Below are 57,671 nucleotides of genomic sequence, written 5' to 3'. Positions count from 1 at the left end.
CACCGCTCCGCGCACCGGGCCTTCACCGCCGCGCACTCCCCCGGGTCCGCGCCGCGCACCGCCTCACCCCCGCCACCGCACCCGCCGCTGCTACCGCACCCGCCGCTATCGCACCGCCCCGCTGCCGCACCGCCGCGCCATCGCGCCGCGATCAGTGGTGGCGGCCGGTGGTGCCGTGCGGGGCGGGCTGGGTGGCGGTGGGGGCCGGGGTGGGCGGCGTGGCCATCGGGTGGCAGGCGGCGGCGACGGCCGTGGTGCGGCGGTAGGGGTCGGTACCGGCGGGCGGCGGCGCGCTCTGGCCGGCCATCAGCGGTTCGAAGGACGCCGCGAGCCGGGTGCCGCAGGCCAGCGGTCCGGCCTCGACGGCGGCCTGGTCGACCTCGACCCGGCCGGTCAGCAGGTCTTCGCGGGTGAAGGACATCCGCAGTTCGCGCCGGACGGTGAACAGCGACGGCGGCCGGGTCAGGTCGCCGGCCGGGCGCACGGTGTAGACCATCGTGTGGTCGGTGAGGACTTCCAGGTCGCGGGTGCCGCCGGTCACCGAGACGGTGCCGCGCACCCGTATGCGGTCGTCGGCGAGCACGACGTGGGGCAGGTCGAAGCGCACCAGCCAGCCCGTGGCGGCGTGCCGCCCGTCGTCGGCGGGGCTGGTGAGGCTGCGCTTGAACTGGTCCAGCTCGCCCGGCGCCAGCAGGTCCTCCACCTCGTTGAGGTCACCGTCGGTGAGTTCGGCGGTGTCCAGCGAGGAGGCGGTCAGGTAGCGCTTGGCGATGTCCAGCGCGACGAGGACCTGGTCGGCGGAGTAGCGGCCGACCGCGTGGGCGCGCGGCAGCGTGATGCCGGCCGCGCCGACCGCCCAGCGTCCGGCGCCGGACTGCGCGTAGAGCTGGTCGTCCTCGGCGGCCGGGACCGGTCCGGACGGGGTGAGGGCGACCAGGCTGACCCGCAGCGGTCCGCTGGCGGGCACGGCCACCGGCCGGTAGGGGTGGCGGATGCCGAGGAAGATCGCGGTGCCGAAGGCCAGCGCCATCAGCAGGACCAGGGCGAACGCCTGGCGGTGCCGGGAGAACGGGTCCCAGGCGTGCCGGGGGGAGACCGCCCGGCCGCCGTCGTCCAGGCGTTCGTCGGCGGAGTACTCGCGTATGCGGGCGGCCCGGACGAACGACTCGTCGAACACGATGGAGCGGTAGTCGTCATCCCCGCCTCCCGGGACACCCATCGGCGTCCCCCCGGGAGGGCCTCCGTACCCGCTCATACGACAAGAGTAGGTCGGCGGGCACCCGGGTGAACGCCACGACGGCAAACAATTTCTGACGGAACGTCAAAGGAACGCGCCGGTCCCGGCCCGATCCGGGGCCGGGAATCACCTCAGCGGCGGTCCGCGGTGCCGACGACCGCCGGGGGGCGGGAGACGCCGGCGCTGCCGGTGGCGGGCGGCGGGGCGGGGGCCGGCTGGCGGGAGGAGGAGGCGCCGCGGTAGACGGCGGCGAAGGTCAGCGCGACCACGCCGAGGCCCATGATGAGCGCCAGCAGCCAGGCGACGCTGCGGTGCCAGCGGTCGGTGGCGCCGTAGGGGCGGCGCAGCCGGTAGTGGCCGCCGTAGAGGCCGAGGTCGCCGTCGTAGCCGCCGGCCACCGCGTGCGGCTCCTCGTCGGCGCCGCCGACCCGCAGCCGGGCCGCCTCGGCCGCCGCACGGGCCTGGGTGAGCGCCAGCAGGCGCTCGCGCGCACTGGGCTCGTGGAAGGACGCCGCCTTGACGAACGCCTCGTCGAAGACCACGGATGCGAACTCCTCGTCCGCGCCGTGGTCGTCTCGTTCCGGGAACGGCTTACCGCCATCATCCTCGGGCACGGAACCAGCGTAAGCCCGCGACCGCCGTCATGGGCAGGGGACGCCGGGTAAATACCACAGGACGACAATGTTACGAATCACCCCACCGACCGCCCCACCGACCGCATCACCGGCAGCCCCGCCGACCGCATCACCGGCAGCCCCGCCGACCGCATCACCGGCAGCCCCACCGGCCACCCCACCGGTCTCCCCGCCGACCGCATGACCGGCCACCCCACCGGCAACCGGCCGCACCACCAACCGCCCCCGAGGACGTCAGCGGATGTGGCCGTCGCCCGTGACGACGTACTTGGTGGACGTCAGCTCGGGCAGCCCCATCGGGCCGCGGGCGTGCAGTTTCTGGGTGGAGATGCCGATCTCGGCGCCGAAGCCGAACTCGGCGCCGTCGGTGAACCGGGTGGAGGCGTTCACCATGACGGCGGCGGCGTCCACCTGGGCGACGAAGCGGCGGGCGGCGGCCTGGTCGCGGGTGACGATGGCCTCGGTGTGGCCGGAGGACCAGCGGCGGATGTGGGCCACCGCGGCGTCCAGGTCGGGCACCACGGCGGCGGCGATGTCGAGCGAGAGGTACTCCGCGGCCCAGTCCTCGTCGGTGGCCGGCAGCACCGCGTCACCGGCCGCCTGCCAGGCCGCGTCGCCGTGCACGGTCACCCCGGCGCCGGCCAGCGCGGACAGCGCGCGGGGCAGGAAGGCGCCGGCCACCGCGGCGTGCACCAGCACGGTCTCCGCCGAGTTGCAGACGCTGACCCGGGATGCCTTGGCGTTGACCAGCACGCGCAGCGCCATGTCGAGGTCGGCGTGCTCGTCGACGTAGACGTGGCAGTTGCCGGTGCCGGTCTCGATCACCGGGACGGTCGACTCCTCCACGACCGTGCGGATCAGCGAGGCGCCGCCGCGCGGGATGAGGACGTCGACCAGGCCGCGGGCGCGCATCAGCTCCTTGACGGAGTCGCGGCTCTCGCCCGGCACCAGCTGGACCGCGTCGGCGGGCAGGCCGGCGGTGCCGATCGCGTCGCGCACCACGCCGACCAGCGCGGTGTTCGACGCGTACGCCGAACCGGAGCCGCGCAGCAGGACCGCGTTGCCCGATTTCAGGCACAGCGCGGCGGCGTCCACGGTGACGTTGGGGCGGGCCTCGTAGATGATGCCGACCACACCGAGCGGCACCCGGATCTGCCGGATCTCCAGGCCGTTGGCCAGCGTGGAGCCACGCAGCACCTCGCCGACCGGGTCGGGCAGCGTCACCACGTGGGCCACGTCGGCGGCGATGGCGGCCACCCGTTCCGCCGTCAGGGTGAGGCGGTCGATCATGGCCTCGCCGGTGCCGTTGTCGCGGGCCCGTGCGACGTCGGCGGCGTTGGCCGTGAGGATCTCGCCGGTGCGGGCCCGCAGGGCGTCGGCGATGGCGAGCAGCGCCGCGTCCCGCACGCCGGACGGCTGCGGCGCGAGTTCGGCGGCGGCCGCCTTCGCACGGCGGGCGGTGTCCAGGACGTCGGAGGATGCGCTGGTGGTCATGGTCGAAGGGTACTGACCCCGCGGACCGCCCCCGGCGGGTGTTCCGGCATGCGGGACACCGCACGGCCCGCCGCGCCGCGCTGTCCCCGGCACGGGCCGGCGCGGGCCGGTCACCGGGAGCACGGCGGCGTTCGTCAGTACGGGTGGACGCCCACCGCGCTCGTCAGCACGGGTGGCCCCTACCCCGTTCCTCAGGACGAGTGCACACCCACTGCGTTCGTCAACACGGGTACGCACCCACCACGTTCGTCAGGACGAGTGCACACCCACCGCGTTCGTCAACACGAATACGCACCCGCCGCGCTCGTCAGGACGAGTGGCCCCCGTGTTCGTCAGTACGGGTGCACACCCACCGGTGTGGCGGGCGGGGGGCCGTAGCCCTCGGCGACCCGCTGGTGCCAGGTGGCGCGGTCGATGACCTCCAGGCCGACGATCTCCCACGGCGGCAGCCGGGCGGTGGCCTTGTGCTCGCCCCACAGGCGCAGTGCGATGGCGGCCGCGTCGTGCAGGTCGCGGGCCTGTTCCCAGTAGCGGATCTCGGCGTGGTCGGCCGCGTACCGGCTGGTCAGCAGGAACGGGTGGTCGTGCGCCAGCTGCTCCAGCGCCCGCCTGACCTCGGGCAGCGGCGCCTCGTCGCCGGACAGGCTGAGCGTGACGTGCCACAGCCGCTCCGCCGGCCGGTCGGCGGCGCGCACGGCCGCCGGGCGGGCCGGGCCGGGGCCCGGGCGGTCCCCGGGCAGGTCACCGACGCTGGCCAGCGTGCGCTCGGCCCCGCGGGGCTGGGAGGGGCCCGCCGTCCACGGCGGGGTTCCCGGGCGCCCTCGTCCCACGGCGGCCTCCTGTACGTGCGGCGGTTCCTGGCCGACACCGCGCACCGCGCGGTCCCCCGTTCACAGTGGACCAGCCCGGAGCCGACCACGGGGCCGTTTTCGGCAAGAAGACCCCGGATCACCGGTGCGAACGCCCCCTCGCGCCCCCGCGTCCGCTCCCGTGCGACCACCCCGTGCGGGCGACCCCGGTCAGCGCAGGACGACGAGGTCGTCGCGGTGCACGACCTCCCGCTCGTAGGCCGGGCCCAGTTCGGCGGCGAGGTCGCGGGTGGAACGGCCCAGCAGCCGGGGAAGCTCGGCGGCGTCGTAGTTGACCAGGCCGCGGGCGACGGCGTTGCCCCGCTCGTCCAGCAGGTCCACCGGGTCGCCGGCCGTGAACCGGCCCTCGACGCCGGTCAGCCCGGCCGGCAGCAGCGAGGTGCGCCGCTCGACGACCGCCCGCACCGCGCCGGCGTCCAGCCGCAGCGCGCCGCGCGGGGTGGAGGCGTGCGCCAGCCACAGCAGCCGGTCGGCGGAGCGCTTGCCGGTGCGGCGGAACAGCGTGCCGGTGGGCCGGCCGGCCAGCGCGTCGGCGGCGTGCACCGCGGAGGTCAGCACCACCGGGATGCCGGCCGCCGCCGCGATCCCGGCCGCCTCGACCTTGGTCACCATGCCCCCGGTGCCCACCCCGGCCCGCCCGGCGCTGCCGGTCTCGACGCCTTCGAGGTCGGCCGGGCCGGCCACCTCGGCGATCCGGCGGGCGCCGGGGCGGCGCGGGTCACCGTCGTAGAGGCCGTCGACGTCGGAGAGCAGCACCAGCAGGTCGGCGTGGACCAGGTGGGCGACGAGCGCGGCCAGCCGGTCGTTGTCGCCGAACCGGATCTCGTCGGTGGCCACCGTGTCGTTCTCGTTGACGATCGGCAGCGCGCCCATGGCCAGCAGTTTGTCCAGGGTGCGGAACGCGTTGCGGTAGTGCGTGCGGCGGGAGATGTCGTCGCTGGTCAGCAGCACCTGGCCGACGCGCACGCCGTACCGGGCGAACGAGGCGGTGTAGCGGGCGACCAGCAGGCCCTGCCCGACGCTGGCGGCGGCCTGCTGGCGGGCCAGGTCGCGCGGGCGGCGCGACAGGCCCAGCGGTGCCAGGCCGGCCGCGATGGCGCCGGAGGAGACCAGCACGATCTCCCGGGCCAGGCTCGGCTCGCGGCCGATGCCGCCGGCCTTGGCCAGCACGTCGACCAGCGCGTCCACCCGGTCGGCGTCGAGGCCGCCGAGCGCGGTGGTCAGCGAGGAGGAGCCGACCTTGACGACGATCCGCCGGGCCCCGGTGACGTCCTCGCGCAGACCGCCGGCGCCGGTCGCCCCGCCCGTGCCGTCCGAGGTGCTTCGACCGTCGACGCCGTCCTGGTAACCGCCCGCCACGCCTGGTACCCCGCCAACCTCACGCCGTTTTCCGGCTTCCGTGCCCATGCCCGGCAAATCTACGCCGGGCCGGCCGGGCCGCGCCGCCGCGTCCCGAGGGGCGGGACGCGGGCGGCGGGCGGCCCGGGGGGCGGATCAGAACGGGTTGAACTCGTCGTACTCGCGCTGCGCGTCGTCCCGCTCGGCGTCGCGCTCCCGGCGGCGCTGGGCGGCCGGGCGGGGGGCGTCGAAGCGGTGGTCCTCGCCACGCCGGCCCAACATCTCGGCGCCGGCCGCCAGCGACGGCTCCCAGTCGAAGACCACGGCGTCGTCCTCGGGACCGATGACGACCTCGTCGCCGGCCCGGGCGCCGGCCTTGACCAGCTTCTCCTCCACGCCGAGCCGGGCGAGCCGGTCGGCGAGGTAGCCGACGGCCTCGTCGTTGGCGAAGTCGGTCTGCCGCACCCAGCGCTCCGGCTTCTCGCCGCGCACCCGGTAGAGGTCATCCTCACGGGTGATGGTGAAGCCGGCGTCGTCGACCGCCTTCGGGCGGATGACGATCCGGGTGGCCTCCTCGGCCGGCTTGGCGGCGCGGGCCGCGCCCACGATGCCGGCCAGCGCGAACGACAGCTCGCGCAGGCCCTGGCGGGAGACCGCGGACACTTCGAGGACCTGGTAGCCGCGGGCCTCCAGGTCGGGGCGGATCAGGTCGGCGAGCTCCTGGCCGTCGGGGATGTCGACCTTGTTGAGCACCACCAGGCGCGGCCGGTCCCCCAGGCCGCCGTACGCGGCGAGCTCGGCCTCGATGACGTCCAGGTCGGAGACCGGGTCGCGGTCGGACTCCAGGGTCGCGGTGTCCAGCACGTGCACCAGCACCGAGCAGCGCTCGACGTGCCGCAGGAACTCCAGGCCCAGGCCCTTGCCCTCGCTGGCGCCCGGGATCAGCCCGGGGACGTCGGCGATGGTGTAGACGGTGGAGCCGGCGGTGACCACGCCGAGGTTGGGCACCAAGGTGGTGAACGGGTAGTCGGCGATCTTCGGCTTGGCGGCCGACAGCACCGAGATGAGCGAGGACTTGCCGGCGCTCGGGTAGCCCACCAGCGCCACGTCGGCGACCGTCTTCAGCTCCAGGACCACGTCACCGGAGGTGCCCGGCTCGCCCAGCAGCGCGAAGCCGGGGGCCTTGCGGCGGGCGGAGGACAGCGCCGCGTTGCCCAGGCCGCCGCGGCCGCCCTGGGCGGCGATGTAGGCGGTGCCGTGGCCGACCAGGTCGGCCAGCACGTTGCCCTCGGAGTCGAGCACGACGGTGCCGTCCGGTACCGGCAGCACCAGGTCGCGGCCCTCGGCGCCGGACCGGTTGCCGCCCTCACCGGGCTTGCCGTTGGTGGCCTTGCGGTGCGGCGAGTGGTGGTAGTCGAGCAGCGTGGTGATCGCGGTCTCCACGACCAGGATCACGTCACCGCCACGACCGCCGTTGCCGCCGTCCGGGCCGCCGAGCGGCTTGAACTTCTCCCGATGGACGGAGGCGCAGCCGTGGCCCCCGTTACCCGCGGCGACGTGCAGCTCGACGCGGTCCACGAAGGTGGTCATGACGGGTGCCTCCTAGGGCGTTCTGACGGTGCGAGGTGGTGAACGTACCGAGGGCGGACCCGCTTCCCGTGATCAACGGGATGCGGCGTCCGCCCTCGGGTGGTGCGTGGTGTCGCGACGAGCCGTCAGACGGTGGCCGGGACGATGTTCACGACCTTGCGGCCGCGACGGGTGCCGAACTCCACCGCGCCGGCGGACAGGGCGAACAGGGTGTCGTCCTTGCCGCGGCCGACGTTGACACCCGGGTGGAAGTGGGTGCCGCGCTGGCGGACGAGGATCTCACCGGCGTTGACGGCCTGGCCGCCGAAACGCTTGACGCCGAGCATCTGGGCATTGGAGTCGCGACCGTTCCGGGTGGACGATGCGCCCTTCTTGTGTGCCATCTGTCAGTCCCTTACTTCGCAGCCGTCGGGATACCGGTGATCTTCAGGGCCGTGTACTGCTGACGGTGGCCCTGGCGGCGCCGGTAACCGGTCTTGTTCTTGTACCGCAGGATGTCGATCTTGGCACCCTTGTGGTGGTCGACGACCTCGGCCTCGACCTTGACGCCGGCCAGGACCCACGGGTCGCTGGTGACGGCTTCGCCATCGACGACGAGCAGGGTCGAGAGCTCGACCGTGTCGCCCACCTTGTTGGCGGGAAGCTTGTCAACCTCAACGATGTCACCGACAGCGACCTTGTGCTGACGGCCACCGCTGCGCACAACTGCGTACACGCGGATCTCACTCTCTGCTCGGATGGCACACCTGATGCCAGCCACCGCGAACCGGCGCGCGCCACAGGCGGCGTCCGGAGAACAAGGGGGCCTCCCCCGGAAGAACCGGGAGGGATGTGCTCAGGTGCGGGGGCGCTGAAGCGCCGAGGGTCAACATTACGTTTGACCCGTGACACGGGTCAAACTGACTGCGGGTCCGGTGCGGACCGGGGTCGTTCACCCGTTCCCCGGCGGCACCGGGCGGTCGAACGGGCGACGGCCCGGGGCCGGCGGACGCTGGTCCGCCGGCCCCGGGCCGGTGTCTCAGGCCTCGTCGGTGGAGACGGTGACGACCGCCGGGCCGTCCTGCTCCGCCGCCGAGGTCCGCTTGGCCGCCGCCTTCTTCGTGGTGGCCTTCTTGGCGGTCTTGGTGGCCGCCTTCTTGGCCGCCGTCTTGGCGGGGGCGGCCTTCTTCGCCGCGGTCTTCTTGGCGGCCGTCTTCTTGGCCGGCTCCGCGCTCGCCGCGGTCTTCTTCGCGGCGGTCTTGCGGACCGCGCGCTTCTTCGGCTCCGGCTGCCCGGCCTCGTCGGCCGCGGCGGCCTGCGGGGCCTGCTCCGCCTCGGGTGCGGCGGCCGGCGCGGGCTGCGGCTCGCTGTCCGGCGCGGCGGCCGGGACGACGACCACGGCGGCCTCGCCCTCGGCGGACGGCGGCGGGCCGGCCGGCGCGGACGCCTTGCGGCTCGCCCGGCGGCGCGGACGGGCCGGCTCCGCGGCGGGCGCGGGCTCCGGCTCGGCCTGCGGCTGCGGCACGTCGGCCGGCTCCTCGGCGACCGGGGTGGCCGCGACGACCACCACGGCGGCTTCGGCGGCCTCGGCGGCCGGCGGCGCACCGGCCGGCGCGGTGGCCTTGCGGGTGGCGCGGCGGCGCCGGGGGGCCGGCTCCGCGACGGGCTCCGGCTCGGCCTGCGGCTCCGGCTCGGCGGGCGCCGGGGTGACCGGCTCCTCCGCGACGGGGACCACGACGACCGCGGCCTCCGGCTCGGCGGCCTGCGGCGGCGGGCCGGCCGGCGCGGTGGCGGCGCGGGTGGCCCGGCGGCGGTTGCGGCCGCCGCGGCGGGTGGCGGTGGCGATCGCGGCGGCCTCGGCCTCCGCGGCGCTGCCGAACCACTCCTCGACGGCCTCCTCGGCCTCGGCCACCACCTCGTCGGCGACCTGCGGCTCCTCCAGGTCGGCGTCGTCCTGGCCGACGTCGGCGGACTCCAGCACCAGCTCCGGCTCCGGCACCACACCGGCGCCGGGGCGGCCCTTCTTCTTGCGCTTGCCGCCACCGCCGATGGTGGTCGCCTGGTCCATGTGGACGATGACGCCGCGGCCGTTGCAGTGCGCGCAGGTCTCGGAGAACGACTCCAGCAGGCCCTGGCCGACCCGCTTGCGGGTCATCTGGACCAGACCCAGCGAGGTGACCTCGGCCACCTGGTGCTTGGTGCGGTCGCGGCCCAGGCACTCCAGCAGGCGGCGCATCACCAGGTCGCGGTTGGACTCCAGGACCATGTCGATGAAGTCGACGACGATGATGCCGCCGAGGTCGCGCAGCCGCAGCTGGCGCACGATCTCCTCGGCCGCCTCCAGGTTGTTCCTGGTGACGGTCTCCTCCAGGTTGCCGCCCTGGCCGGTGAACTTACCGGTGTTGACGTCGACCACGATCATCGCCTCGGTGCGGTCGATGACCAGCGAACCGCCGCTGGGCAGCCACACCTTGCGGTCCAGCGCCTTCAGCAGCTGCTCGTCGATGCGGTACGTGGCGAACACGTCGACCTCGGAGTTCCACCGCTGGAGCCGGTCGACCAGGTCGGGGGCGACCTGGTGGACGTAGCCGTGGATGGTCTCCCAGGCGTCGTCACCGGAGACGATGACCTTGGAGAAGTCCTCGTTGAAGATGTCGCGGACCACCCGGACGGTCATGTCGGGCTCGCCGTACAGCAGGGTCGGCGCGTTGCCGGACTTGGCGTTGTGCTGGATCTCCTCCCACTGCGCCTGGAGGCGTTCGACGTCGCGGGACAGCTCCTCCTCGGAGGCGCCCTCCGCGGCGGTGCGCACGATGACGCCGGCGTCCTCAGGGACGATCTTCTTGAGGATCTGCTTGAGCCGGGCGCGCTCGGTGTCGGGCAGCTTGCGGCTGATGCCGGTCATCGAGCCCTCGGGCACGTAGACCAGGTAGCGGCCGGGCAGCGAGACCTGGCTGGTCAGGCGGGCGCCCTTGTGGCCGATCGGGTCCTTGGTGACCTGCACCAGCACGGACTGGCCGGACTTCAGGGCGGCCTCGATGCGGCGCGGGCCGCCGGACATGCCGAGCGCCTCGAAGTTGACCTCGCCGGCGTACAGCACGGCGTTGCGGCCCTTGCCGATGTCGACGAAGGCGGCCTCCATCGACGGCAGGACGTTCTGCACCTTGCCGAGGTAGACGTTGCCGACGTAGGAGGTGGCCTGCTCCTTGTTGACGAAGTGCTCGACGAGCACGTTGTCCTCAAGGACGCCGATCTGGGTGCGGTCGCCGTTCTCCCGGACGACCATCACGCGCTCGACGGCCTCCCGGCGGGCCAGGAACTCGGCCTCGGTGATGATCGGCACCCGGCGGCGGCCCTGCTCGCGGCCCTCGCGGCGGCGCTGCTTCTTCGCCTCCAGGCGGGTCGAGCCCTTGATGGACTGGACCTCGTCGGACGGCTCGGACTTCTTGCGCGGCTCGCGGATCTTGACGACGGTCCGCTCCGGGTCGTCGGCGCCGGTGCCCTCGTGGGCGTCGGTGTCACCGCCGTCACCCCCGCGGCGGCGCCGGCGACGGCGCCGGCGGCTGCTGCTGGAGCCGTGCGCGTCGTCGTCCTCGTCGTGGTCCTGCTCGTCGGAGTCGTCGTGGCCGTGGCCGTGGTCGCCGTCGGCGTCCGCGTCGTGGCCGGCCTCGGACTCGTGGTCGCCGTCGTGGTCGCCGTCGGTGTCGTCACCGTCGGCGGACTCACCGCGACGGCGGCGGCGGCCGCCCCGGCGGCGGCGGCGCGAGGACGGGCGGTCCTCGTGGTCGTCGTCGTGGTCGTGGCCGTTGTCGGCCTCGTCGGCCTCCTCCGGCTCCGGCTCCGGCTCGGCCTCCGGCTCCGGTACGGCGGCGGCCTCCCGGGCGGCGGCGATCTCCTCGGAGCTGCCGGAACGGCGGCGGCGCCGGCGGCGCGAACCGCCTTCCGGCTCCTCGCCCGCGTCCCGCTCGTCGCGGTCGGGCTGCTCGGCGGCGCGCTGCTCGGCGGCGCGCTCCGGCTGCTGCCGGGGCTCGGCGGCGGCGGTGAAGTCGGGGGCGGTGAAGACCGGGGCCTGGAAGACGGCGGTCGGCGGGCGGACCGCGCGGCGGCGGGTGCGCTCCGGCGCGGCGGGCGCATCGGCCTGCGGCGCGTCGTCGGCGGCCGGGGCCTGCGAGACCGGCGCCTTGGCCTGCGGGGCCTGCTGACGGGCGGCCTGCGTCTGCGCGGCCTGCTGCGGTGCGGTTTCGGCGGCGCGGTCGGCCTGGGCGGTGTCGCCTCTGCCGGTGTCGGCCTTGCCGTTGTCGGCCTGGGCGGTGTCGCCCTTGGCCGCGGTGTCGGCCTTGGTGGTGCGCCGGGAGGCCCGCTTGCCGGTGGCGCGCTGCACGGGCTCGGCCTCGGCGACCGGGGCCGGCGGGGCGGCCTGGGTGACCGGCGCCGGGGACTCGGCGGGGGTGCCCTGGTCGGCGAGGGCGCCGGGCTTGAGGCGGCGCGAACTGTCGTCGGCTGCCTTGGCCGGCGCGGCGGCGGCCTTCTTGCGGGTGCGACGGGCCCGGGTGGGCTTGTCGTCGGCGGCCGCGGCCTGCTGCTGCGGGGCCTCGGTACGGGCCTCGGCCTGCGGCTGGGCGGCGGGGGCCGGTGCGGCGGCGGCCGGGGCGGCGGGGGCCGGCTCGGGCTGCGGCTCCGGGGAGGCGGCCTTACGGGTGGCGCGGCGGCGGGTGCGCGGCGCGGGGGCTTCGTCCGGCTGCGCGGCGGCCGGGGTCTGCGCGGGGGTGTCGGCCGGGGCCGGCGCGGAGGGCTCGGCCTGCGGGGCAGGTGCCTCGGCGGCGGGCTCCGCGGCGGCCGGGGCGGCCGTCTTGCGGGTGGCGCGGCGGCGCGGTGTCTTGGCCGCCGGTGCCTGCTCGGCGGCGGCCGCCTGCGGTGCGGCTTCCGGCGCCGGGGCGGCGGCCGGGGTGCTGTCCGCTGCCTCCGGGGCCGCCGCGGTGGCGGCGGGGGGTCCGGCGGGCCGGGACGCGGCACGGCGACGGCGGCGCGGGGCGGCGGTCGCTTCGTTGGTGTCCGGCGCCTGGGACGCCGAGTTGTCGGGCTCGTTGTCGAGCATGCGGGCCTGTCTCCCGTCACGCTCCCGGGCGCCGCGCTCTGTTCCGGCCACGGTGCCGCTGGAAGAGCGGCGCCGCCGTCCGGGGCGCGTGCGCCACACGGGAGCTATCGTCTCGCTCGCCGGGCCCGCCTCGCGGGTCGGCGAAAGTCTGCTGGTCGGTGCGTCACCGGACCCGGGTGGCTCCCGGTTCGGCGGTGGCGCTCGACGACCGCTCCTACGCGGAACCACCCGGTGCCGTCGCGACGGACATCTCGGCGGCCGTGGAAGCGGCGGCCTCGGCGGCGTCGCGGTCTGGCGCCAACGGGTCGGTCACCGTGCCGGTCCCCTCGTCGAGCGGCCCCTGCGCCAGCCTGGTCACCGCTGCGGGGACCGGCGGCGCGAGGTCGGCCGTCGAACAGAGGCCGGACAGGACGTCGTCGGGTCGAACGGCAGGCGTTGCATGCCGAACCACCAGGCGCAGTATCGCACAAGCTACCGGCGCGGGCCTATCGGTACCGGATTCCGCACCATCGGCGACCGACAGCGCGGTGACGGCACTGCGGGCGTCGAAGGTCCGCAGGCCGTTCTTGGTGTTCCTGCTGACCTCGACGGTCTCGGCGGCCAGGAAGGCCCGCACCGCGCGTTCCGCCTCGGCGGGCTCGACGCCCTCCAGCCGCAGGGTCCACTCGGACGCGGTCATCCGGTCCGCCAGCCCCGGGGTGTGCGCCTCGACGGCTTCGGTGACGTCGAGGCCGGCCGGCAGCGACTCGTCCAGCAGCAGCCGCAGCGCCTCGGGGTCCCGGGTCTGCGTGAGGGCGATCTCCAGGTACTCCGCCTCGCTGGCGACGCCGGTGGGGGCGGCGCCCGCGTAGGAGACCTTGGGGTGCGGGGTGAAGCCCGCCGAGTACGCCATGGGCACCTCGGCGCGGCGCAGGGCCCGCTCGAACGCGCGCTGGAAGTCTCGGTGGCTGGTGAACCGGAGGCGGCCGCGCTTGGTGTAGCGCAGTCGGATGCGCTGCACCGCGGGTGCGGGCGGCGGGCCTTCGGGCTGTCGCTTGCCCAGTGTCGTCAGTCCTTACACGGTCTCGTGCGGTGGGTCGTTCCCCTCCAAGGTTACGCGGTCCGCGCCGGACCCCGCACACGCAACCGGCCGGCCGGCCCTCCCGGCGTCAGCGGGACGACACCCTCCGCGGCGGACGCCCCGAACCACCGACCGAATCGCCGGCCGCTCCGGCCGATCCCTGCGTCGAAGTCACCGGAATGCGTGGGCCGGGTCCGTGGCGTACCGACGGAGTCGAACGTGCCGGGCACCGTTCAGGACGGGCCCCCGCCGGTCGCGCAGCGTGTCGCATTCGCCGGCGGGGGCCTCCACCCGGGGAAGAGGTCATCACTACCGCTGGCCCGCCCACCGGCCCTGGCCCTCGCCGCGCCCCGGCTCCGGCCGGGCATGAGGCGTTCCTCGAAGCGGATGCGAAGCGGGCTGGTGGTACGCGATGCCGGCCGGTCGGCAAGTGTCGGCCCCGCGCGAGCGGAGGTCTTCCGTTCATCGTCGACGGCCGGGCACCGCACTGGCATCCACCGGTCGGACCGGTGTGGTCAGCGGCGAAGAACCGGGCATCGTGACCGGCGGCCCCTCACCCGGCAACGCAGAGCGGCCTCGCACAGGGAGGCCGCTCTCGTACGGGCGGGGGCTCAGCCGTTGGCGTCCTGCCAGCCCGAGTCGAACAGGTCCTGCGTGATCTCACAGGAGGCGATGTTGTAGCCGCCCGACGCCGTGGCGTGGGAAATCGTCTTTCCGTTCACCTCGATCTTGCAGGTGACGGTGCCGCCGCCCTGCAACTGGGCGTTGATCGCGTAGTACGACGGAGATCCCAACTTCTTTGACACCGTCATCGGCACATGCCCGTTGAAGTCCGACCCGGCCGGCCCGTAGGTGACCTCCGCCGAACTGCCGGTCACCACGTAGGTCACCGTGTCCTTCGATACCGCGGGCGGGACAGGCTTGTGCGTCGGGTGCGTGACCGCCGCGGCCGGTTGCGCTTTCTGCTTGACGGGATGCTTCGCCGTGGCCTGCCGAGGCGCCACCGTCACCGTTACGGTCGGGGCGGGTACGGCCGTGGCCGTCTTCGGCGCGGCGCCCCCGCCTTCACCCATGACGACACCGATGGACATGGCGACGAACGCTGTCGCCGCGTACTTGATCCACGTGCGGTTCTTCTTCGGGACGCCGGCCGGGGCAGTCATCCACGGCGGTGGGACCTGGCCGGGCGGACCGTACGCGGACCCGCCGCTGGTTGTTTGCGGGCCGGGGAAGAACTGGGGTTGCGGCGGGGCCGGAAGGCTCACGGGGGCCTGCCGTGGGCCTTCTTCGTTTGGTGGTTGCGCCCAAGATGGCGTGTGGTCAGACATGAATCCCCCCACGGAACTGAGATCTGAGGGGCCATCATGGCAGGAATGTGAAGGAAATGTGAATCCAGGTGGATGGTCGGAACCTGACTCCTCAAACGAAGGCCGCCGCGCCGCCCTCAGCCCGGCTAAGTCAGCGAGTACTACCGCGATCTCCTGGATCTTCAAGCCTCATGGTCGCACTGGGGCTCCCTGCGCCCCGGACGCCGAGAAGCTCAGACGGCGCCGAACCGGCCCGCGCCCACCGCGTCCACGAACGCCGACCACGTCTCGGCGGCGAATGTCAGCGCCGGGCCGTCCGGGTCCTTGGAGTCCCGGACGGGAACGATGCCGCAAGGGGCAACGAGGTTGGTGGCGATCTCGACGCACGCGCCGCCGTTGCTGCTGTGCGAACTCTTGAACCAAAGGGGGGATTCGGTCGTCACGGAGTGCCCTTTCGTAACCGGGTGATCATGGTTACCGAGTCCGCCTGCGGGGACGCTTCGGCCTGTAGCTGATGGTAGGCCGTCATCAAGGGCAGCACGAAGCTCATATCACGCTCCAGACGCCCTTGCTGTGCAGACTCGGCGTACGACACAAGCGAACGATCCGGCATCGTCAAGATGTACAGAGGCAGGTCAAACGCTCGTCGTTCTCCAAGATCATATGGTGCGATTTGAAACACTGTGGACGGCTGTTCGGCGAACTCGACGAGTCGGTCCAACTGGTCGGCCATCACCGCGGAGCCGCCCACCGTACGCCGAACGCAGCTTTCGTCCAGAACCGCGTACACCAGCGGGACCGGGGACCGCGTCAAGGACGCTTGGCGGTCTGCGAGCAGTGACAGCCGTTCCTCAGCTTGCTGCTTCGTGATGGCCCCCCGCCTCACAGCACCCCTGGTGATGGCAGCGGCGTACTCCGGGGTCTGAAGCAGCCCCGGAACGATGCCCAGTTCGAACAGTCTGATCTCCGTTGCACGTCGCTCGTGAGCGACGTACTCAGGGAACCCCTCCAGCAATGCCGTATGCCGTACCGCACGACTCTGACGCTCGAAGCGATCACCAGTCCCGAACGCCTTGTCAGCGGCCGCCGCGAAACGGGGAGTTGGGGAACGACGGCCAGTTTCTACCGCCGAGATGTGCGTCCCGGAGTAGCCGATCCGGTCCGCCAACTCATCCTGCGTCCAGCCCTGATCATCTCGCAATCTGCGCAGACGTTCGCCGAATGCCGCCCCTGGTGACTCCTCAGGGTCCAAGTCTTTCCGGTTCAACCTTTTCCATCCAACTCTTCGTTCAACTTACGCAAGTTGAAGACTTCCCTGTCCTGCTCCACTCTGAACCCGTGCCCGGTAGCGGAGATGCTACGGAGAGCAGCGGATGGGCCTGCGTCGAACGATCACGCCGCACGCCGCGAGGCAAGGCGGTGGCCGCCCGGACACGCCGCAGCCAGCACGTTTGGGGCCCGACTCCCTCGCCACCGGGCAACGTGACCCGGGCGGGGTTTCCACAAGGGAGACAACTGATGATTGATGCGCCAGGCGTGGCCCCGCACGACGTGCCACCGATCGGCAGGTACACCCCGGCCCCTGCATCTGATCGCCTGCGCAGGAAGGTCCCGTTCATCACGGCCTGGAGCGGTGAAGTCCGCGCCCAGCCGCGCCTCGTGTGGCGCGGCGATCGGATCGGGTTCGCGAACGAACGCCCGCGCGACCGTGACGCTTTCGGGGTGCTGTGGCGGCGCGCGGCAAACAAGCCGGGGCAGGGGAAACCTTTGTTCGGCAAAACCCACGCCGGGCGGCAGCGTCGCGCCATGGGCGGGCTCCTTTGTCAGGTCTGCGGGACCCCGACCCGACCTGAAGCCACCAATGACGGAGTCCTGTTCCTGCTGAGCCGCACTGACTACGAGTGGCAGCCATGGCCCGCACCCATCAAGATCACTCATCCGCCGGTCTGCATTCGCTGTGTACCGGTCTCCGTGAGCGCATGCCCACACCTCAGGGACGACTACGTCGGCATTCGCTGCCGCGCACCGCGCCTGTACGGGGTGAACGGGGTCATGCACATGCCCCGGTCGGGAACGGTTCCGATCCCTGACGCGACCCACCCCATCGGCACTATGCCCTTCGCGGACACCCGAATCGGCCTCATCCACGCCGCACAACTGGTCGTGAAGCTCGACCACTACACCCTCGTCGACTTCGCATCCGAACTCTCGGCACCCGCTCGCCGAACAGGCCATTCTCGGAGGTAGGCAATGCAACTGCTGGTAAATCGCCTCAAGTGCGCGGCCACGGTGACGGCACCCGGATGCGCACGCGCGTTCGTCAACCACACGCTCCGGTCGTGGTTGCTGGAAAACCTCGTGGACGACGCAGAAGTGATCGTGTCGGAGCTGGTCACCAACGCCGTCGAAGCCACCGGGATCACCGACCCGAACCCGACGTACGCCGACCTGGAACGGCTGGCACTGCTCGCGGTGCAGGTGCGCGTGGCGGGCGAAACGCTGTTCATCGAGGTGTGGGACAACGACAGCAACAAGCCCGCCAGCCCGCCCCCGTCTGCCAAGGAGCATGACGAAGTCGGGCGTGGGCTCGCCATCGTGCAGGCACTGAGCAAAGGCTACGGTGCGATGACCATGAAAAAGGGCGGAAAGATCATCTGGGCGGAACTCGACGCCGGCCCCGAGATCGCGGCCGTTCCCCAGGTCAAACCGACTCCTCTGCCCCGCGGTTACCGACGTGTCGTGTTCTCCGAAGCACGGCAGCCCTGCCAGCACGCACAGGCCGATCTGGCGCTGATGGACCAGATCACGGAATAGCCGGCCCCTGCTCCAACCCCACAACCCGAAGCGGCGTTCCGACGCGCTCCCGGGGCTGCTCGGCCGGACGGAACGGCGAAGACCCCCGCCGACCGCGGTCGACGGGGGCCCGGGGCGGGCGGAACGCGCCGGGGGCTACTTCACCGACAGCGGCAGGAGCTTCTGGCCGGTGGGGCCGATCTGGATCTCGGTGGAGAGCTGGGGGCAGACGCCGCAGTCGAAGCACGGGGTCCAGCGGCAGTCCTCGACCTCGGTCTCGTCGAGCGAGTCCTGCCAGTCCTGCCAGAGCCAGTCCTTGTCCAGGCCGGAGTCGAGGTGGTCCCAGGGCAGGACCTCCTCGTAGGTGCGCTCGCGGGTGGTGTACCAGTCGACGTCGAGGCCGACGGACGGCAGGGTCTTGGCGGCGGCCTCCATCCAGCGGTCGTAGCTGAAGTACTCGCGCCAGCCGTCGAAGCGGCCGCCGTCCTCGTAGACCGCGCGGATGACCGCGCCGAGCCGGCGGTCGCCGCGCGAGAGCAGGCCCTCGACGATGCCGGGCTTGCCGTCGTGGTAGCGGAAGCCGATCGAGCGGCCGTACTTCTTGTCGCCGCGGATCTTGTCGCGCAGCTTGCGCAGCCGGGCGTCGGTCTCCTCGGCGGACAGCTGCGGCGCCCACTGGAACGGGGTGTGCGGCTTGGGCACGAACCCGCCGATGGACACCGTGCAGCGGATGTCGTTCTGCCCGGAGACCTCGCGGCCCTTGGCGATGACCCGGGTGGCCATGTCGGCGATCTGCAGGACGTCGTCGTCGGTCTCGGTGGGCAGGCCGCACATGAAGTACAGCTTGACCTGCCGCCAGCCGTTGCCGTAGGCGGTGGAGACCGTGCGGATCAGGTCCTCCTCGGAGACCATCTTGTTGATGACCTTGCGGATGCGCTCGCTGCCGCCCTCGGGGGCGAACGTCAGGCCGGAGCGGCGCCCGTTGCGGGTCAGCTCGTTGGCCAGGTCGATGTTGAACGCGTCGACGCGGGTGGAGGGCAGGGACAGGCCGATCTTGTCCTCGGCGTACCGGTCGGCCAGGCCCTTGGCGACGTCGGCGATCTCGGTGTGGTCGGCCGACGACAGCGACAGCAGGCCGACCTCCTCGAAACCGGTGGCCTTCAGGCCGGCCTCGACCATCTCGCCGATGCCGGTGATGCTGCGCTCGCGCACCGGGCGGGTGATCATGCCCGCCTGGCAGAAGCGGCAGCCGCGGGTGCAGCCGCGGAAGATCTCCACCGACATCCGCTCGTGCACGGTCTCGGCCAGCGGCACCAGCGGCTGCTTGGGGTACGGCCACTCGTCGAGGTCCATGACGGTGTGCTTGGAGACCCGCCACGGCACGCCGGAGGCGTTGGGCACCACACGGGCGATGCGGCCGTCCGGCAGGTACTCCACGTCGTAGTACCGCGGGACGTACACCCCGCCGGTCTTCGCCAGCCGCAGCAGGACCTCGTCGCGGCCGCCGGGCATGCCCTCGGCCTTCCAGGCGCGCACGACCTCGGTGATCTCCAGCACCGCCTGCTCGCCGTCGCCGATGACGGCGGCGTCGATGAAGTCGGCGACCGGCTCCGGGTTGAACGCGGCGTGGCCGCCGGCGACCACGATCGGGTCGTCGGTGGTGCGGTCGGCCGCGGCCAGCGGGATGCCGGCCAGGTCGAGCGCGGCGAGCATGTTGGTGTAGCCCAGCTCGGTGGAGAACGAGAGGCCGAACAGGTCGAACGCCTTGACCGGCCGGTGCGCGTCGACGGTGAACTGCGGGACGTCGTGCTCCCGCATCAGCGCCTCCAGGTCCGGCCAGACGCTGTAGGTGCGTTCGGCCAGCACGCCCTCCCGCTCGTTGAGCACCTCGTAGAGGATCATGACGCCCTGGTTGGGCAGCCCGACCTCGTAGGCGTCGGGGTACATCAGCGCCCAGCGCACGTCGCAGGCGTCCCAGTCCTTGACAGTGGAGTTGAGCTCTCCACCGACGTACTGGATCGGCTTCTGGACGTGCGGCAGCAGCGCTTCCAGGCGCGGGAAGACCGACTCGACAGGCATCGCGGTGTCTCTCATGAGCTGGCGGGATGACCAAGGGGTCCGGGTCCGTGCTGCCGGTCACGGTGGACCGGGGGTCGGCAGGACAGACCCCCCAAGGCTAACGCGTCCCGGAGCACTGTCCTCCCGCACCGGTTCCGCCGCCGGTTCCTCGTTGGTTCCGCGTTGGTTCCGCGGGGGTCACGTGCCGGTTCCGCGTCGGTCACGTGCCGGTTCCGAACGGGTCAGCGGGCCGGACGTCCCCGGTCGGCGCGGTGCCAGGTCTTCGGCAGGGCGGCCTCGACGGCGCCGGCCCGGTCGAGTTCGGCCTGGTACCGCATGCCGTGGCCGAAGGTGTCCTCCCCGGCGGCCCGGGCGGCATCGGCGGCGGCACCGATCGCGCGACGGGCCGCCACGGATTCCCGGTGCTCCTCCAGCGCCTGTCGCAGTGCCTTCAGCCGCCGGCGGTACGTGCGGGCCGGCCGCCCGAGGACCGCGACGGCGTCGTCCGCGGCGTACCGGGCGCGTTCGGCGGCCTCACCGGCGTCGGACAGCGCGGCGTCCCGGGCCGGCCCCGGCGGGGTCCGCAGGGCGCGGCGCATGCGGCGGCCGAGCGCGCGGTGCTCGCGCCGGAGCGCGGCGGCCGACGCTGCGTCGTCCCGGCCGGCGGCGCCGGGCAGCAGGGGCGGATCGGCGAGGAGCGCGTCGAGCCGGTCGAGCAGGGCGAAGTACCGGCGCCCCCGCAGCACCCGCAGCACGCGGGCCCGGTCCGGGCTCCGGTCCGGGCTCCGGTCCGGGCTCCGGTCCGGGCTCCGGTCCGGGCTCCGGTCCGGGGAGAGGCCGGGGGTGGGGTTTTTCGGGGGACGTACGGCGTCAGAAGCCGCACCCCCGGCCCCGGGACCGGCCGCTCCGGCGCCAGGGGTACGGGCTGCGCCAGAGGTACGGGCGGCGCCACCGGTACGGCCGGTGCCGGGGTCTGCCGGGGCTGCGGCGGCTGCGGTGTCGGGGCGGCGGGCCGGCTTCCCGCGGTCGGGATGCTCGCCCAATACCTGCGCCAGCCACGTGAGTTCGTCGGTGACCGGACCGGTGACGCCGGGGTCCAGTACGCGCCGGTGGGTGTTCAGGGCGCCGCGCAGCCGCCGCACGGTGACGCCGAGGCGGCGGACGGCGTCGCGGTCACCGCGCCGGACGGCGGGGTCCCGGGCGGTGAGCGCGTCGACCTGGCGGCGCAGCCGGTCCACGGCGAGGTGCCCGGCGGTACCGGGGGCGAGGACGTCGAACGTGGTGCCGGCGCCGTCGGAGACGGGGACGCCGCCGGAAGCCACGCCACCATCGGAGGCCACCTCACCGTCGGGCACGCCACCGTCGGAGGCCACCTCACCGTCGGGCACGCCACCGCCGGAGGCCACTCCACCGCCGGAGGCCACTCCAGCGCCAGCAGCCGCTCCCCCGTTCTCGAGCGCCTCGTTGAGCGCGGTGAGCGGTGGGGTGGGTTCGGCGGGGCGCAGGCCGGCTGCCGCGGTGAGGCGCTCCGCGACGGCGGCGAGCAACTTCCGTTCGCCGGACAGGAGTTGGACGTCGGCCTGGTCCCAGGTGACGGCGGGCCCCTCGGCGGGGGCCGCGGTGAGGTGGTCCCGGGCGACCTCGGCGAGCACGGTGCCGTCGGCGGCCAGCAGCCGCAGGCGTACGCGGTGGTCGACGACGCGGGCGATCCGGGTCAGCGGCCGGCCCCGGGCGGCGGCCGCGACTTCGGCGGCGAGGCCGGCCGGGACCGTGCGGGCGGTGCCGCTGGCCGGCGGGGCGTGCAGCTCGCCCGCGGTGCCGGGGCGGGTGAGGTGCCAGCCGGGGTGCTCGCCGTCGCGGTCGCGGCACAGGGTGATGCCGTGGGCGGCGAGACGCAGGTCGGCGGTGTCGAAGCAGTCGGTGATCCGCTCCCGCCACGGCGGCCGGTCCACCGACGCGACGCCGGGCACCGCGGTCAGATCGGGCACGCCGTCCGAGGCACGGGCGCCCTCCCCGCTGCCGGCGAGGTGGACGCGCCCGGCGCCGGGGGACGGCGTGACCTGGGAGGTTGCGGCCATGGGGAAACCGTAGGCGGGCCACCGGACCCCCGCAACGGCTGCGGGCGGGGCACGGCGGCACGGGCCCCGGCAGGACGGCTTCAGGACGCGGCGGAACGGCGCGAGCACGGTCGACGCCCGACACGCCGCACCGCAAGCCCCACCACACCGCTAGCCCCGCCACACCGCTCCCCGCACCACGAACCCCGCAACGCGAAAGCCGGCCCCCGCGACGCCGCGGTGGCCGGCCCTCGTACGTCCCCGCACGCCACGCGGAGGACGCGCGCGCTGCGGAGACCGTGACCTATGCGGAGACCGGGCGCTGCATGCGGACCGATTGCAGGAGCCCTATGCCGATCCATACCGCGAACATCGATGATCCGCCGTAACTGACGAACGGCAGCGGGATGCCGGCGACCGGCATGATGCCGAGGGTCATGCCGATGTTCTCGAAGGACTGGAAGGACAGCCAGGCGACGACGCCGGCCGCGATGACCGTGCCGTACAGGTCGGTGGCCTGGCGGGCGATGCGGCAGGCGCGCCAGAGGATGATGCCGATCAGCAGGATGATGACCACGGCGCCGACGAAGCCGAGTTCCTCGCCGGCGACGGTGAAGACGAAGTCGGTCTGCTGCTCGGGCACGAACTGGCCGGTGGTCTGCGAGCCGTGGAACAGGCCCTTGCCGAGCAGGCCGCCGGAGCCGATGGCGATGCGGGCCTGGGCGGTGTTGTAGCCGACGCCGGACGGGTCGAGCGCCGGGTTGGCGAAGGCGGCGAACCGGTCGATCTGGTACTTGTTCAGCAGTTGCAGCTGCCAGACCGCGATGGCGCCGGTCGTACCGGCCGCCATCAGGCCGAAGACCCAGCGCTTGGGCGAGCCGGAGGACAGCAGGATGCCGAGCACGATGACGACCATGACCATGGTCGAGCCGAGGTCGGGCATCATCATGATGATGCCCATCGGCACCACGGCCAGCCCCAGCGACTGGAGCACCGAGCGGTGGTCCGGGGTGAGCTGGTCGCCGGCGTCGACCCGGCCGGACAGGATCATCGCCATGCCGAGGATGATCGCGATCTTGGCGAACTCCGAGGGCTGGAGCGAGAACCCGCCGCCGATGACGATCCAGGAGTGGGCGCCGTTGACGGTGGAGCCGAGCGGTGACAGCACCGCGAGCAGCAGCAGGATCGCCAGGCCGTAGATGATCGGGATGATGGCGCGCGCCCGGCGGTGGCCGAGTGCGATGGTGCCGATCGACAGGGCGATCCCTATCGCCAGGTTCATCAGGTGGCGGATCAGGAAGTACTGCGGGTCGCCGTGGTTGATGGCGGTGCGGCCGCGGGTGGCGGACCACACCAGCAGCGAGCCGATGCCGGACAGCACGATCGCGGCGACGATCATGACCCAGTCCATCCGGCGCACTATGGAGTCGCGCGCCAGCATCCGGCCGATGGTGCCGCGGTCCGGGGTGTAGCGGCGGGTGGCGTAGCCGCCGAAGCTGCTGGTGCTGGTCACGTCTGGTACCTCCGCCCCAGCAGCAGCTTCTCGTTGCGGTCCGGCGGCAGGGCGGCGAGCGTGCCGGCCACCGGCGGGAGGCCGGAGCCGCCGGGGGTGTTGAGGAACGTGGCGTCGGCGGCCGGCAGCCGGGCCGGCGCGGTGGCGGGCAGCACGTCGGAGGACTGCTGGACGACGCCGCCGGCGCCGATCCTGGGCAGCGGGGCCTCCGGGTTCGGCAGCAGCGCCTTGGACTTGTCGATGGTGCTGCCGTGCACGCCGTAGAGCGCCTCGTACAGGTGGCGGACCGCCTCGCCGGAGCCACCGGAACCGGTGCCGCCCTGCGAGATGGTCATGACGATCGCGTAGTCCTTGCTGTACGTGGAGAACCACGAGGTGGACTGCTTGCCGTAGACCTCGGCGGTGCCGGTCTTGGCGTGCAGCGGGATCTTGTCCTGCGGCCAGCCGCCGAACTTCCAGGCGGCGGTGCCCTCGGTGATGACGCCTTCGAGGGCCTGGTTGATGTACTTCAGCGTGGCCTTGCTGTCGGGCAGGCGGCCGACGGCCTTCGGCTTGATGACCGAGACCTTCTTGCCGTCGGGGCTGACGACGGCCTTGCCGATGGTCGGCTGGTAGAGGGTGCCGCCGTTGGCGAGGGCCGAGTAGACCTTGGCCTCCTGTATCGGCGTGACCAGCGTGTCGCCCTGGCCGATCGCGTAGTTGACCGAGTCACCGGCGCGCATGACGTAGCCGTCGGCGCAGTCCTCGCGGGCGATGTCGGTGACGTAGTCGTGCTTGGCGGACTTCGCCTCCTTGCACCACGTGGTCTTCATCGCGTCGTAGAAGTCCTGCTTCCACTTGCGGTCCGGAATGCGGCCGGGGACCTCGCCGGGCAGGTCGACGTCGGTGGTCTGGCCGAGCTGGAACTCGTGGGCGGTCTTGTAGAACCAGTCCTTGGGGTCCTTGGGGTGGTTCCCGCCGTCCTTGAGCCACTGCTGGTAGGCCAGGCCGTAGAAGACGGTGTCGCAGGAGACCTCCAGCGCGCGGCCGATGCTGATGTTGCCGTAGCTCTCGTTCTCGTCGTTGTGGAAGACCTGGCTGCCGATGTTGAAGCTGGAGGTGCAGGGGTAGTCGCTGGCGCCGAGGTCGTAGCCGGCCTGGGCGGCGGCCGAGGTGGAGACCACCTTGAACGTCGAGCCGGGCGCCGACTGGCCCTGGATGGCCCGGTTGAGCAGCGGGTAGTCCGAGGCGGCGCCGGTGAGGGCCTTGTAGTCCTTCTCCGAGATGCCGCCGACCCACTCGTTCGGGTTGTACGTCGGCTCACTGGCCATGGCGATTATCTGACCGGTGTGCACGTTCATCACGATCGCGGCGCCGGAGTCGGCCTTGAAGTTCTTGTGGGTCACCGGGTCGTAGGTCTTGCGGGCGTCCACCATCGCGAGGTTGAGCTGCTGCTCGGTGAGCGCCTGGACCCGGGAGTCGATGCTGGTGACCAGGGTGGAGCCGGCCTTGGCGGGGGTGTCGTTGGCCTCACCGATGACCCGGCCGCGGTTGTCGACGGTGTAGCGGGTGATGCCGTCGGTGCCGCGCAGCTGGCTGTCGTAGGTGTGTTCCAGGCCGGAGGCGCCGACCTGGTCGGACCGGGTCAGCGTCGGCTGGCCGTCCTTCATGGACGACTGGATCTCCTGGTCGGTCACCGGCGCGGTGTAGCCGAGCACCTGGGCCGCGCTGGCGCCGCTGGGGCTGCCGTAGTGGCGGACCGCGGTGGGCTGGGCGGCGACACCGGGGAAGTCCTCGCGGCGTTCCATGATCTGCAGCGCCTGCTGGGTGGTGGCGGTGTCGGTGATCGGGATCGGCTGGTAGGGCGAGCCGTTCCAGCACGGCGGCGGCGTCTTGGCGTCGCACAGCCGCACCTTGTCGGCGATCTGCTGGTACGTCATGCCCAGCACGCCGGCCAGCCGGGTCAGGACCGAGACGCCTCCGTCCTCCTGCGACAGCATCGAGGTGCGGCTGACGGTGACGACCAGCTTGGTCTCGTTGTCGGCGAGCGGTACCCCGCGCGAGTCCAGGATCGACCCGCGCACGGCGGGGACGACGACCTGCTGGATGTTGTTGCTGTTGGCCTCGGCGGTGTACTGCTGGCCGTCGCGGATCTGGAGGAACCACAGGCGTCCGCCGAGGGTCAGCAGCAGGGACACCACCAGGATCTGGAGGATGACCAGCCTTATCTTGACCCGCGTGGTCCGCCCGGTCTCCGGGATGTTGCTCATGAGCGCGCGGCGCTTCCGTTGAGGGGGCGGGTCATTTCTTCAGACCTTTCAGCAGGCCGCCACGCTGGGGGCCGAGACCGGTGCCGGAACGGCCGGAGGTGCTGACCCAGCGGATCGGGGAGTTGCCGGAGCCGCCGAGGGTGTCGCCGGCCAGCGGGTCGCGGTCCAGCCGGCGGGCCAGCTTCATGATCCACGGAACGGTGAACGGCGCCAGCAGCAGGTCGTAGATCGTGGCGGTGAACAGCAGCTTGACCAGTCCGACGTGCCGGGCGGCGGTGTCGCCGACCAGGGCGCCGACGCCGGCGTACAGCAGGGTCGAGGCGATCGCGGCGACCGCGACCACCGCCAGCGGCATGACCGCGGACCGGGTCTGGCCGCCGTCGGGGCGCAGCAGGCCGGCCGCGTAGCCGACGACGCACAGCACCAGGGCGTAGCGGCCGGCGGCGTGGTCGGCGGGCGGGGCAAGGTCGGCGAGCAGGCCGGCGCCGAAGCCGACCAGGCAGCCGGCGACGTGGCCGTAGGTGAGGGCGAGGCCGAGGACGACCAGCATGAGCAGGTCGGGCACCGCGCCGGGCAGGTGCAGCCGGGCCAGCACGCTGACCTGGAGTACGAGGGCGACGACCACGAGGGCCGCGGACAGGACGATCCGGTTGACGCGCATGGGTTCAGCGCTCCCCACCGTCGGAGGCGGACGAGGACGGGTTGCCCGAGGGGGCTCCGGACGGCGCGCCGGACGGGTAGGCCGTCACGGTGACCGTCGGGGTGGGCTTGGCGTGCGGGGCGGGCGGCAGCACGGTGTCGCGCGGGTCCTTGCGCGGCGGGACCACGACGACGCCGACGACGTCGAGCCGGGTGAAGCCGGCGAACGGCTTGACCTCCACGGTGCGGGTCAGGCCGCCGGCCGCCGGGTCGATGCGCACGACGGTGCCGATGGGCACGCCGGGCACGAACGGCTCGTCGTTCTGCGAGCCGAAGGTCACCAGGCGTTCGCCGAGGTGCACCTTGGCGTTGCCGTTGAGCAGCTGGACCTTCATCGGCCGGTCGCCCTGGCCGGTGCCGAAGCCCAGTTCCATCGAGTCCTCCAGCCGGGTGCCGACGGTGAAGTCGGGGTCGCAGGCCAGCAGGACGGTGGCGGTGGAGGAGCTGACGGTGGTGACCCGGCCGACCAGCCCGTCGCCGTTGAGCACGGTCATGTCGCGGCGGATGCCGTCGGCGCTGCCGGCGTCGATGGTGATGGTCCAGGAGAAGTTCTGGGCCGCCCCTATCGCGATGACCTGGGCGCCCTTGATGCCGTACTGGCCGGCGCCGGCCACCCGGAGCATCGTGTCGAGCTCCCGGGCGCGGTTGCGGTTCGTGTCGCTGTCGCCGAGCTTCGCCTTCAGCAGTTCGTTCTGCCGCTGGTAGTAGGCGAGTTCGTTGTGCCGCGTCCCGGAGTCGCGGACCGCCTGTATGGCGTTGCCGACCGGGTTGACGGCGGACGCCACACCGTTCTCCACCGGGCCGAAGACGCCGGCGGCCACGCTGCGGGCGCTGCCCAGCGGGGAGGCGTCACCGCCGCGGATGTCCACGGTGATCAGCGCGAACGCGATGACGACCAGTAGAACCAAGAGCAGGCGGCTCTCTCGAGTGTCCCTCACGTGCGGCGGCCGTGCCTTCCTCGTCGGACCGGTCCGCCCGCGGGCCGAGGCCGGTCAGCGATGTCGTAGCTGGGGTGGGCCCGTCCGGCCGGGTGGGGGCCGGACGGGCCGTCATACCGTTCAACGAGCCGCGGTGCCGCCGGGCAGTGGCCCGGCCGGGTGTCAGCGGCGCGGCTGGGAGTCCAGCACCTGCTGGAGGGCCTCGAACTCCTCGACGCACTTGCCGGCTCCGAGCGCCACCGAGTCCAGCGGGTTCTCGGCGACGTGGATGGGCATGCCGGTCTCGCGGCGCAGCCGCTCGTCCAGGCCGCGGAGCATGGCGCCGCCGCCGGTCAGGACGATGCCGCGGTCCATGATGTCGCCGGACAGTTCCGGCGGGCACTTGTCGAGGGTGGTCTTGACCGCGTCGACGATGGTGTTGACCGGTTCGTCGATGGCCTTGCGGACCTCGGCCGCGGAGATGACCACGGTCTTGGGCAGGCCGCTGACCAGGTCGCGGCCGCGGATCTCGGTGTGCTCGTCGTCGTCCACCTCGTAGGCGGAGCCGATGGTGGTCTTGATCTGCTCGGCACTGCGTTCGCCGAGCAGCAGGCTGTATTCCTTCTTGATGTGCTGGATGATCGCGTTGTCCATCTCGTCGCCGGCCACCCGGATGGACTGGGCGGTGACGATGCCGCCGAGCGAGATGACGGCGACCTCGGTGGTGCCGCCGCCGATGTCGACGACCATGTTGCCGGTGGCCTCGTGCACCGGGAGCCCGGCGCCGATCGCGGCGGCCATCGGCTCCTCGATGATGTGCACCTGGCGGGCGCCGGACTGCTGCGACGCCTCGATGACGGCACGGCGCTCGACGCCGGTGATGCCGGACGGCACGCAGACCACGACCCGGGGGCGGGCGAGGTAGCGGCGCTTGTGGATCTTGACGATGAAGTACCGCAGCATCCGCTGGGTGATCTCGAAGTCGGCGATCACCCCGTCCTTGAGCGGGCGGACCGCGACGATGTTGCCGGGGGTGCGGCCGATCATCTTCTTGGCCTCGGCGCCGACCGCGAGGATGCCGCCGGTGTTGGTGTTGATGGCGACGACCGAGGGCTCGTTGAGGACGATCCCGCGACCCCTGACGTACACCAGCGTGTTGGCGGTGCCGAGGTCGACAGCCATGTCACGACCGATGAACGACATGTTGTTCGCCATGAGGATACGTCTGGCCTTCCCGGACTGGAACGATGGGGGTTTTTCAGGGCGCGGCGGGATGAGGTGCTGCGGAATCCCGCGGAAACCCGCAGTCGAGCTTTCATCTTAAGTGCGCTGCGACGGGCCGGGCGTGAGGTGCGCTTCGGTCGGTGTCTGCGGCGCGGTCTACGGTCCCCCGTATTGGTGACGCCGGATCGACGTTAATGGTTCCCGCCACGCGCCGGGTCATGCCGATTGATCCTCGATGTCAATCGGCGGCACCGTCCGACCGTGCGTCAGGAACGTCCGGTCCCGGTGGCCGGCTCGTCGGCCGGTCAGACCAGGGCGGGGAAGAAGATGCCGATCTCGCGCCGCGCGGACTCCTCGGAGTCGGAGGCGTGGATGAGGTTCTCGCGCACGATGGTGCCGAAGTCGCCGCGGATGCTGCCGGGGGCGGCGGCGATCGGGTCGGTGGGGCCGGCCAGCGCGCGCAGGCCCTCGATGACCCGCTCGCCCTCGACGACCAGCGCGACCGCGGGGCCGGAGGACATGAACTCCACCAGCGGCTCGTAGAACGGCTTGCCCACGTGCTCGGCGTAGTGCCGCTCCAGCGTGGCGCGGTCCAGCTCGCGCAGTTCCAGCGCCTTCAGGCTCCAGCCCGCCTTGCGCTCGACGCGGCCGATGAGCTCGCCGACCAGTCCGCGCCGTACGGCGTCGGGCTTGAGAAGGACGAGGGAACGCTGGCTCATGGTTGCGGCTCCTTGACGTTGAGACGGTCGCGTATCGCTGTGCGACCCTACCGGGCGTCGCCACGGCGATGATCAGCGCCCGCCGCGGGCCCCCGCGGCCGCGCGGCGCCCGGCCGTCACGTCCTACGGCGCGGCGGTGACCGGGTCGGCGGCCGGCTGCTCGTGCTGCCGCTTGAAGTCGTCGATCTTGCGGCCGAAGTGCACCGCGGTCCACCACAGGGCGGCGAACGCCACGCCGAGGACGTACATCAGCGGCACGACGATGCCGGAGACGACCAGGCCGGCCTGGAGCGCCCAGCCGACGGCGACGCCGCCGGGGCGGGTGACCAGGCCGCACAGCAGGACGCACAGCACCATCGCGCTGCCGCACACCGCCCACACGGTGGACGCCGGGTAGCCGGACAGGTTCATGGCGACCAGGCCGGCCAAGCCGATGACGAAGGCCTCGCCGATCAGCGTGGAGGCGCACAGGGTTCGCATCGAGGACTCACTTCCGGCCCAGCAGCAGCCGGGCCTCTCCCACGGTGATCACGGAACCGAAGACCAGCACGCCGGCCCCCGCGTACTCGCCCTCCTCCTCCGCCAGGGTGATGGCGGCCTCCAGGGCGTCGTCCAGCCGGGGCTCGACCTGGACGCGGTCGGCGCCGAAGACCTCGACCGCCAGCGCGGCCAGGGCGTCGGCGTCCATCGCGCGGAAGCTGGTGTTCGCGGTCACCACGACCTCGGCCATGATCGGCTCGAACGCCTCCAGCACCCCGCGCACGTCCTTGTCTGCGCTGGCCCCGATCACCCCGACGAGGTGGCTGAAGCCGAACGCCTCCTGGACGGCGGCGGCCGCGGCCAGCGCGCCGTGCGGGTTGTGCGCGGCGTCCAGCACCACGGTCGGGCTGCGCCGCACGACCTCCAGGCGGCCCGGCGAGGTGACGGCGGCGAACGCGCCGCGCACCGTGTCCAGGTCCAGCAGGCGGCCCGGCCGGGTGGAGCCGATGCCGAAGAACGCCTCGACCGCGGCCAGCGCGACGGCCGCGTTGTGCGCCTGGTGGGCGCCGTGCAGCGGCAGGTAGACCTGCTCGTACTCGCCGCCGAGCCCGCGCAGCGTCAGCATCTGGCCGCCGACGGCCACCTCGCGGTGGGTGACGCCGAACTCCATGCCCTCGCGCGCCACGGTGGCGTCCACCTCGACGGCCCGCTTCAGCAGCGTGGTGGCCGCGTCGGCCGGCTGCTGGGCGATGACCGCGGTGGCGCCGCGCTTGATGATCCCGGACTTCTCCACCGCGATCTCGCCGGGCGTGGAGCCCAGCTTGTCGGTGTGGTCCAGCCCTATCGGGGTGACGACGGCGACCTGGCCGTCGATGACGTTGGTGGCGTCCCACTCGCCGCCCAGGCCCACCTCGACCACCGCGACGTCCACCGGCGCGTCGGCGAACGCCGCGTAGGCCATCGCGGTCAGCATCTCGAAGAACGACAGGCGGTACGGCTGGGAGGCGTCGACCATGTCGGCGTAGGGCTTGACGTCGGCGTGGGTGGCCACGAACCGCTCGACGGAGATCGGCTCGCCGTCCAGGCTGATCCGCTCGGTCACCGACTCCACGTGCGGGCTGGTGTAGCGGCCGGTGCGCAGTTCGAAGGCGCGCAGCAGCGTCTCGATCATGCGGGCGGTGGAGGTCTTGCCGTTGGTGCCGGTGATGTGGATGGCCGGGTAGGCGCGCTGCGGTTCGCCGAGGATGTCCATCAGGGCCGCGATGCGGTCCTTCGACGGCTCCATCTTGGTCTCGCCCCAGCGGGTGGCCAGGTCGGCCTCCACGGCGCGCAGCGCCTCGGCCTCCTGCGGGGTGCGGGGCCGGGCGGCGGTCTCGGTGGGCGCGTCGAGCGGTGCGCCGGTGCGCAGGGTCCGGCTGCCCGCCTCGATCACCGCGAGGTCGGGGTCCCGGTCGGTCTCGGTGTCGACGATGTCGTCGAAGGCCGCCGCTGCGTCGTCGTCGGGGTGCTGGCTCACGGCGCCCAGTCTACGGACGGGGGCGGATGCGAAACGCCGTGCCCCCGCACCGCCGGGGTGGGCGGGGCGGGGGCACGGGGTTGACACGGGCCGCCGGTGCGGGCGCAGCGGCGGGGCGGGCTTGTGCGGTCAGGCTCGCGCGGGCGGGCTTGCGCGGTCAGCGGGCCGGGCCCGCGCGGGAGCCGGGGCGGGCCTGCGCGATCGGCCTGGTCCGCGCGGTCGGGCCTGTGCGGTCGGGCCCATGCCGTCAGCGGCCCGCGCCGTCAGCGGTCAGGCCCGCGCGGGAGCCGTTGCGGGCCCCGCGCGGGCGGTGGGTCAGGCCTGCGGGAGCGCGGCGAGCTGGGCGGTGATGCGGGCGATGTCGGCCTCGGCGGTGGCCCGGCGGGTCCTGATGCCGTCGACCACCTTCTCCGGGGCCTTGCCCATGAACGCCTCGTTGCCCAGCTTGGCGGAGGTCTGCGCCAGCTCCTTCTCGGCGGCCGCCAGGTCCTTCGCCAGCCGCTTGCGCTCCGCGGCGACGTCGATGACGCCGGACAGGTCCAGGGTGACGACGGCGCCGGCCACCGGCAGGGACGCGGTGCCGGCGAAGTCCGCACCGGCCGGCTGGAGGCGCAGCAGGGCGCGGATGGCCGGCTCGTGGGCGGCGAGCGGGGTGCCGTCGAGCTCCAGGCGGGCCGGGACCCGCTGGCCGGGCTGGAGGCCCTGGTCGGCGCGGAACCGGCGCACCTCGGTGACGACCTGCTTGACCAGCGCGATCTCGGCCTCGGCGGCCGGGTCGCGGAAGGCGGCGGCCCGCGGCCAGTCGGCGATGACGACGGACTCGCCGCCGGTGAGGGTGGTCCACAGCGTCTCGGTGACGAACGGCATCACCGGGTGCAGCAGCCGCAGCGTGACGTCGAGCACCTCGCCGAGCACGCGGCGCGAGGCGTCGGCCGCCTCGCCGCCGGCCTGGAAGGTGGTCTTGGACAGTTCGACGTACCAGTCGAAGACCTCGTCCCACGCGAAGTGGAAGAGGCTGTCGGCCAGCTTGGCGAACTGGTAGTCGTCGTAGAACGCGTCGACCTCGGCGACGACCGCGCCCAGCCGCGACAGGATCCACCGGTCGGTCGCCGACTGCCGTGCCACGGGCGGGAGTTCGCCCTCGACGGTGGCGCCGTTCATCAGCGCGAAGCGGGTGGCGTTCCAGACCTTGTTGGCGAAGTTGCGCGAGCCTTGGACCCAGTCCTCGCCGATCGGCACGTCGGTGCCGGGGTTGGCGCCGCGGGCCAGCGTGAAGCGCAGCGCGTCCGACCCGTAGGTGTCCATCCAGTCCAGCGGGTTGACGGCGTTGCCGAACGACTTCGACATCTTCTTGCCGAACTGGTCGCGGACCATGCCGTGCAGGGCGATGGTGGAGAACGGCGGGGTGCCGTCCATCGCGTACAGGCCGAACATCATCATCCGCGCGACCCAGAAGAACAGGATGTCGTAGCCGGTCAGCAGCACGGAGTTCGGATAGAACTTCTCCAGGCTCTCGGTGCGCTCCGGCCAGCCGAGGGTGGAGAACGGCCACAGGCCGGAGGAGAACCAGGTGTCGAGGACGTCGGTCTCCTGGCGCCAGCCCTCGCCGGACGGCGGCTGCTCGTCGGGGCCGACGCAGACGGTCTCGCCGTCGGGGCCGTACCAGACCGGGATGCGGTGGCCCCACCACAACTGCCGTGAGATGCACCAGTCGTGCAGGTTGTCGACCCAGCCGAAGTAGCGGGACTCCATCTCCTTGGGGTGGATGGTGACCCGCCCGTCGCGGACCGCGTCGCCGGCCGCCGTGGCCAGCGGGCCGACCTTGACCCACCACTGCATGGACAGCCGCGGCTCGATGGTGGTCCGGCAGCGCGAGCAGTGCCCGACGGAGTGGCTGTAGGGCCGCTTCTCGGCGACGATCCGGCCCTCGGCGCGCAGCGCGGCGACGATCGCGGAGCGGGCTTCCAGCCGGTCCAGGCCCAGGAAGGGGCCGTGGGCGGTGATGACGGCGTGCTCGTCGAGGACGGTGATCGACGGCAGGTCGTGCCGGCGGCCGATCTCGAAGTCGTTGGGGTCGTGGGCCGGGGTGACCTTGACCGCGCCGGTGCCGAACTGCGGGTCGACGTGCTCGTCGGCGACGATCGGGATGCGGCGGCCGGTGAGCGGGAGTTCGACCTCGGTGCCGACCAGGTGGCGGTAGCGCTCGTCGTCGGGGTGGACGGCGATGGCGGTGTCGCCCAGCATCGTCTCGGCGCGGGTGGTGGCCACCACGATGGCGTCGTCGCCCTCGCCGTAGCGGATGGAGACCAGCTCGCCGTCGTCGTCCTGGTACTCCACCTCGATGTCGGAGATGGCGGTCAGGCAGCGCGGGCACCAGTTGATGATGCGCTCGGCGCGGTAGATCAGCTCGTCGTCGTAGAGCTTCTTGAAGATGGTCTGGACGGCCTGGGAGAGGCCCTCGTCCATGGTGAACCGCTCGCGGGACCAGGCGACGCCGTCGCCGAGGCGGCGCATCTGGCCGGAGATCTGGCCGCCGGACTCGCCCTTCCAGCGCCACACGCGCTCGATGAACGCCTCGCGGCCCAGGTCGTCGCGGGACTTGCCCTCCTTGGCCAGTTCCCGCTCGACGACGTTCTGGGTGGCGATGCCGGCGTGGTCCATGCCCGGCTGCCACAGCGTCTCGAAGCCCTGCATGCGCTTGCGGCGGGTCAGGGCGTCGATCAGCGTGTGCTCGAAGGCGTGGCCCAGGTGCAGGCTGCCGGTGACGTTCGGCGGCGGGATGACGATCGTGTAGGGCGGCTTGTCGCTCTTGGCGTCGGCCTCGAAGTAACCGCGCTCCACCCAGCGCTCGTACAGCGGCCCTTCTACGTCGGCCGGGGAGAACTGGGTCGGCAGATGTTCCGGGCTGCTGGGGGCGTCGCCGCCGGGGCGCTGGTTCATGTCGGTCACGGCACCGATTCTAGGGCGGCACGGGAAGGTCTCCGAACCGGTTTGAAGCTGTAACCGCGCACCTCCCCCGGGTTACCAGGGGGTCGGCTCATCGGGAAGGATGTGAAGCGGATAAGAATCAACGGGAGGGACCGAAGCCCATGAGCTTCAACCAGCCGCCGCCGAACCCCTACGGCGGGCCGCCCCAGCAACCCGGCCCGCCCCCCGGATACGGCTACCCGCAGCAGGGCGGCGGCCCGCAGCAGCCCCAGCAGCCCGGACCGTACGGCTACCCCCAGCAGCAGCCGCCGCAGCCCGGTCCGTACGGGCAGCAGCCGCAGTACGGCCAGGTGCCGCCGCAGCAGCCCGGACCGTACGGCCAGCAGGCCGGCCCCTACGGGCAGCAGCCCGGCGGCGGCTGGATGGTGCCGCCGCCACCGCCGAAGAAGAAGACCGGCCTGATCGTCGGCGTCATCGCCGCGGTGGTCGTGGTGGCGGTGGTGATCGTGCTGGTGGTCGCCAACTCCGGCTCGGGCGGCACCGGTGGCGGGGGGCCGTCCGCGCAGAAGTACAAGCTGACCACGCCGCAGACGGTGGCCGGCGACTACACCAAGCAGAAGGACTCCGACGCCGGCGACAGCGGCAGCCTCGACGACGTGCCCGGTATGACCGGGGCGCACGACGTGCAGGCGGAGTACCAGCAGGGCTCCACCAAGCGCATCGACTTCATCGGCGCCTACGGCACGGTGGCCGACCCGCAGAAGGCGGTGGCCGCCGCGTTCGCGCAGATCGACAGCAGCAGCTCCAGCGCCACCTCCGGTGACGGCAAGGCCGTCGGCAGCCCGCAGGCGGTCACCCCGGCCGGCCTGGACGACGGGGCCGTCATGGAGTGCCAGATCTTCGACACCAGCGAGGACGGCATGTCGGTGAAGTTCCCGATCTGCATCTGGGGCGACGGCAGCACCGTGGCGATGGTGGCCTACGTGGACGGCACCACCGTCGTGACCGGCGGCACCGTCAGCATCGACCAGGGCGCGACGATCGCCGCCCAGGTCCGCACCGACACCCGGGTCCGGATCTCCTGACCCCCGCGCGCGCCACGGTCCCGGCCGGGACGGCAGACCGGCCGAGACCTGCTCCCCGCCCCGGCGCGACGCCCGCCCGGGCCTGAGGTCCGGCGGGCTCGACGCCCGGCACACGTGCCGTCCGGCGGCATGACGAAGGGGCACCCGGAATCCTCCCGGGTGCCCCTTCGTCATGCTCATGCCCACGCCGGCGTGCGGCGGGGTGCGCTCAGAACGCGGTCACGCGCTCTTCTCGTGCCGCTCGCCGGGCTCGCCGGCCCGGGTGCGCGGCACCAGGGTCGGGTTGACGTTGGAGTGCACGACCTCGTCGGTGATGACGACCCGGGCGACGTCCTTGCGGGACGGCACCTCGTACATCACCGACATCAGCACCTCTTCCATGATGGCGCGCAGTCCGCGGGCGCCGGTGCCGCGCAGGATCGCCTGGTCGGCGATGGCCTCCAGGGCCGGCAGGTCGAACTCCAGCTCCACGCCGTCGAGTTCGAACAGCCGCTGGTACTGCTTGACCAGCGCGTTGCGCGGCTCGACCAGGATCTTCAGCAGCGCCTCACGGTCGAGGTTGTGCACCGAGGTGATGACCGGCAGGCGGCCGATGAACTCGGGGATCATGCCGAACTTGACCAGGTCCTCGGGCATGATCTCGGCGAACTGGTCGATCGCGTTCAGCTCGCGCTTGGAACGGATGGTCGCGCCGAAGCCGATGCCCTTGGCGCCGGCCCGCGACTCGATGATCTTCTCCAGACCCGCGAACGCGCCGCCCACGATGAACAGCACGTTGGTGGTGTCGATCTGGATGAACTCCTGGTGCGGGTGCTTGCGCCCGCCCTGCGGCGGCACCGAGGCGGTGGTGCCCTCCAGGATCTTCAGCAGGGCCTGCTGCACGCCCTCGCCGGAGACGTCCCGGGTGATCGACGGGTTCTCGCTCTTGCGGGCGACCTTGTCGATCTCGTCGATGTAGATGATCCCGGTCTCGGCCTTCTTGACGTCGTAGTCGGCCGCCTGGATCAGCTTCAGCAGGATGTTCTCCACGTCCTCGCCGACGTAGCCGGCCTCGGTGAGGGCGGTGGCGTCCGCGATGGCGAACGGGACGTTGAGCATCCGGGCCAGGGTCTGGGCCAGCAGCGTCTTACCGGAGCCGGTGGGCCCGAGCAGCAGGATGTTGGACTTCGCCAGCTCGATGCCGTCGTCGTGGCCCGGGCGGCCGTTCTCGCCGGCCTGGACCCGCTTGTAGTGGTTGTAGACCGCGACCGAGAGCGCCTTCTTGGCGGGCTCCTGGCCCACCACGTAGCCCTCCAGGAACTCGCAGATCTCCCGGGGCTTGGGCAGGTCCTCCCAGCGCACCTCGGAGGACTCGGCCAGCTCCTCCTCGATGATCTCGTTGCACAGGTCGATGCACTCGTCGCAGATGTAGACGCCCGGACCTGCGATGAGCTTCTTCACCTGCTTCTGACTCTTCCCGCAGAACGAGCACTTGAGCAGGTCGCCGCCGTCACCGATGCGTGCCACGAGGTGCTTCCCCTTCGCCTGGGCCCCGTCAGTTCGACGGGCCTGGTTCCTACTGGGAGGTCCGGGGGAGAACCCCTGGACCCCCATCCGACGGTACCTTGCCGGGCCCGGTGTGCGGGCCCCCCTTGAACCGACTCGTCGGTCGGACCCAACGGGGGCCCGGTCAGCACGGTACCTTGGCCGTCCCTACGCCGTGGTCTTGCGGGACGAGGTGATCTGGTCCACGAAGCCGAAGGCCAGCGCGTCCTCGGCCGTGAGGATCTTGTCGCGCTCGATGTCCTCGCGGATCTGCTCCGCGGAACGCGACGAGTGGTTCGACAGCATCTCCTCCATCTGGAGGCGGATGCGGGTGATCTCGTTGGCCTGGATCTCCAGGTCGGAGATCTGCGCGCGGCCGGTCTCGGTGTACGGCTGGTGGATCAGCACCCGCGCGTTCGGCAGCGCCATGCGCTTGCCGGGGCTGCCGGCCGCCAGCAGCACGGCCGCCGCCGAGGCCGCCTGGCCCAGGCACACCGTCTGGATGTCGGGCTTGACGAACTGCATGGTGTCGTAGATCGCGGTCATCGCGGTGAACGAGCCACCGGGGGAGTTGATGTAGATCGAGATGTCGCGGTCGGGGTCCATCGACTCCAGGCACAGCAGCTGCGCCATGACGTCGTTGGCCGAGGCGTCGTCGATCTGCACGCCGAGGAAGATCACCCGCTCCTCGAAGAGCTTCGCGTACGGGTCGTACTCCCGGATGCCCTGCGAGGTGCGCTCCACGAAGCGCGGAACGATGTACCGCGACTCCATGCCGGAGTGCGTACTGCGGGCGTCAAGGCCGAGAGCAGGGGTCATGGGGGTGTTCATGATGGGTTCACCGTCCTGAGGAGTGCGCGGAGTGGGAAGCGGGGACAGGGGGCTCACGCCGCGCCTGTGCCGCCGCCGCCGGGGACGTCGGAGGCGCTGTACATGACCTCGTCGATCAGCCCGTACTCCTTGGCCTCTTCCGCGGTGAACCAGCGGTCGCGGTCGGCGTCCCGGTTGATCGTCTCGACGGACTGGCCGCTGTGCTGGGCGGTCAGCTGCTCCATGCGCTTCTTGGTGCGCAGCAGTTGCTCGGCCTGGATCTTGATGTCGGAGGCGGTGCCGCCGAGGCCGGCCGAACCCTGGTGCATCAGGATGTCGGCGTTCGGCAGGGCGAACCGCTTGCCGGGGGTGCCGGCGGTCAACAGGAACTGGCCCATGGAGGCGGCCAGACCCATCGCGATCGTCACGATGTCGTTCTTCAGGTACTGCATCGTGTCGTAGATCGCGAAGCCCGCGGTGACCGAACCGCCGGGCGAGTTGATGTAGAGGTAGATGTCCTTGGACGGATCGGCGGCGAGCAGCAGCATCTGCGCGCAGATCCGGTTGGCGATGTCGTCGTCCACGGCCTGGCCGAGGAAGATGATGCGCTCGTCGAGCAGTCGGTTGTAGACCGCGTCGCCCAGTCCCACGCCGCCTGCGGCGCCGTTGGCGGTGGGCATCAGGAGTCCCGGCGTCTGGATCTGCGGAGTCGTCACGTATCCACCTGCTCGTCAGTCGGACGGCGGCCCGCCGTCGTCGCGTCTTCTCGTGAGGGCACGGGGAACACGGGAAACGCTGAGCGCGTCACCACCCAGGGTCTCCCCTGCCCTCGTTACCAGTGACCCTAACGCGCAGGTCGGGCCCAGCAGTCCCGCACGCGAAACTGTTCGCTGTGAGCGCAGGCTCCTGCCGCCGGCCGGGGCCACGCGGCCCGGGAAACGCCCGGGTCCGGACCCGCGCGATCGCGTGGGTCCGGACCCGGGCGTGCGTCCCGGCGCGGACCGGCCCGGCGGGGCCGGTCCGCGGCCGGATCAGTCCTCGCTGCCGGCGGCGTCCTCGGTGGACGCGTCCTCGGCGGCGGTGTCCTCGGCGGGCGCGTCCTCGGCGGCGGCGGTGACCGCCTCGACGGTCTCGGCGCCCTCGGTCTCGTCCTCGTCGTCCTCGAGATCGACGGCCTCACCGTTGCTGTCGACGACCTTGGCGGCCTCGACCACGGTGGCCAGCGCCTTGCCGCGGGCGACCTCGCCGACCAGCATCGGCACCTGGCCGCCCTCGACGACGGCCTGGGCGAACTGGTCGGGCGACATGCCGGAGGTGGCGGCACGGCGCATGAGGTGCTCGGTCAGCTCTTCCTGGTTGACCGACAGCGACTCACGGGTGACGAGCTCGTCGAGGATGAACTGGGTCTTGATGCCCTTGACGGCCTGCGACTCCAGCTCCGCGTCGTACTCCTCCTGGGACTTGCCCTCGCGCTCCAGGAAGCTGTCCCAGTCCAGACCCATCGTCGGGAACTGGTGGTGCTCCAGGTTGTGCTTGCGGGTCTCGACCTCGTCCGCGAGCAGCTTCTCCGGGATCGGCACCTCGACCAGCTCCAGGAGGGCGTCGAGCACCTTCTCCTGGGCCTGGGTGGCCTGGTCGTACTTCTTCATCCGCTCCAGGCGCTTGACGCTGTCCGCGCGCAGCTCCTCAAGGGTGTCGAACTCGCTGGCCAGCTGGGCGAACTCGTCGTCCAGGGCGGGCAGTTCACGGGCCTGGACGGCGGTGACGTCGACCTTGACCTCGGCCTGCTTGCCGGCCGCGGAGCCGCCCTTCAGCTCGGAGGTGAAGGTGGCGGTGCCGCCGGCCTCGACGCCGATGACGGCCTCGTCGATGCCGTCGAGCAGCTGGCCGGAACCGATGGTGTAGGTGACGCCCTTGGCGACACCGTCCTCCAGCACCTCACCGTCGACGACGGCCTCCAGGTCGACGACGATCACGTCGCCGTCGGCGGCGGCCCGCTCGACCGGGGTGGTGGTGGCGAAGCGGTCGCGCAGCTGCTCGACCGACTTGTCGATGTCCTCGTCGGAGACCTCGACGGCGTCGACGGTGACCTCGATGCCGGTGTAGTCCGGGATCTCGATCTCCGGGCGGATGTCCACCTCGGCGGTGAACTTCAGCTCTTCGTTGTCGTTGAACTCGGTGATGTCGATCTCGGGCTGGCCGAGGACCTTCAGCTCACCCTCGTTGACCGCGTCCGTGTAGAACTTCGGCAGCGCGTCGTTGATGGCCTCTTCGAGGACCGCGCCGCGGCCGAACCGCTGGTCGATGATGCGCGCGGGGATCTTGCCCTTGCGGAACCCCGGCACCGAGACCTGCTGGTTGATCTTCTTGTACGCCGCGTCGAGGCTGGGCTTGAGCTCCTCGAAGGGCACCTCGACGGTGAGTCGAACCCGGGTCGGGTTCAGAGTCTCCACGGCGCTCTTCACGGTTGGGTCTCCTTGGGGCTGACATTGGGGGCTTGGGCTGGCCGACGAGACGTACTACCCGGGGTTGCGCCCCCTACGTCGCCCCGCATGTGAGGGCCAGCCTGCATAGTACCGGTACCACCGCGGGCCCGGCTCCGCGGCCGGAAAAGGGCGGTGCCGCGGGCCCTGAGCAGGGCCGGAGGCACCGGCGGGGCCGAAATGGCCTGATACGGGCCCCGGACGGGCGGGGGCAGGCGGGAAGGACCGGGACAGGCCGGAAGATGGGTCGGGGTGGCCGGATTCGAACCGACGGCCTTCCGCTCCCAAAGCGGACGCGCTACCAAGCTGCGCCACACCCCGTTCAGTGCGACACGTAGCGTACATGCCCTGACACCTGCCCGTTGCCGACCGCCCGCACGGGTGAGGCCCGGGACAACGCCGGTGCGAACGCCCCGGTCGATCGGCTACGATCGGTGTGCCACACTGACTGGCAGTCGCGGGCGTAGCTCAATGGTAGAGCCCCAGTCTTCCAAACTGGCTACGCGGGTTCGATTCCCGTCGCCCGCTCCAGTGACCGAGGCCCAGGTGAGGGATCTTCATCCCGCCCCTGGGCCTTGGCCGTTCCCGCACGCTGCCGCGGCCGCCCGGCGCTGCGGCGACCTGGTACTCGCGGAACCCGGTGTGCTCGCGGAGCCCTTTTCAGCCTTGTGCGGCCGCATGACGTTCACCACGCGCCGCGCCGGGTAGCCGGTCGGTGTCGCGTGGTGCGCCGCACCGGGCGGTGGCCGGAGGCGTTCCCCCGGCCGGGGCCCTACGGGCTCAGAACTTTATCTGCGCGATAGAGCTCGCAAGGGAGTTCAGGAAGCGGTTGATGCCCGGCGCCATCCCCGTGGAGGCGAGGAAGAAGCCGAAAAGGATGGCCACCACCGCTCCACCGCCCTTGATGGACCCGTTGCGCATCATCACCACCAACAGAACCAGCATCAACACCACTACGGACAGGGAGATGGCCACTCGGGATCACATCCTCGCTCGCTCCAAATACGGACCGGGGGTTGCGCTGCCACCCTCTGCTCCCCCACGGTCACCATCGTGCCATCAACATGCCCATGTGTGGGGCCGTAAAGCTCCTTACACATGCTCAACTCGCCATTCAGTCGCGCGAGATGATCAGCAGGGCCCGATCGTCGTTGACGTCCTTGGCCACCGCCTCGATCAGCAGCCAGGCGGCACCCTGGAAACCGGTGCCCGCGTAGTGGTCCGCGGCCCCCACCAAGCGGTCGATGCCTTCGGTGATATCCCGGCCCGCGGCCTCCACCAGGCCGTCGGTGTAGAGCATCAGGGCGTCGCCGGAGCGCAACGTGCCCTTCACGCCGCCGAATTCGGCGTCCTCGTCCACGCCGAGCATCAGTCCCTCGGCGGCCTTCTCCTGCCAGCAGCCGGTGCCGGCGCTCAGCTGCATGCCCGGCAGGTGGCCCGCCGACAGCAGTTCGTAGTCACCGCTGTCGAGGTCGAGCACCAGGTGGACGGAGGTGGCGAAGCCCTCCTCCCACTTCTGCCGCAGCAGGTAGCCGTTGGCGGCGGGCAGGAACTGGCCCGGCGGCAGTGAGCCGAGCAGGCCGCCGAACGCCCCCGACAGCAGCAGCGCGCGGGAGCCGGCGTCCATGCCCTTGCCGGAGACGTCGGTGAGGACCGCCTCCAGGTAGCGGCCGTCGGCGCTGCGGGTGGCCACCACGAAGTCGCCGGAGAACGACTGGCCGCCGGCCGGGCGCAGCGCCATCTCCGCGTGCCAGCCGGCCGGCAGTTGGGGCAGCCGGCTCTGCACCCGCAGGCGTTCGCGCAGGTCGAACAGCATGGTGCCGCCGCGCCGCCAGGGCACGCCGACCCGGCTGCGGAACTGGGCGATCATCAGCCCGGCGAACGCCACCGCGCTGACCACCAGGACGGTGCCGGGGGTCACCTCACGGGCCGCGGCGTCCTGGTAGGGGCCCAGCACGGCGTCCTCGACGACCAGCGCCCCGGCGGCGGCCACGTAGAGCAGCAGCAGGCTGGCGGGGCGCAGCAGCAGGCCGCCGAGCAGCACGGGGAAGACCAGGGCGGTGGGCGGGCACCACACGGGGACGCCGACGGTGGCCCAGCCGAGCAGCGGTACGCAGGCGAGCAGGGCGGTGAACGGCAGCCAGTCGGAGGCGTCACCGCGGAAGTAGTCGACGGCGGTTCTGCGCAGCACCGTTCGGGCCCGGTGCAGCGCCCTGCGCCACCGGGTCGTCACCGCTTCCGTACCCGCCCGCCCCTGTCTCATGTGCGGCGAGCCTATCCACCCGTTCGGTGGCACGTCGATTCCCCTCCCGCTGTTGCCTGTTCGGCTCCGGAGCGTGTCAGTGGCATGTGCGCTGCGTACCGGCCGGACGGCGAATCCGGCCGACTCGACGGGAAAGCGCTGGTACGCAGGGGTGTGTGCCGATGGGGCCCGGGATTTTCTGATCCGCCCGGTGCGCACGATGGTACGCCCGAAGGGAACGCATGTTCGAATGGGTGGGCGGTCCGGTGGCCGAACGCGGAGGTGGCTCGATCTGACCGAAATCGAGCGGTCGCCGGCGGGTCATGGTTGCCGGGGACGGCCTGTGGTGCTTCAGGGGCTTGCGGCAGGTCAGGTCACCGGATCACGGTCGGCGGCGCGCCAGGCGGCTCCGGCGGCTCACGGCTGCTGGCAGCGCGGGCACCAGAAAAGGTTGCGGTTGCCGAGGCCGGCGGTGCGGATCGCGGTGCCGCACAACAGGCAGGGCAGGCCGGCCCGGCGGTAGACGTAGACCTCGCCGCCGTGGTCGTCGACGCGCGGCGGGCGGCCCATCGCCTCGGGGGTGTGTTCGGGGCGCACGGTGTCGATGCGGCCGAGCCGGACGCCCTCGCGCATCAGGGCGGCCAGGTCGTCCCACATCGCGTCGAAGGTGGCGCGGTCCAGGTCGCGGCCGGCGCGGTAGGGGTCGACGCCGTGCCGGAAGAGCACCTCGGCGCGGTAGACGTTGCCGACGCCGGAGACCACCCGCTGGTCCATCAGCAGCGTGGCGACCGGGGTGCGGCTGCGGGTGACGCGGCGCCAGGCGGGTTCGGGGTCGGTGCCGTCGCGCAGCGGGTCGGGGCCCAGGCGGTCGTGTATCGCCTTCTTGTCGGCGTCGGTGAGCAGTTCGCAGGCGGTCGGCCCGCGCAGGTCGGACCAGGCGGCGCCGTCGTGTTCCAGCCGCAGCCGGACGGTGTCGGTGGCCGGTGGCGGGGTGCCGTCGCCGAGGGCGTAGGTGCCGAACAGCCCGAGGTGGATGTGGATCCAGTCCGGTCCGGCCGGGCCGGCGAAGCCGAGGAAGAGGTGCTTGCCGTGCGCCTCGGCGCTCTCCAGCTCGCGGCCGTCGACGAGGGCGGCGCCGGCGGCGAACCGGCCCTGGGGGCTGGAGGCCAGCACCGGGTGCCCGGCGAACCGGGTGCGGTGCTGGGCGGCCAGCCGGTGGATCGTGTGGCCTTCCGGCATCGGCGGGTCAGTTCTCCACGCGGGGGTGGTGGGCCGGGATGTCGGGGAGGTTGCGGGTCAGCTCGTAGGCGCTGAGCATGTCGATGCGCCGGATGTGCCGCTCGCCGTCGGAGAACGGGGTGTTGAGGAAGACCTCCACGAAGCGGGTGGCCTGCTCGGTGGTGTGCATCCGGGCGCCGACGCTGATGACGTTGGCGTTGTTGTGCTCACGGCCCAGGGAGGCGGTCTCCTCGCTCCAGGCGAGGGCGGCGCGCACGCCGCGGACCTTGTTGGCGGCGATGGCCTCGCCGTTGCCGGAGCCGCCGATGACGATGCCCAGACTGGTGCTGTCGGCGGCGGTGCGCTCGGCGGCCCGCAGGACGAACGGCGGGTAGTCGTCGTCGGCGTCGTAGACGTGCGGTCCGCAGTCGACGGGCTCGTGGCCTTCGGCCGTGAGCCACTCGACGAGGTGGTTCTTGAGTTCGTAGCCGGCATGGTCCGAGCCGAGGTACACGCGCATGCGTGCAGTCTGCCATGGCACCGGACGCGGGAGTTCGCGCCCCCGCGCCCGGCGAGCCGGTGGCGTGCGCGGGGTCGCGGTGCGGCAACGGGCAGGGCGGCGGCCGGCGGCGCGGCGCCGGGCGCACCGGTGGCGGGCGGTCGGCAGAGGCGCCGGACGCACCGGCGGCGTACGGCTGCGGAGGTGCCGGATCCGGTGGCAGGCGGCGCGGCGTGGCGCCGGACGCACCGGCGGCGGGCGGCCGGCGGAGGTGCCGGACGCACCGGCGGCGTACGGCCGCGGAGGTGACGGACCCGGTGGCGGGCGGCCTGCGGGTGCGCCGGGCGCCGGGGGCGGGGCGCCGGCCCCCGGCGGCAGGTTCGAAGGCGTCAGCCCTCGCGGCGGCCGACGAGCTTCCAGGCGGTGGGCAGCAGGCCCATGGCGAGGGCGGCCTTGAGGGCGTCGCCGATCAGGTACGGGGTCAGGCCGGCCGCGACGGCCTGGCTCACCGACAGGTGGGCGGCGAGGGCGAGGTAGGGCACGCCGACGGCGTAGACGAGGGCCTCGCCGACCAGCATCGCGCCGGCGGTCCGCAGGACGCCGCGGTCGGCGCCGCGCCGGGCGAGGGCGCCGACGGCCGCGGAGGCGAGCATCATGCCGACGATGTAGCCGAAGCTGGCCGAGCCGGCGCCACTGGTGCCGCCGGCGAACCACGGCAGGCCGGCCACCCCGGCGACCGCGTACAGCAGCAGCGACAGCAGGCCGCGGCGGGCGCCGAGGGCGGTGCCGACCAGCAGCGCGGCGAAGGTCTGGCCGGTGACCGGGACCGGGGAGCCGTGCACCGGGACGGCTATCTGGGCGGCCACTCCGGTGAGCGCGGCGCCGCCGAGGACCAGCGCGGCGTCCCGCAGCCGGGTGCGCGCGGCGGTGGAGGCGGGCAGCAGGTCGGCCAGGACCTGGCCGGGACGGACGAGGGTGGTGCCGGTGGCGGCGAGGCTCATCGGGTCTCCGCGAGGTGGGGGTGAGCGAACGTTAACAAAACGACGTTAACCCACCGTCCCCGCCGGTGACATGGGGCCTGGGGGACAAAGGCCCGATGGCGGGCTTGGTGGTTTCCGTACAAACGCGACGTGCGGCCGCCCTCCGGAGTGGGGGCGGCCGCACGTGGCAGTCCGCGGCGGGTGGCCGGTTCCGGTGACCGGACCGGCGGCCGCACCGCGGGAGAGAGCCGGGGGCCGGATCAGTCGAAGATCGGGCCGACGGTGCGCGTGCGCTTGATCTCGTAGAAGCCGGGGGTGGCGGCGACCAGCAGGGTGCCGTCCCACAGCTTGGCGGCGGCCTCGCCCTTGGGGGCGGGGGTGACGACCGGGCCGAAGAAGGCGACCTGCTCGCCGTCGGCGCCGGGCACCGCGATGACCGGGGTGCCGACCTCGGTGCCGACCAGGCTGATGCCCGCCTCGTGCGAGGCGCGCAGCTCGGTGTCGTAGGCGTCGCTGTCGGCGGCGTCGGCGAGGTCGGCGGGCAGGCCGGCCTCCTCCAGCGCGGCGACGATGGTGGCGCGGTCCTTGGGCAGGTCCTGGTTGTGGAAGCGGGTGCCGAGCGCGGTGTAGAGCGGGCCGAGCACGTCGGAGCCGTGCTTGAGCTCGGCGGCGATGCACACCCGCACCGGGCCCCAGGCCTGGAGCAGCGACTCGCGGTACTGCTCGGGCAGCTCGTCCAGCTTGGGCTCGTTGAGCACCGCGAGGCTCATCACGTGCCAGCGGACGGTGACCGGGCGGACCTTCTCCACCTCCAGCATCCAGCGGGAGGTCATCCAGGCCCAGGGACACAGCGGGTCGAACCAGAAGTCGGCGGGGGTGGTCTCGGTGCTGTTCTCGGTCACGTCGTCGTCACTTCTCTCCGGATCGCGGACGGCGGGGATAGCCCCTCCGCTGCGACAACACCGGGTGACCCGTCCCACATTCCCGGGGCCGCCACGGCGGTCCGCGGCGGCCGCCGGAGCGCCTCGACCGGTTCTCCCGCCGTGCCGCGAAGGCCGCGTGCGATGATGCGGAACCGTTGGAACGACCGGATATGGCTAGACGAGGGAGTCCCTGTGCCCGGCGAGAACCTGACCCGCGAGGAGGCCCGCGAGCGGGCCGGGCTGATCGCTGTCGACAGCTACGACGTGGCGCTGGACCTGCGGTCCGCGACCGATCCGGACGAGCCGGCGTTCCGCTCGGTGACCACGATCCGGTTCCGCTGCGCGCGGCCGGGCGCCTCCTGCTTCGTCGACCTGCTGGCGCCGCGGGTCAACGCGGTGCTGCTCAACGGGCGGCCGCTGGACCCGGCGGAGGTCTTCGACGGCTCCCGGGTGGCGCTGGAGGGCCTGGAGCTGTCCAACGAGCTGACGGTGGACGCCGCGTGCGCCTACAGCCGCACCGGGGAGGGCCTGCACCGGTTCGCCGACCCCGAGGACGGTGAGGTCTACCTCTACACGCAGTACGAACCGGCCGACGCCCGGCGGGTGTTCGCCGACTTCGAGCAGCCCGACCTGAAGGCGCCGTTCACCTTCACCGTGACCGCCCCGGCCGGCTGGACGGTGCTGTCCAACGGTGCGGCGGACGGCGGCCCGCAGGTGCTGGAGGACGGCGGGTGGACGCACCGCTTCGTGCCGACGCTGCCGATCTCCACGTACATCACCGCGGTGCTGGCCGGCCCGTACCACGTGGAGCGCGACGTGTACCGGCGTGAGCTGCCGGACGGCTCGGTGCTGGAGATCCCGCTGGGCGCGCTGTGCCGGCGGGGGCTGGCCAAGCACTTCGACGCGGACGACGTGTTCACCATCACCAAGCAGGGCCTGGACTTCTTCCACGACCACTTCGACTTCCCGTACCCGTTCGGCACCTACGACCAGGCGTTCGTGCCGGAGTACAACCTCGGCGCGATGGAGAACCCGGGCCTGGTGACGTTCCGCGAGGAGTACGTCTTCCGGGGCAACGTGACGCAGATGTCGTACGAGTCGCGGGCCAACGTCATCCTGCACGAGATGTCGCACATGTGGTTCGGCGACCTGGTCACCATGGAGTGGTGGGACGACCTGTGGCTCAAGGAGTCGTTCGCCGACTTCATGGGCACGTTCGCGCAGGTGGGGGCGACCCGGTTCACCAACGGCTGGGTGACCTTCGCCAACCGCCGCAAGCAGTGGGCCTACCGCGCCGACCAGCTGCCGTCCACCCACCCGGTGGTGGCCGACATCAACGACCTTCAGGACGCCAAGCTCAACTTCGACGGCATCACCTACGCCAAGGGCGCCTCGGTGCTCAAGCAGCTGGTGGCCTACGTGGGCCTGGAGGCGTTCCTGGAGGGCGCGCGCCGCTACTTCGAACGGCACGCGTACGGCAACACCCGGCTGGCCGACCTGCTGTCGGTGCTCGCCGAGGTCTCCGGCCGTGACATGTCCGGCTGGTCGCGCTCCTGGCTGGAGACCGCGGGCGTCAACTCCTTCACCCCGGAGGTCCGCTACGACGACTCCGGCGCGGTGGCGGAGCTGGCGGTGCGGCAGGACGCGGACGCCGCCCACCCCGTGCTGCGGCCGCACCGGGTGGCGATCGGGCTCTACCGGCGCGACGCGGACGGCGCCCTGACCCGGTACGCCCGTGCCGAGGCCGACGTGGCCGGCGCGCGCACGGTGGTCGCCGAGCTGGCCGGCGCCGACCGCCCCGACCTGGTGCTGGTCAACGACGAGGACCTGACGTACTGCAAGGTCCGCTTCGACGAGGAGTCGCTGGCCGCGGTGCGCGCCGGGCTGGGCGACCTGGCCGACCCGATGGCCCGGGCGCTGTGCTGGTCGGCGGTGTGGAACCTCACCCGCGACGGGCTGATGCCGGCCACCGACTTCCTGTCGCTGGTACGCGACTTCGCCGGCCGCGAACCGGACGTCGGCGTGCTCCAGATGCTGATGACCTGGGCCGGCACCGCGCTGCACCACTACACGGCCGCCGGGCGCCGCACGCGGGCCGGGGCGCTGCTGGCGCGGGCGGCCCGCGAGGAGCTGGAGCGCGCCGAGCCGGGCAGCGGCCACCAGCTGGCGTGGGCGCGGTTCTTCGCCACCACCGCGACGTCGCCGGACGACCTGGGGCTGCTGGGGTCGCTGCTGGACGGCACCGGGTCCGTCGAAGGGCTGGAGGTCGACCAGGAGCTGCGCTGGGCGTTCCTGGCCCAGCTGGCCGGGCACGGCGCGGCCGGCGAGGAGGCCATCACCGACGAGCTGGCCCGTGACGACACCGCATCCGGCCGCCGCCACCAGACCCGCTGCCTGGCCGCCCGCCCGTCGGCGGTGGTGAAGGCCGCCGCCTGGCACGACCTGGTGGAGTCCGACGCGCTGTCGAACGCGATGGTCGAGGCCACCTTGACCGGTTTCGAGCAGCCGGGCCAGCGCGAGCTGCTGGAGCCGTACGCCGACACCTACTTCGCCGCCATCGAACGCGTCTGGGCGGAGCGGTCGATCGAGATCGGCATGGCGGTGGTCCGCGGGCTGTTCCCGGCCTTCCAGGCCCGCACCGCGACGCTGGAGGCGGCCGACGCGTGGCTGGCCGCCCACCAGGACGTCTCCCCCGCGCTGCGCCGGCTGGTGGCCGAGGAGCGCGACGACCTGGCCCGGGACCTGCGGGCGCAGGAGTGCGACGCGGCGGTGGCGTGACGTTTCCGCGCCGGACGGAGGTGGCGTTCCGGCGGGTGCGGGGACGGCGGTCGCGCGGCGGGCGGGACGGTCCACAGCGGCGGGCGGGGCGGTCCCGCGCCGGTGAACGCGGCGATGGGCGGAGTGGCGGGCGGGGCGGTGGACGCGGTGGCGGGCGGGCGGCCTTCTCGGTCGTCCGGCCCGGCGGCTTCAGCCCGGGGATGTCCCGGTTTGTCAACAAGGGCGTAACAGGGGTTAACGGGCGTACCGGGCACGGGAATCCTGCGGTCATGAACCACGAGACGACTCCCCTGCACCACCTGCCCCGCCCGGCCGCCGCGTCCGCCCCGGTGGAACGGCTGCGCGAGGCACTGCGGTACGCCACCCGGCCCCCGCGCGGCGAACAGGTCGACGGGCGGGCGATGTTGACCGGGCTGACCGCGCTGTCGCTGCTGGGCTTCCCCGGGGTGCCGGTGCCGCGGGCGCTGGAGCGGGCCGAGGTGCTGGTGGCCCGCGGCCGGCGGCTGCCGGACACCCGCGCGGTGGCGGTGCGCCGGGCGCGGGTGCTGCCCAGGGCGCGGCTGGTGGGCGGGCTGCCGTGCGCGCCGGTGCCGCGGGCGGTGGCCGACGCGGTGGCGGCGGTGCGGGGCCCGGCCGCGGTGCGCTCGCTGCTGGTGGAGTCGGTGCGCACCGGCGACTGCGAACCGGACGCGGTGCTGCGCGAACTGGACGCCGCCGGGCTGCTGGAGCGGGCCGAGGTGGCGGACGCGGTCGACGCGCTGCTGGCGCAGGCGCGCGCGGTGGCGCAGGAGCGGCTGTACGCGATGGTGCGGGAGTTCGCGCTGCCCGACCCGGTGTGGAACGTGGAGCTGGCGCTGCCCGGCGGTCCCCGCCTCGGCGGAGTCGACGCCTACTGGCCGCGGCAGGCGGTGGCGCTGGAGCTGGACGCCGGCCCCTGGGGTGCCGACGACGCCGTGCCGTGTCCGCCGCCGGCCGGGAGCCGGCAGCGGCTGGAACGGCTGGGGGTGCGGGTGCTGCGCACCACCCCGGCCAAGCTGCGGGCGGCGCCCGCCCGGCAGGCGTCGCAGGTACGCGACGCGCTGATGACGGCCTGCGGCCGGCCGCCGCGCACGTACCTGGTGGTGCTGCCGCGCTGAGGGCCGCGGGCCGCCCGCCGGTCACCGGCGCAGCAGCAGTTCGGTGTTGCGGTCGGTGGGGCGGCCGGTCGAGGTGGTGCTGCCGCCGGGGCGGTTGAAGGAGATCTCGCGGTACAGCGAGGCGAGCCCGGTGGTGCTCAGGTCGGTGAAGTCGGTGCGGTGCGGGGCCGCGGACTCCACGAGGGTGGTGAACAGCGACAGGGTGCCGTCGTGGTTGTCGGCCAGTTCGACGACGCGGGCGAGCTGCGGGTGGTCGACGTGGGAGGCGGTGCTGATCTCCCAGAAGCCGTCGCGGGCGTGGATCTCGTTGGCGTGGACGTGGCCGTTGATCCAGGCGCGGACGTTGCGGTGCCGGCCCAGGACGTCGAGGACCTCGGCGCCGGTGTGCCGCTTCTCGCCGGGGCGCTCGGGGTCGGGGCGGGTGTTGGTCATGGTCCGGCCGGTGTGGTGGCTGAAGACGATGACGTGCTGGTCCGCGGCGCCGGTCAGGACGGCGTCGAGCCAGGCCAGCTGCGCGGTGCCGACCGAACCGGGCGAGTCGCCGGCCCGGTCGGTGGTGTCGAGGCTGACGCCGAGCACGCCCTCGGCGAGGCGGAACGCGTAGTGCAGGTGGCCGTCGGCCAGGTTGGCGGCGGTGTAACCGTGGCCGACCGGTCCGGGGCCGGTGTGCGCGGGGTCGAGGTGGGCGGCGAGGTATTCCTCGCGGGTGAACAGCGCGCGGCGCGGATCGGCGGTGACGGTGCGCAGGTCGCGGCGGTGGGCCTCGTACAGGTCGCGCAGCAGTTCGCCGCGCACCTCACGGCCGGCGCCGGCGGCGGCCAGCACCTTGGCGGCCTCGGCGGGGGTGACCTCTTCCAGCTTGCGGGTGCCGGTGGCCACGGCGCCGAAGGAGGCGCCGCCGAGCGCGAAGCAGCCGCTGACCAGGCCGTCGTGGTTGCCGGCGGTGGAGTACCAGGGCAGGCGCAGGCCGGGGGTGTCGACCGGGCGGACCGCGGCGTCGAGGAAGCCGGGGACGCGGGGGAAGCCGAGGCGCTTGTCGTGGTCGCGCAGCGCGGCGTCCGGCTGCCAGTACAGCGGCAGCCCGGATGCCTGCACGCCCTCGTAGACGCCAGCGGCCCCGGTGTCGGGGACGACGCGGCCGCCGTTCATCACGGTGAGGAACCAGTCGAGTTCGACCCGCTCGTTGTTGTCGCAGTTGTCGCCGGTGGTGATGACGCAGGACAGGTCGTGGCCGGTGGCCGGGCCGCCGGGCAGCGCGTTGACGCGCTCGACGAGCGCGGCGGCCCCGGCGACGCTCAGGGCCTCCTGGGGGCGCCAGGTGCCGGTGTCGGCGGCGCGCAGGTACTCGACGCGCAGCGGTGACTGGGCGTCGCACAGGTGGAGGTCGGTGATCTGCACGAAGGCGGCGAGCGCGGTGCGGCGGCCGGCCCGGGCCGGGTGGCCGGCGGCGAGGTCGGTGCGGACGACGCGCTGCCAGCCGGGGCCGTCGGCCAGCCGGCGGTAGCCGCCGGTGCCGCGCGGGGCGGCGACGGTCTCCAGCGTGGTGCCGGCCGTGTAGGGGCCGCGGCCGGCGGGCTGCGCCGGGCGGACGGGGGCCAGCGGCCGGATGACGGGCCGGTGGGCGGCGGCCGGGCGGGCCGGGCCGGCCCACAGGCCGAGGCCGCCGCCGGCCGCGGCGGTGGCCAGGCCGCCGGCCATCAGGACGGCACGCCGGCCGGGCGGGCGCGGCGGCGCGGGGGCGGGTGCGGCGGCGGGGAGCAGCGGGGCGGGGGCGGAACCGGACATGTGGGGGTCCCCTCGTGGGTGCCGGTCGGCGCGGACCGCGGTGCGGCCCTCCTGGGGATGGTGCGCAGCGCGGGTGACGCCCGGGCCAACGCCGCTGGAACGCCCGCGGGCGGCCGCCGGTCGCGGTCCGGCGGTGCGCCGGGCGGTCACCGGCCCGGCGGCGGGCGGCCCGGCGGCGCTCACCGGGAGTTCACCTCCGGTGCGCCGAAGCCGCGTGGCAGGATGGCGGCGGTCGTCCCAGGAGGACGCCACCACGGCCGAACATCCACGTATCTCCCTATAAGGAGCCCCTGTGCCGGGCACGAACCTCACCCGCGAAGAGGCGCAGCAGCGTGCGCGCCTGCTCACTGTCGACTCCTACGAGATCGAGCTGGATCTCGGCGGGGCGAAGGAGGGCGGCACGTTCCGGTCCCGGACCCGGGTCCGCTTCGACTGCACCGAGGAGGGCGTGCAGACGTTCGCCGACCTCGTGGCGCCCGAGGTGCACCAGGTGGTGCTGAACGGCAAGGAGCTGGACCCGGCCGAGGTCTTCGCCGACTCCCGGATCGCGCTGACCCTCAGTGCCGGCGCCAACGAGCTGACGGTGGACGCCAGTTGCGCGTACACCAACACCGGTGAGGGCCTGCACCGCTTCGTCGACCCGGTGGACGGCGAGACGTACCTGTACTCGCAGTTCGAGGTGGCCGACACCCGGCGGGTCTTCGCGGTCTTCGAGCAGCCCGACCTCAAGGGCACCTTCCAGTTCACCGTGCGGGCGCCGCAGGGCTGGACCGTGGTGTCCAACGCGCCGACGCCGGAGCCGGTCGACGGGGTGTGGACGTTCGACCCGACGCCGCCGATCTCCTCGTACATCACCGCGCTGATCGCCGGCCCGTACACCTCGGTGCACGGCAGCTGGCAGGGCGAGGAGCGCAGCGTGCCGCTGGGGGTGTACTGCCGGCCGTCGCTGGCGGAGTTCCTGGACGCCGACGCGATCTTCGACGTCACCCGGCAGGGCTTCGACTGGTTCCAGGAGAAGTTCGACATGCCGTACCCGTTCGCCAAGTACGACCAGCTGTTCGTGCCGGAGTTCAACGCCGGCGCGATGGAGAACGCCGGCGCGGTGACCATCCGCGACCAGTACCTGTTCCGGTCGAAGATGACCGACTCCGCGTACGAAATGCGTGCTGAGACGATCCTGCACGAGCTGGCGCACATGTGGTTCGGCGACCTGGTCACCATGGAGTGGTGGAACGACCTGTGGCTGAACGAGTCGTTCGCCACCTTCACCTCCATCCACTGCCAGGCGGCGGCGCCGGGCAGCTCGTGGCCGGCGGCGTGGACGACGTTCGCCAACTCGATGAAGACCTGGGCGTACCGGCAGGACCAGCTGCCGTCGACCCACCCGATCATGGCGGAGATCAACGACCTCGACGACGTCCTGGTCAACTTCGACGGCATCACCTACGCCAAGGGCGCCTCGGTGCTCAAGCAACTGGTGGCCTACGTCGGCGAGGACGCGTTCTTCGCCGGGGTGCGCGAGTACTTCAAGCGGCACGCGTGGGGCAACACCCGGCTGTCGGACCTGCTGGGGGCGCTGGAGGAGACCTCCGGGCGCGACCTGAAGGCGTGGTCGACGGCGTGGCTGGAGACGGCCGGCATCAACGTGCTGCGGCCGCAGATCGAGACGGCGGCCGACGGCACGCTGGTGTCGCTGGCGGTGCGCCAGGAGGCCCCGGCGCTGCCGGCCGGCGTCAAGGGTGCGGCGGTGCTGCGCCCGCACCGGATCGCGGTCGGCTTCTACGACCTGGTCGACGGCCAGCTGGAGCGCACCCACCGCGTCGAACTGGACGTGGACGGCGAGCTGACGCCGGTCGAGGTGCCGGCCGGCACCCGGCGCCCGGCGGTGGTGCTGCTCAACGACGACGACCTGTCGTACGCCAAGATCCGGCTGGACGAGGTGTCGCTGGCCACCGTGCGCGAGCACCTGGGCGACTTCACCGAGTCGCTGCCGCGCGCGCTGGTGTGGGCGGCGGCCTGGGACATGACGCGGGACGGCGAGATGGCCACCCGCGACTACCTGGAGCTGGTGCTGTCCGGCATCGTCAAGGAGTCCGACATCGGCGTGGTGCAGTCGCTGCACGGCCAGGTGAAGCTGGCGCTGGACCTGTACGCGGCGCCGGAGTGGCGGGCCGAGGGCCTGGCGCGCTGGACCGCCGGGACGCTGCGGCAGCTGCTGGCGGCCGAGCCGGGCGGCGACCACCAGCTGGCGTGGGCCCGGGCGTTCGCCGCCACCGCCCGCTCCGACGAGGACCTGGCGTTCCTGGCCGGGCTGCTGGACGGCACCCGCACGGTGGAGGGGCTGGCGGTCGACACCGAGCTGCGCTGGGCGCTGCTGGGCCGGCTGGCGGCCACCGGCAAGGCCGGTGAGGCGGAGATCGCCGCCGAGCTGACCCGTGACTCGACGGCGGCCGGCGAGGAGCACGCGGCCGGCGCGCGGGCCGCGATGCCGACCGCCGAGGCGAAGGCGGCGGCCTGGGCGGCCGTGGTGGAGGCGGGCAAGGACCAGGGGCTGCCGAACCACACGCAGGCCAAGGTCATCGCCGGCTTCGTCCAGTTCGACCAGCGCGAGCTGCTGGAGCCGTACACGCAGAAGTACTTCGCGTCGGTCAAGCCGTCCTGGGAGAAGCTGAGCCACGAGATGGCCCAGCAGATCGCCACCGGCCTGTACCCGCGCGTGCAGGTCGAGCAGGCCACGCTGGACGCCACCGACGCGTGGCTGGCGTCGGCCGAGCCGGTCCCGGCGCTGCGCCGCCTGGTGACCGAGGCCCGGTCCGGTGTCGAGCGGGCGCTGCGGGCCCAGGAGGCGGACCGCGCGGCGGCCTCGCGCGCCTGACGCACCCGGCCGCGGGCGCCCTTCCCGGTGGGGAGGGCGCCCGCGGCGCGTGCGGCGTCGATCCCGGAGGCTGTCGAACCGCGCCCGGCCGAGGACCGCGCCCGCGGCGCGTGCGGCGTCAAAACCGTTCGCGCCGGCCGGGGCGGGGCCGCATACTGCGGGGCGTGACGCATGACGAGACGGCCCGGCTGACGGTCGGGCAACGCGATCCGGCCCTGACCGAACGGCTGGACAGCGAACTGACCGCGTTCAACGACGCGGCGACCGGCGGCGCGGAACGCGACGCGTTCTCGGTGGCGGTGCGGGAGCCGGACGGCGAACTGGTCGGCGGGCTGACCGCGTGGACCTGGGGCGGCTGCCTGGGCATCAGCCTGCTGTGGGTGCGCGAGGACGCCCGCGGGGCCGGCTGGGGCAGCGCGCTGCTGCGGGCCGCCGAGCAGGAGGGCGCCCGGCGCGGCTGCGACCGCGCGGTGGTGTCCTCGTTCACCTTCCAGGCGCCGGACTTCTACCGCGGGCACGGCTACCGCGAGACCGGCCGCATGCTCGGTCTGCCCGGCGGGCACGAGGACGTGCACCTGTTCAAGCGGCTGGCGGCGGAGGCGGGCTGAGCGGCGGAGGCGGCGGGCTGAGCGGCGGCCGCCTCCGGCGCGGTCAGGCCTGCGGCTTCTTGCGGGACTTGTCGCTCAGCACGACGAGCCCGGCGATGACGGCGAACGCCACGACCGGGATCGCCACATAGAGCCCGAGGGTCTGGGCCACGGACAGGCCGGGGCCCGGGTCGTCGCCGGTGGTGGCGAAGGCGGCGGGCGACAGCAGCATCATCAGCGTCGTCACGGCCCCGAGGGTGCCGGCGCGCAGCGCGTTCTTGTTGACCACGTGTCCCAACGTAGCGAAGCCTCCCCGGCCCCGCGCGTCCGGGGTCGTCATTCGGCCCCCGCCAGCCCCCGGCGCAGTTCCGCGGTGAGGTCGCGCAGCCGGGTGGAGGCGGCCAGTTCCTCCAGGGTGACCGGGCGTCCGGTGCCGTCGGCGACCGGCAGCCGCCAGTTGGGGTAGCTGTCGGTGGTGCCGGGGACGTTCTGCGGACGGCGGTCGCCCACCGCGTCCGGCAGCCAGACGCCGACCATCCGGGCCGGGGTGCGGGCCAGGAAGCGGTGCACCGCGCGGATGGCGCCCTCCTGGTCGGCGGGCCCCTCCGGCAGCAGGCCGAGGGAGACCAGGTACGCCAGCCACTCGGTGACGTCGGCGGAGTCGGCGGCCTGTTCGGCGGCCAGGGAGCCGGTCAGCAGCCCCAGCCGGTGCCGCAGCTCCACGTGCTCGCCGGTCAGCCGGGCGGCGGTGGACGGCAGGTCGTGCGTGGTGACGGTGGCCAGGCAGTCGGTGCGCCAGGCCGACGGCGGCAGCGGGCGGCCGTCGGCCTCGGCCGCGCCGAGGTCGTCACGGCCCTGGTAGGCCCGTTCGAACCACAGGACGGAGGTGCCCAGCACGCCGCGTTCCGCCAGCCGTTCGCGCACGCCGGGCTCGACGGTGCCCAGGTCCTCGCCGATCACCACCGCGCCGGCCCGGTGCGCCTCCAGGGCCAGCACGCCCAGCATCGCCTCGGCGTCGTAGCGCACGTAGGTGCCCTCGGTCGGCGGCCGGCCCTGCGGTACCCACCACAGCCGGAACAGGCCCATGACGTGGTCGATCCGGACGCCGCCCGCGTGCCGCAGGACGTTGCGCAGCAGGTCGCGGTAGGGCGCGTAGCCGGCGGCGGCCAGGGCGTCCGGGCGCCAGGGCGGCAGACCCCAGTCCTGGCCGTGGGCGTTGAAGGCGTCCGGCGGCGCTCCGGTGGACATCCCGGCGGCCAGCGCGCCGGACAGCGCCCAGGCGTCGGAGCCGGCCGGGTGCACGCCGACGGCGAGGTCGTGCACGATGCCCACCGGCATGCCGGCCGCGGTCGCGGCACGCTGGGCGGTGCCGAGCTGCTCGTCGGTCAGCCAGGCCAGCCGGCGGTGGTGGTCGACGCGGTCGCGCAGGTCCTCGCGGGCCCGGGCGGTCGCGGCGGACCGCGGGTCGCGCAACCCGGCCGGCCAGGCGTGCCAGTCGGGGCCGTGCCGCTCGGCCAGCGCGCTCCAGGTGGCGTGGTCGTCGAGCGCGGTACCGCGCCCGGCGACGAAGTCCCGGTGCGCCGCCAGCCGCCCGGGGCCCAGCGGCACCCGGCACACCAGCTCCAGCGCGGCCGACTTCAGCCGCCACACCGCGTCCCGGTCGACGGGCTCGCCGCGCTCCAGCACCCCGGCGCGCAGCCGCTCGGCCCCGGCCAGCAGCCGGTCCGCCTCGGCGCGGTCCCGCGGCGGCAGGTAGGCGTACTCCGGGACGGCCTCGACGCGCAGGTGGACCGGGTCGGGGAAGCGCCGCGACGACGGCCGGTACGGGGACGGGTCGCCGGGGCCGTCGCCCGGCGGCAGCGCGGTGTGCAGCGGGTTGACGGTGAGGAATCCGGCGCCCGCCTCCCGCCCGGCCCAGCCGGCGAACTCGGCGAGGTCGGCCAGGTCGCCCATGCCCCAGGACCGGCGCGACAGCAGGGAGTACAGCTGGACCATGAAGCCGAAGGACCGCCCCGGCGGGACCGGCACGCGGTCGGGGACCACGATCAGCGGGCAGGCGGCGTCGCGGCCGTCGGGCGTGCGGACCCGCAGGGTGTGGTGGCCGAGCGGCAGGCCGTCGCCGGGCGGCCCGTCGCGGACCTCGCCGTCCTCCAGGGTGACCACCGCGGCGGTGCCGGACGGCAGGCCCAGCGGCGGCACGGGCGCGCCGGCGCGGACCACCAGGCACGGCGGGAGCGGCCGGTCGGCCAGGTGCGCCGCACGCTCGGCCAGCGCGGCCCGCACCGCCCCGGGCCCGGACGCGTCCACCCCGAGCGCGGCCAGCACGGCGACCACGGTCGAACGCGGCACGTGGACCGGACGACCGGGAACCGGCTCGTAGGCGGTGTCGACGCCGTGCAGGGCGGCGAGCCGGGCGAGGTCGGGGTCGGCGGGGGCGTTCCGGGCGGCGGGAGCGGTGCTGGCCGCGTGGGCGGCCTCGGCGGCGGCCTCGGCGGACGCGGCGGCGGCGATGGCGGGGGCGGTGTTGTCGTCAGGGGTGCCGTTGTTGTCCGGCGCGGGGGTGCCGTTGTCGTCGGGGGTGCCGTTGTCGTCCGGTGCGGGGGTGCCGCTGTCGTCGGGGGCGCTGGTGTTGGGCGTGGCGGCGTCGGGCGTGGTGCCGTCGTCGGGGGTCTCGTCCTGGGGGGTGGCCGGTCCGGTCATCAGATCTCCGGGTCGGTGAGGGACGACGGTTCGCTGGTCAGGGCCGGCTCCGCGGACATCGGCGGTTCGCTGGTCAGCGCCGGCTCCACCGCGGCCGGCGGCTCGCTGGTGAGGGCGGGCACCGCGGCGAGCGGCGGCTCGCTGGTCAGCGGCACGTCGTCGACCGTCCCCTGCTCCGCGGTCAGTGGCCCCCCGCCGTGGTCCTCGCACCCGCAGTCGCACCCCGCGAACGCGGACAGCAGAAGATCAGCGGGAACGGACATGGGGCGCCTCCGGCGGTAGGGAAGTC

45 protein-coding genes and 2 tRNA genes are annotated in these 57,671 nt (G+C 73.1%); 8 read left to right on the top strand and 39 right to left on the bottom strand.

All coding sequences use genetic code 11. The features are described 5' to 3' along the window. Positions 1-151 precede the first annotated feature (151 nt). The 13 genes from POF43_RS19035 to POF43_RS18975 all read right to left on the bottom strand — a co-directional run bounded on the left by POF43_RS19035 (position 152) and on the right by POF43_RS18975 (position 15,871). Positions 152-1,255: an SCO2583 family membrane protein gene (locus POF43_RS19035; RefSeq protein ID WP_443732105.1), complete on the bottom strand. Its 1,104-nt coding sequence runs from the start codon at positions 1,253-1,255 to the stop codon at positions 152-154. 113 nt (positions 1,256-1,368) lie between these two features. Continuing rightward, a complete protein-coding gene (locus POF43_RS19030; protein ID WP_282699045.1) occupies positions 1,369-1,851 on the bottom strand; it encodes an SCO2584 family spore wall biosynthesis protein in 483 nt (160 codons plus the stop codon). Positions 1,852-2,106: 255 nt separating this feature from the next. Next, positions 2,107-3,366, bottom strand: a complete 1,260-nt coding sequence (locus POF43_RS19025) for a glutamate-5-semialdehyde dehydrogenase (RefSeq protein ID WP_271325470.1) — start codon at positions 3,364-3,366, stop codon at positions 2,107-2,109. Positions 3,367-3,698: 332 nt separating this feature from the next. Then, the gene (locus POF43_RS19020; RefSeq protein ID WP_271315313.1) at positions 3,699-4,196 is read right to left on the bottom strand and encodes a DUF8830 family protein; all 498 of its coding nucleotides are present in this window, start codon (positions 4,194-4,196) and stop codon (positions 3,699-3,701) included. Positions 4,197-4,385: 189 nt separating this feature from the next. Further along, positions 4,386-5,642, bottom strand: coding sequence for a glutamate 5-kinase (proB, locus tag POF43_RS19015; protein ID WP_282704657.1), 1,257 nt, complete (start codon positions 5,640-5,642; stop codon positions 4,386-4,388). A gap of 87 nt (positions 5,643-5,729) precedes the next feature. Continuing rightward, on the bottom strand, positions 5,730-7,163 hold the full coding sequence (gene obgE, locus POF43_RS19010; RefSeq protein ID WP_271315314.1) for a GTPase ObgE: 1,434 nt from the start codon (positions 7,161-7,163) through the stop codon (positions 5,730-5,732). Between the two features lie 125 nt (positions 7,164-7,288). Beyond that, positions 7,289-7,546, bottom strand: a complete 258-nt coding sequence (gene rpmA / locus POF43_RS19005; RefSeq protein WP_271315315.1) for a 50S ribosomal protein L27 — start codon at positions 7,544-7,546, stop codon at positions 7,289-7,291. A gap of 11 nt (positions 7,547-7,557) precedes the next feature. Beyond that, a complete protein-coding gene (gene rplU, locus POF43_RS19000; protein ID WP_271315316.1) occupies positions 7,558-7,878 on the bottom strand; it encodes a 50S ribosomal protein L21 in 321 nt (106 codons plus the stop codon). 303 nt (positions 7,879-8,181) lie between these two features. Beyond that, positions 8,182-12,237 (bottom strand): Rne/Rng family ribonuclease, encoded by a 4,056-nt coding sequence (locus POF43_RS18995; protein ID WP_282704656.1) that lies wholly within the window; start codon positions 12,235-12,237, stop codon positions 8,182-8,184. Between the two features lie 214 nt (positions 12,238-12,451). After that, positions 12,452-13,237, bottom strand: coding sequence for a TIGR03936 family radical SAM-associated protein (locus tag POF43_RS18990; RefSeq protein WP_271316101.1), 786 nt, complete (start codon positions 13,235-13,237; stop codon positions 12,452-12,454). A 671-nt stretch (positions 13,238-13,908) separates the two neighbouring features. Next, a complete protein-coding gene (locus tag POF43_RS18985) occupies positions 13,909-14,460 on the bottom strand; it encodes a hypothetical protein (RefSeq protein ID WP_271316100.1) in 552 nt (183 codons plus the stop codon). A 377-nt stretch (positions 14,461-14,837) separates the two neighbouring features. Beyond that, the gene (locus tag POF43_RS18980; RefSeq protein ID WP_271316099.1) at positions 14,838-15,047 is read right to left on the bottom strand and encodes a DUF397 domain-containing protein; all 210 of its coding nucleotides are present in this window, start codon (positions 15,045-15,047) and stop codon (positions 14,838-14,840) included. Next, entirely contained in the window at positions 15,044-15,871 is an 828-nt protein-coding gene (locus tag POF43_RS18975; protein WP_271316098.1) for a helix-turn-helix domain-containing protein, read from the bottom strand. Before POF43_RS18975 ends, POF43_RS18980 begins: the two co-directional genes overlap by 4 nt. Positions 15,872-16,122: 251 nt before the next feature. On the opposite strand from POF43_RS18975, the gene POF43_RS18970 reads away from it, so the two are divergent. Together POF43_RS18970 and POF43_RS18965 are read left to right on the top strand one after the other, a co-directional pair. Then, positions 16,123-16,851: a hypothetical protein gene (locus POF43_RS18970; protein ID WP_271322827.1), complete on the top strand. Its 729-nt coding sequence runs from the start codon at positions 16,123-16,125 to the stop codon at positions 16,849-16,851. A 3-nt stretch (positions 16,852-16,854) separates the two neighbouring features. Continuing rightward, the gene (locus tag POF43_RS18965) at positions 16,855-17,418 is read left to right on the top strand and encodes an ATP-binding protein (RefSeq protein WP_271316096.1); all 564 of its coding nucleotides are present in this window, start codon (positions 16,855-16,857) and stop codon (positions 17,416-17,418) included. Positions 17,419-17,553: 135 nt separating this feature from the next. Here POF43_RS18965 and POF43_RS18960 read toward each other — a convergent pair whose 3' ends face one another. From POF43_RS18960 to POF43_RS18910, 11 genes are all read right to left on the bottom strand, one after another. Beyond that, positions 17,554-19,476, bottom strand: coding sequence for a TIGR03960 family B12-binding radical SAM protein (locus POF43_RS18960; protein WP_271316095.1), 1,923 nt, complete (start codon positions 19,474-19,476; stop codon positions 17,554-17,556). Positions 19,477-19,697: 221 nt separating this feature from the next. Continuing rightward, positions 19,698-21,533, bottom strand: a complete 1,836-nt coding sequence (locus POF43_RS18955) for a CYTH and CHAD domain-containing protein (protein WP_271322828.1) — start codon at positions 21,531-21,533, stop codon at positions 19,698-19,700. 283 nt (positions 21,534-21,816) lie between these two features. Beyond that, entirely contained in the window at positions 21,817-22,953 is a 1,137-nt protein-coding gene (gene rodA / locus POF43_RS18950) for a rod shape-determining protein RodA (protein WP_271315676.1), read from the bottom strand. 68 nt (positions 22,954-23,021) lie between these two features. After that, positions 23,022-25,274 carry a penicillin-binding protein 2 gene (gene mrdA / locus POF43_RS18945; RefSeq protein ID WP_271322829.1) on the bottom strand — a complete coding sequence of 751 codons (2,253 nt, stop codon included), beginning with the start codon at positions 25,272-25,274 and terminating at the stop codon, positions 23,022-23,024. A gap of 31 nt (positions 25,275-25,305) precedes the next feature. Continuing rightward, positions 25,306-25,935, bottom strand: coding sequence for a rod shape-determining protein MreD (gene mreD, locus POF43_RS18940; protein WP_271315671.1), 630 nt, complete (start codon positions 25,933-25,935; stop codon positions 25,306-25,308). A gap of 4 nt (positions 25,936-25,939) precedes the next feature. Further along, entirely contained in the window at positions 25,940-26,911 is a 972-nt protein-coding gene (gene mreC / locus POF43_RS18935) for a rod shape-determining protein MreC (RefSeq protein WP_271315672.1), read from the bottom strand. A gap of 162 nt (positions 26,912-27,073) precedes the next feature. Further along, on the bottom strand, positions 27,074-28,093 hold the full coding sequence (locus POF43_RS18930) for a rod shape-determining protein (RefSeq protein ID WP_271315677.1): 1,020 nt from the start codon (positions 28,091-28,093) through the stop codon (positions 27,074-27,076). A 326-nt stretch (positions 28,094-28,419) separates the two neighbouring features. After that, positions 28,420-28,833: a nucleoside-diphosphate kinase gene (ndk, locus tag POF43_RS18925; RefSeq protein ID WP_271322830.1), complete on the bottom strand. Its 414-nt coding sequence runs from the start codon at positions 28,831-28,833 to the stop codon at positions 28,420-28,422. A 123-nt stretch (positions 28,834-28,956) separates the two neighbouring features. Further along, positions 28,957-29,313, bottom strand: a complete 357-nt coding sequence (locus tag POF43_RS18920; protein ID WP_271315674.1) for a DUF4233 domain-containing protein — start codon at positions 29,311-29,313, stop codon at positions 28,957-28,959. Between the two features lie 7 nt (positions 29,314-29,320). Further along, a complete protein-coding gene (gene folC / locus POF43_RS18915) occupies positions 29,321-30,829 on the bottom strand; it encodes a bifunctional tetrahydrofolate synthase/dihydrofolate synthase (protein ID WP_271322831.1) in 1,509 nt (502 codons plus the stop codon). A gap of 315 nt (positions 30,830-31,144) precedes the next feature. Next, on the bottom strand, positions 31,145-33,769 hold the full coding sequence (locus tag POF43_RS18910; RefSeq protein WP_271322915.1) for a valine--tRNA ligase: 2,625 nt from the start codon (positions 33,767-33,769) through the stop codon (positions 31,145-31,147). 149 nt (positions 33,770-33,918) lie between these two features. Between POF43_RS18910 and POF43_RS18905 the strand changes: the two genes are divergently transcribed. Next, a complete protein-coding gene (locus tag POF43_RS18905) occupies positions 33,919-34,842 on the top strand; it encodes a hypothetical protein (protein ID WP_271322913.1) in 924 nt (307 codons plus the stop codon). Between the two features lie 219 nt (positions 34,843-35,061). Here the strand turns inward: POF43_RS18905 and clpX are convergent, their stop codons facing one another. The 5 genes from clpX to POF43_RS18880 form a co-directional block, all read right to left on the bottom strand. Continuing rightward, the gene (gene clpX, locus POF43_RS18900) at positions 35,062-36,348 is read right to left on the bottom strand and encodes an ATP-dependent Clp protease ATP-binding subunit ClpX (RefSeq protein WP_271315411.1); all 1,287 of its coding nucleotides are present in this window, start codon (positions 36,346-36,348) and stop codon (positions 35,062-35,064) included. Positions 36,349-36,534: 186 nt separating this feature from the next. Continuing rightward, on the bottom strand, positions 36,535-37,197 hold the full coding sequence (locus POF43_RS18895; RefSeq protein WP_271315410.1) for an ATP-dependent Clp protease proteolytic subunit: 663 nt from the start codon (positions 37,195-37,197) through the stop codon (positions 36,535-36,537). Between the two features lie 53 nt (positions 37,198-37,250). Continuing rightward, the gene (locus POF43_RS18890) at positions 37,251-37,856 is read right to left on the bottom strand and encodes an ATP-dependent Clp protease proteolytic subunit (protein ID WP_271315413.1); all 606 of its coding nucleotides are present in this window, start codon (positions 37,854-37,856) and stop codon (positions 37,251-37,253) included. A 351-nt stretch (positions 37,857-38,207) separates the two neighbouring features. Then, positions 38,208-39,641: a trigger factor gene (gene tig / locus POF43_RS18885; protein WP_271315409.1), complete on the bottom strand. Its 1,434-nt coding sequence runs from the start codon at positions 39,639-39,641 to the stop codon at positions 38,208-38,210. A 265-nt stretch (positions 39,642-39,906) separates the two neighbouring features. Continuing rightward, positions 39,907-39,980 (bottom strand) — tRNA-Pro (locus POF43_RS18880). Between the two features lie 136 nt (positions 39,981-40,116). On the opposite strand from POF43_RS18880, the gene POF43_RS18875 reads away from it, so the two are divergent. Continuing rightward, positions 40,117-40,190: transfer RNA gene (locus POF43_RS18875), tRNA-Gly, on the top strand. Between the two features lie 249 nt (positions 40,191-40,439). Here POF43_RS18875 and POF43_RS18870 read toward each other — a convergent pair. The 6 genes from POF43_RS18870 to POF43_RS18845 form a co-directional block, all read right to left on the bottom strand. After that, positions 40,440-40,634, bottom strand: a complete 195-nt coding sequence (locus tag POF43_RS18870; protein WP_271314188.1) for a hypothetical protein — start codon at positions 40,632-40,634, stop codon at positions 40,440-40,442. A 139-nt stretch (positions 40,635-40,773) separates the two neighbouring features. Then, positions 40,774-41,922, bottom strand: a complete 1,149-nt coding sequence (locus POF43_RS18865) for a PP2C family protein-serine/threonine phosphatase (protein ID WP_271314189.1) — start codon at positions 41,920-41,922, stop codon at positions 40,774-40,776. Between the two features lie 396 nt (positions 41,923-42,318). Then, positions 42,319-43,140: an Fpg/Nei family DNA glycosylase gene (locus POF43_RS18860; RefSeq protein ID WP_271314190.1), complete on the bottom strand. Its 822-nt coding sequence runs from the start codon at positions 43,138-43,140 to the stop codon at positions 42,319-42,321. A 7-nt stretch (positions 43,141-43,147) separates the two neighbouring features. Further along, positions 43,148-43,639, bottom strand: a complete 492-nt coding sequence (locus POF43_RS18855; protein WP_271314191.1) for a ribose-5-phosphate isomerase — start codon at positions 43,637-43,639, stop codon at positions 43,148-43,150. Positions 43,640-44,007: 368 nt separating this feature from the next. Continuing rightward, on the bottom strand, positions 44,008-44,619 hold the full coding sequence (locus POF43_RS18850) for a biotin transporter BioY (protein WP_271314192.1): 612 nt from the start codon (positions 44,617-44,619) through the stop codon (positions 44,008-44,010). 239 nt (positions 44,620-44,858) lie between these two features. Further along, positions 44,859-45,500: a mycothiol-dependent nitroreductase Rv2466c family protein gene (locus tag POF43_RS18845; protein WP_271314193.1), complete on the bottom strand. Its 642-nt coding sequence runs from the start codon at positions 45,498-45,500 to the stop codon at positions 44,859-44,861. 213 nt (positions 45,501-45,713) lie between these two features. Between POF43_RS18845 and pepN (POF43_RS18840) the strand changes: the two genes are divergently transcribed. Further along, entirely contained in the window at positions 45,714-48,299 is a 2,586-nt protein-coding gene (gene pepN / locus POF43_RS18840) for an aminopeptidase N (RefSeq protein ID WP_271322914.1), read from the top strand. A gap of 269 nt (positions 48,300-48,568) precedes the next feature. Then, positions 48,569-49,435, top strand: coding sequence for a hypothetical protein (locus tag POF43_RS18835; protein WP_271318285.1), 867 nt, complete (start codon positions 48,569-48,571; stop codon positions 49,433-49,435). Between the two features lie 21 nt (positions 49,436-49,456). On the opposite strand, the gene POF43_RS18830 is transcribed toward POF43_RS18835, so the two are convergent. Next, positions 49,457-51,220: a TIGR03767 family metallophosphoesterase gene (locus POF43_RS18830; RefSeq protein ID WP_282704655.1), complete on the bottom strand. Its 1,764-nt coding sequence runs from the start codon at positions 51,218-51,220 to the stop codon at positions 49,457-49,459. Between the two features lie 292 nt (positions 51,221-51,512). Here POF43_RS18830 and pepN (POF43_RS18825) point away from each other — a divergent pair, with 292 nt between their 5' ends. Beyond that, on the top strand, positions 51,513-54,095 hold the full coding sequence (gene pepN / locus POF43_RS18825) for an aminopeptidase N (protein WP_271324038.1): 2,583 nt from the start codon (positions 51,513-51,515) through the stop codon (positions 54,093-54,095). Positions 54,096-54,259: 164 nt separating this feature from the next. Beyond that, complete coding sequence (locus POF43_RS18820; RefSeq protein WP_271316901.1) at positions 54,260-54,703, top strand: GNAT family N-acetyltransferase; 444 nt, start codon at positions 54,260-54,262, stop codon at positions 54,701-54,703. Positions 54,704-54,746: 43 nt separating this feature from the next. Here POF43_RS18820 and POF43_RS18815 read toward each other — a convergent pair whose 3' ends face one another. From POF43_RS18815 to POF43_RS18805, 3 genes are read right to left on the bottom strand one after another with little or no spacing between them, the layout of a single operon-like run. Further along, complete coding sequence (locus tag POF43_RS18815) at positions 54,747-54,980, bottom strand: hypothetical protein (protein WP_271316900.1); 234 nt, start codon at positions 54,978-54,980, stop codon at positions 54,747-54,749. A 38-nt stretch (positions 54,981-55,018) separates the two neighbouring features. Continuing rightward, on the bottom strand, positions 55,019-57,382 hold the full coding sequence (malQ, locus tag POF43_RS18810; protein WP_282704654.1) for a 4-alpha-glucanotransferase: 2,364 nt from the start codon (positions 57,380-57,382) through the stop codon (positions 55,019-55,021). Beyond that, the gene (locus POF43_RS18805) at positions 57,382-57,645 is read right to left on the bottom strand and encodes a hypothetical protein (RefSeq protein WP_271326167.1); all 264 of its coding nucleotides are present in this window, start codon (positions 57,643-57,645) and stop codon (positions 57,382-57,384) included. Before POF43_RS18805 ends, malQ begins: the two co-directional genes overlap by 1 nt. Between the last annotated feature and the right edge of the window lie 26 nt (positions 57,646-57,671).

This window comes from Streptantibioticus silvisoli (genome assembly GCF_027947535.2).
Lineage (GTDB): Bacteria > Actinomycetota > Actinomycetes > Streptomycetales > Streptomycetaceae > Streptantibioticus_C > Streptantibioticus_C silvisoli.
Note: the sequence above shows the minus strand (reverse complement) of the source record. Positions and strands in the feature narration are given on the sequence as shown.

What these genes read in the sequence shown, in the direction of transcription:
- POF43_RS18970 (WP_271322827.1), top strand. Translation starts at nt 16,123, where the DNA reads ATGATTGATGCGCCAGGCGTGGCCCCGCACGACGTGCCACCGATCGGC.
- POF43_RS18895 (WP_271315410.1), bottom strand. Translation starts at nt 37,197, where the DNA reads ATGAACACCCCCATGACCCCTGCTCTCGGCCTTGACGCCCGCAGTACG.
- POF43_RS18830 (WP_282704655.1), bottom strand. Translation starts at nt 51,220, where the DNA reads ATGTCCGGTTCCGCCCCCGCCCCGCTGCTCCCCGCCGCCGCACCCGCC.
- POF43_RS18910 (WP_271322915.1), bottom strand. Translation starts at nt 33,769, where the DNA reads ATGAACCAGCGCCCCGGCGGCGACGCCCCCAGCAGCCCGGAACATCTG.
- POF43_RS18930 (WP_271315677.1), bottom strand. Translation starts at nt 28,093, where the DNA reads ATGTCGTTCATCGGTCGTGACATGGCTGTCGACCTCGGCACCGCCAAC.
- POF43_RS19035 (WP_443732105.1), bottom strand. Translation starts at nt 1,255, where the DNA reads ATGAGCGGGTACGGAGGCCCTCCCGGGGGGACGCCGATGGGTGTCCCG.
- proB (WP_282704657.1), bottom strand. Translation starts at nt 5,642, where the DNA reads ATGGGCACGGAAGCCGGAAAACGGCGTGAGGTTGGCGGGGTACCAGGC.
- POF43_RS18890 (WP_271315413.1), bottom strand. Translation starts at nt 37,856, where the DNA reads ATGCCCACCGCCAACGGCGCCGCAGGCGGCGTGGGACTGGGCGACGCG.
- POF43_RS18860 (WP_271314190.1), bottom strand. Translation starts at nt 43,140, where the DNA reads ATGCCGGAAGGCCACACGATCCACCGGCTGGCCGCCCAGCACCGCACC.
- obgE (WP_271315314.1), bottom strand. Translation starts at nt 7,163, where the DNA reads ATGACCACCTTCGTGGACCGCGTCGAGCTGCACGTCGCCGCGGGTAAC.
- POF43_RS18995 (WP_282704656.1), bottom strand. Translation starts at nt 12,237, where the DNA reads ATGCTCGACAACGAGCCCGACAACTCGGCGTCCCAGGCGCCGGACACC.
- rpmA (WP_271315315.1), bottom strand. Translation starts at nt 7,546, where the DNA reads ATGGCACACAAGAAGGGCGCATCGTCCACCCGGAACGGTCGCGACTCC.
- POF43_RS19025 (WP_271325470.1), bottom strand. Translation starts at nt 3,366, where the DNA reads ATGACCACCAGCGCATCCTCCGACGTCCTGGACACCGCCCGCCGTGCG.
- POF43_RS18850 (WP_271314192.1), bottom strand. Translation starts at nt 44,619, where the DNA reads ATGAGCCTCGCCGCCACCGGCACCACCCTCGTCCGTCCCGGCCAGGTC.
- POF43_RS18805 (WP_271326167.1), bottom strand. Translation starts at nt 57,645, where the DNA reads ATGTCCGTTCCCGCTGATCTTCTGCTGTCCGCGTTCGCGGGGTGCGAC.
- POF43_RS18905 (WP_271322913.1), top strand. Translation starts at nt 33,919, where the DNA reads ATGAGCTTCAACCAGCCGCCGCCGAACCCCTACGGCGGGCCGCCCCAG.
- POF43_RS18965 (WP_271316096.1), top strand. Translation starts at nt 16,855, where the DNA reads ATGCAACTGCTGGTAAATCGCCTCAAGTGCGCGGCCACGGTGACGGCA.
- POF43_RS18855 (WP_271314191.1), bottom strand. Translation starts at nt 43,639, where the DNA reads ATGCGCGTGTACCTCGGCTCGGACCATGCCGGCTACGAACTCAAGAAC.
- POF43_RS18955 (WP_271322828.1), bottom strand. Translation starts at nt 21,533, where the DNA reads ATGGCCGCAACCTCCCAGGTCACGCCGTCCCCCGGCGCCGGGCGCGTC.
- mreD (WP_271315671.1), bottom strand. Translation starts at nt 25,935, where the DNA reads ATGCGCGTCAACCGGATCGTCCTGTCCGCGGCCCTCGTGGTCGTCGCC.
- ndk (WP_271322830.1), bottom strand. Translation starts at nt 28,833, where the DNA reads ATGAGCCAGCGTTCCCTCGTCCTTCTCAAGCCCGACGCCGTACGGCGC.
- POF43_RS18920 (WP_271315674.1), bottom strand. Translation starts at nt 29,313, where the DNA reads ATGCGAACCCTGTGCGCCTCCACGCTGATCGGCGAGGCCTTCGTCATC.
- POF43_RS18835 (WP_271318285.1), top strand. Translation starts at nt 48,569, where the DNA reads ATGAACCACGAGACGACTCCCCTGCACCACCTGCCCCGCCCGGCCGCC.
- mrdA (WP_271322829.1), bottom strand. Translation starts at nt 25,274, where the DNA reads ATGAGCAACATCCCGGAGACCGGGCGGACCACGCGGGTCAAGATAAGG.
- POF43_RS18985 (WP_271316100.1), bottom strand. Translation starts at nt 14,460, where the DNA reads ATGACTGCCCCGGCCGGCGTCCCGAAGAAGAACCGCACGTGGATCAAG.
- POF43_RS18960 (WP_271316095.1), bottom strand. Translation starts at nt 19,476, where the DNA reads ATGCCTGTCGAGTCGGTCTTCCCGCGCCTGGAAGCGCTGCTGCCGCAC.
- POF43_RS18865 (WP_271314189.1), bottom strand. Translation starts at nt 41,922, where the DNA reads ATGAGACAGGGGCGGGCGGGTACGGAAGCGGTGACGACCCGGTGGCGC.
- rodA (WP_271315676.1), bottom strand. Translation starts at nt 22,953, where the DNA reads ATGCTGGCGCGCGACTCCATAGTGCGCCGGATGGACTGGGTCATGATC.
- malQ (WP_282704654.1), bottom strand. Translation starts at nt 57,382, where the DNA reads ATGACCGGACCGGCCACCCCCCAGGACGAGACCCCCGACGACGGCACC.